57 protein-coding genes and 1 pseudogene (1 of these 58 cut by a window edge) are annotated in these 55,774 nt (G+C 56.5%); 29 read left to right on the top strand and 29 right to left on the bottom strand.

Annotation, left to right across the window (positions count from 1 at the left end):
* A protein-coding gene (gene tcyP, locus ACWKXX_RS04700) for a cystine/sulfocysteine:cation symporter (protein WP_015570743.1) crosses the window boundary here: on the top strand, positions 1–303 show its 3' portion. Its footprint begins 1,089 nt before the window's first position; 303 of the gene's 1,392 nt are visible here — the last part of the coding sequence; its start codon lies beyond the left edge, outside the window; its stop codon occupies positions 301–303.
* 48 nt (positions 304–351) lie between these two features.
* Here the strand turns inward: tcyP and cedA are convergent, their stop codons facing one another.
* Positions 352–606 carry a cell division activator CedA gene (gene cedA, locus ACWKXX_RS04695; protein ID WP_071524159.1) on the bottom strand — a complete coding sequence of 85 codons (255 nt, stop codon included), beginning with the start codon at positions 604–606 and terminating at the stop codon, positions 352–354.
* Positions 607–793: 187 nt separating this feature from the next.
* On the opposite strand from cedA, the gene katE reads away from it, so the two are divergent.
* Positions 794–3,043, top strand: a complete 2,250-nt coding sequence (katE, locus tag ACWKXX_RS04690; RefSeq protein ID WP_032653274.1) for a catalase HPII — start codon at positions 794–796, stop codon at positions 3,041–3,043.
* Between the two features lie 88 nt (positions 3,044–3,131).
* On the opposite strand, the gene chbG is transcribed toward katE, so the two are convergent.
* The 7 genes from chbG to osmE form a co-directional block, all read right to left on the bottom strand.
* On the bottom strand, positions 3,132–3,881 hold the full coding sequence (gene chbG / locus ACWKXX_RS04685; protein ID WP_017693595.1) for a chitin disaccharide deacetylase: 750 nt from the start codon (positions 3,879–3,881) through the stop codon (positions 3,132–3,134).
* Between the two features lie 11 nt (positions 3,882–3,892).
* Complete coding sequence (locus ACWKXX_RS04680) at positions 3,893–5,248, bottom strand: 6-phospho-beta-glucosidase (protein ID WP_261666290.1); 1,356 nt, start codon at positions 5,246–5,248, stop codon at positions 3,893–3,895.
* Between the two features lie 109 nt (positions 5,249–5,357).
* Positions 5,358–6,176, bottom strand: coding sequence for a transcriptional regulator ChbR (gene chbR, locus ACWKXX_RS04675; RefSeq protein WP_017384663.1), 819 nt, complete (start codon positions 6,174–6,176; stop codon positions 5,358–5,360).
* A gap of 29 nt (positions 6,177–6,205) precedes the next feature.
* A complete protein-coding gene (chbA, locus tag ACWKXX_RS04670) occupies positions 6,206–6,553 on the bottom strand; it encodes a PTS N,N'-diacetylchitobiose transporter subunit IIA (protein WP_003857835.1) in 348 nt (115 codons plus the stop codon).
* A 47-nt stretch (positions 6,554–6,600) separates the two neighbouring features.
* Positions 6,601–7,959: a PTS N,N'-diacetylchitobiose transporter subunit IIC gene (chbC, locus tag ACWKXX_RS04665; protein WP_017384664.1), complete on the bottom strand. Its 1,359-nt coding sequence runs from the start codon at positions 7,957–7,959 to the stop codon at positions 6,601–6,603.
* Between the two features lie 80 nt (positions 7,960–8,039).
* Positions 8,040–8,357 carry a PTS N,N'-diacetylchitobiose transporter subunit IIB gene (gene chbB / locus ACWKXX_RS04660; protein WP_022647819.1) on the bottom strand — a complete coding sequence of 106 codons (318 nt, stop codon included), beginning with the start codon at positions 8,355–8,357 and terminating at the stop codon, positions 8,040–8,042.
* A gap of 281 nt (positions 8,358–8,638) precedes the next feature.
* A complete protein-coding gene (gene osmE, locus ACWKXX_RS04655; protein ID WP_003857836.1) occupies positions 8,639–8,983 on the bottom strand; it encodes an osmotically-inducible lipoprotein OsmE in 345 nt (114 codons plus the stop codon).
* A gap of 231 nt (positions 8,984–9,214) precedes the next feature.
* Between osmE and nadE the strand changes: the two genes are divergently transcribed.
* Together nadE and cho are read left to right on the top strand one after the other, a co-directional pair.
* Positions 9,215–10,042 (top strand): ammonia-dependent NAD(+) synthetase, encoded by an 828-nt coding sequence (gene nadE, locus ACWKXX_RS04650; RefSeq protein WP_126498925.1) that lies wholly within the window; start codon positions 9,215–9,217, stop codon positions 10,040–10,042.
* 115 nt (positions 10,043–10,157) lie between these two features.
* Complete coding sequence (cho, locus tag ACWKXX_RS04645; protein ID WP_063136382.1) at positions 10,158–11,036, top strand: excinuclease Cho; 879 nt, start codon at positions 10,158–10,160, stop codon at positions 11,034–11,036.
* On the opposite strand, the gene ves is transcribed toward cho, so the two are convergent.
* The 7 genes from ves to astC all read right to left on the bottom strand — a co-directional run bounded on the left by ves (position 11,014) and on the right by astC (position 18,593).
* The gene (gene ves / locus ACWKXX_RS04640; RefSeq protein WP_017384666.1) at positions 11,014–11,571 is read right to left on the bottom strand and encodes an environmental stress-induced protein Ves; all 558 of its coding nucleotides are present in this window, start codon (positions 11,569–11,571) and stop codon (positions 11,014–11,016) included. The genes cho and ves overlap by 23 nt on opposite strands.
* A 167-nt stretch (positions 11,572–11,738) precedes the next feature.
* Complete coding sequence (gene spy, locus ACWKXX_RS04635; protein WP_015570753.1) at positions 11,739–12,233, bottom strand: ATP-independent periplasmic protein-refolding chaperone Spy; 495 nt, start codon at positions 12,231–12,233, stop codon at positions 11,739–11,741.
* 337 nt (positions 12,234–12,570) lie between these two features.
* Complete coding sequence (gene astE, locus ACWKXX_RS04630; protein WP_048220163.1) at positions 12,571–13,536, bottom strand: succinylglutamate desuccinylase; 966 nt, start codon at positions 13,534–13,536, stop codon at positions 12,571–12,573.
* A gap of 9 nt (positions 13,537–13,545) precedes the next feature.
* On the bottom strand, positions 13,546–14,871 hold the full coding sequence (astB, locus tag ACWKXX_RS04625) for an N-succinylarginine dihydrolase (protein ID WP_048220164.1): 1,326 nt from the start codon (positions 14,869–14,871) through the stop codon (positions 13,546–13,548).
* Positions 14,858–16,345, bottom strand: coding sequence for a succinylglutamate-semialdehyde dehydrogenase (astD, locus tag ACWKXX_RS04620; protein WP_048220165.1), 1,488 nt, complete (start codon positions 16,343–16,345; stop codon positions 14,858–14,860). The genes astB and astD overlap by 14 nt, the downstream gene beginning before the upstream one ends.
* A complete protein-coding gene (gene astA, locus ACWKXX_RS04615) occupies positions 16,342–17,376 on the bottom strand; it encodes an arginine N-succinyltransferase (protein WP_015570755.1) in 1,035 nt (344 codons plus the stop codon). The genes astD and astA overlap by 4 nt, the downstream gene beginning before the upstream one ends.
* Positions 17,373–18,593, bottom strand: coding sequence for a succinylornithine/acetylornithine transaminase (astC, locus tag ACWKXX_RS04610; protein ID WP_032104258.1), 1,221 nt, complete (start codon positions 18,591–18,593; stop codon positions 17,373–17,375). Before astC ends, astA begins: the two co-directional genes overlap by 4 nt.
* Positions 18,594–19,026: 433 nt before the next feature.
* Here astC and xthA point away from each other — a divergent pair, with 433 nt between their 5' ends.
* From xthA to ACWKXX_RS04580, 6 genes are all read left to right on the top strand, one after another.
* The gene (gene xthA, locus ACWKXX_RS04605; RefSeq protein WP_015570756.1) at positions 19,027–19,833 is read left to right on the top strand and encodes an exodeoxyribonuclease III; all 807 of its coding nucleotides are present in this window, start codon (positions 19,027–19,029) and stop codon (positions 19,831–19,833) included.
* 6 nt (positions 19,834–19,839) lie between these two features.
* A complete protein-coding gene (locus ACWKXX_RS04600; RefSeq protein ID WP_032670970.1) occupies positions 19,840–20,523 on the top strand; it encodes a TVP38/TMEM64 family protein in 684 nt (227 codons plus the stop codon).
* A 6-nt stretch (positions 20,524–20,529) separates the two neighbouring features.
* Entirely contained in the window at positions 20,530–21,699 is a 1,170-nt protein-coding gene (locus tag ACWKXX_RS04595) for an ABC transporter substrate-binding protein (RefSeq protein ID WP_072204618.1), read from the top strand.
* Positions 21,672–23,201 (top strand): ABC transporter permease family protein, encoded by a 1,530-nt coding sequence (locus ACWKXX_RS04590; protein WP_126498927.1) that lies wholly within the window; start codon positions 21,672–21,674, stop codon positions 23,199–23,201. Before ACWKXX_RS04595 ends, ACWKXX_RS04590 begins: the two co-directional genes overlap by 28 nt.
* The gene (locus tag ACWKXX_RS04585; protein ID WP_126498928.1) at positions 23,201–23,821 is read left to right on the top strand and encodes an ATP-binding cassette domain-containing protein; all 621 of its coding nucleotides are present in this window, start codon (positions 23,201–23,203) and stop codon (positions 23,819–23,821) included. Before ACWKXX_RS04590 ends, ACWKXX_RS04585 begins: the two co-directional genes overlap by 1 nt.
* A 73-nt stretch (positions 23,822–23,894) precedes the next feature.
* Positions 23,895–25,202, top strand: coding sequence for a sulfurtransferase (locus tag ACWKXX_RS04580; RefSeq protein WP_045338470.1), 1,308 nt, complete (start codon positions 23,895–23,897; stop codon positions 25,200–25,202).
* On the opposite strand, the gene ACWKXX_RS04575 is transcribed toward ACWKXX_RS04580, so the two are convergent.
* Entirely contained in the window at positions 25,199–25,816 is a 618-nt protein-coding gene (locus tag ACWKXX_RS04575) for a CDP-alcohol phosphatidyltransferase family protein (protein ID WP_045141483.1), read from the bottom strand. The genes ACWKXX_RS04580 and ACWKXX_RS04575 overlap by 4 nt on opposite strands.
* On the bottom strand, positions 25,806–26,378 hold the full coding sequence (locus tag ACWKXX_RS04570; RefSeq protein ID WP_017384678.1) for a carboxymuconolactone decarboxylase family protein: 573 nt from the start codon (positions 26,376–26,378) through the stop codon (positions 25,806–25,808). The genes ACWKXX_RS04575 and ACWKXX_RS04570 overlap by 11 nt, the downstream gene beginning before the upstream one ends.
* 75 nt (positions 26,379–26,453) lie before the next feature.
* Between ACWKXX_RS04570 and ACWKXX_RS04565 the strand changes: the two genes are divergently transcribed.
* Entirely contained in the window at positions 26,454–26,870 is a 417-nt protein-coding gene (locus ACWKXX_RS04565) for a pyrimidine (deoxy)nucleoside triphosphate diphosphatase (protein WP_047062624.1), read from the top strand.
* On the opposite strand, the gene ACWKXX_RS04560 is transcribed toward ACWKXX_RS04565, so the two are convergent.
* On the bottom strand, positions 26,830–27,102 hold the full coding sequence (locus ACWKXX_RS04560; RefSeq protein ID WP_003857857.1) for a YnjH family protein: 273 nt from the start codon (positions 27,100–27,102) through the stop codon (positions 26,830–26,832). The genes ACWKXX_RS04565 and ACWKXX_RS04560 overlap by 41 nt on opposite strands.
* A 225-nt stretch (positions 27,103–27,327) precedes the next feature.
* On the opposite strand from ACWKXX_RS04560, the gene gdhA reads away from it, so the two are divergent.
* Positions 27,328–28,671 carry an NADP-specific glutamate dehydrogenase gene (gene gdhA, locus ACWKXX_RS04555; RefSeq protein ID WP_015570765.1) on the top strand — a complete coding sequence of 448 codons (1,344 nt, stop codon included), beginning with the start codon at positions 27,328–27,330 and terminating at the stop codon, positions 28,669–28,671.
* A 113-nt stretch (positions 28,672–28,784) separates the two neighbouring features.
* Here gdhA and ACWKXX_RS04550 read toward each other — a convergent pair whose 3' ends face one another.
* The 3 genes from ACWKXX_RS04550 to ACWKXX_RS04540 form a co-directional block, all read right to left on the bottom strand.
* Positions 28,785–30,707, bottom strand: coding sequence for a DNA topoisomerase III (locus tag ACWKXX_RS04550; RefSeq protein ID WP_017384681.1), 1,923 nt, complete (start codon positions 30,705–30,707; stop codon positions 28,785–28,787).
* A 4-nt stretch (positions 30,708–30,711) separates the two neighbouring features.
* Entirely contained in the window at positions 30,712–31,755 is a 1,044-nt protein-coding gene (gene selD, locus ACWKXX_RS04545) for a selenide, water dikinase SelD (RefSeq protein ID WP_058700345.1), read from the bottom strand.
* 116 nt (positions 31,756–31,871) lie between these two features.
* On the bottom strand, positions 31,872–32,423 hold the full coding sequence (locus tag ACWKXX_RS04540) for an NAD(P)H nitroreductase (protein WP_032670093.1): 552 nt from the start codon (positions 32,421–32,423) through the stop codon (positions 31,872–31,874).
* A gap of 167 nt (positions 32,424–32,590) precedes the next feature.
* Between ACWKXX_RS04540 and sppA the strand changes: the two genes are divergently transcribed.
* The 4 genes from sppA (at position 32,591) to ACWKXX_RS04520 (ending at position 37,651) form a co-directional block, all read left to right on the top strand.
* A complete protein-coding gene (gene sppA / locus ACWKXX_RS04535) occupies positions 32,591–34,447 on the top strand; it encodes a signal peptide peptidase SppA (RefSeq protein WP_126498929.1) in 1,857 nt (618 codons plus the stop codon).
* Positions 34,448–34,509: 62 nt separating this feature from the next.
* Positions 34,510–35,526 (top strand): asparaginase, encoded by a 1,017-nt coding sequence (gene ansA / locus ACWKXX_RS04530; RefSeq protein ID WP_032673734.1) that lies wholly within the window; start codon positions 34,510–34,512, stop codon positions 35,524–35,526.
* A gap of 9 nt (positions 35,527–35,535) precedes the next feature.
* Positions 35,536–36,177, top strand: a complete 642-nt coding sequence (pncA, locus tag ACWKXX_RS04525; protein WP_045338914.1) for a bifunctional nicotinamidase/pyrazinamidase — start codon at positions 35,536–35,538, stop codon at positions 36,175–36,177.
* A 220-nt stretch (positions 36,178–36,397) separates the two neighbouring features.
* Positions 36,398–37,651, top strand: a complete 1,254-nt coding sequence (locus ACWKXX_RS04520) for a glycoside hydrolase family 18 protein (protein ID WP_047057648.1) — start codon at positions 36,398–36,400, stop codon at positions 37,649–37,651.
* Between the two features lie 50 nt (positions 37,652–37,701).
* Here the strand turns inward: ACWKXX_RS04520 and ACWKXX_RS04515 are convergent, their stop codons facing one another.
* Entirely contained in the window at positions 37,702–37,974 is a 273-nt protein-coding gene (locus ACWKXX_RS04515; protein WP_017384688.1) for a YeaC family protein, read from the bottom strand.
* A 41-nt stretch (positions 37,975–38,015) separates the two neighbouring features.
* A complete protein-coding gene (gene msrB / locus ACWKXX_RS04510) occupies positions 38,016–38,429 on the bottom strand; it encodes a peptide-methionine (R)-S-oxide reductase MsrB (protein WP_003857865.1) in 414 nt (137 codons plus the stop codon).
* A gap of 341 nt (positions 38,430–38,770) precedes the next feature.
* Between msrB and gapA the strand changes: the two genes are divergently transcribed.
* Both gapA and ACWKXX_RS04500 read left to right on the top strand, forming a co-directional pair.
* Positions 38,771–39,766: a glyceraldehyde-3-phosphate dehydrogenase gene (gapA, locus tag ACWKXX_RS04505; protein ID WP_006809136.1), complete on the top strand. Its 996-nt coding sequence runs from the start codon at positions 38,771–38,773 to the stop codon at positions 39,764–39,766.
* Positions 39,767–39,840: 74 nt separating this feature from the next.
* Entirely contained in the window at positions 39,841–40,725 is an 885-nt protein-coding gene (locus ACWKXX_RS04500) for a D-hexose-6-phosphate mutarotase (protein WP_261666291.1), read from the top strand.
* Between the two features lie 66 nt (positions 40,726–40,791).
* Here the strand turns inward: ACWKXX_RS04500 and ACWKXX_RS04495 are convergent, their stop codons facing one another.
* Entirely contained in the window at positions 40,792–41,538 is a 747-nt protein-coding gene (locus tag ACWKXX_RS04495) for a MipA/OmpV family protein (RefSeq protein WP_017384691.1), read from the bottom strand.
* Between the two features lie 432 nt (positions 41,539–41,970).
* On the opposite strand from ACWKXX_RS04495, the gene yeaG reads away from it, so the two are divergent.
* The 3 genes from yeaG to ACWKXX_RS04480 all read left to right on the top strand — a co-directional run bounded on the left by yeaG (position 41,971) and on the right by ACWKXX_RS04480 (position 45,878).
* Complete coding sequence (yeaG, locus tag ACWKXX_RS04490) at positions 41,971–43,905, top strand: protein kinase YeaG (protein ID WP_006809140.1); 1,935 nt, start codon at positions 41,971–41,973, stop codon at positions 43,903–43,905.
* Between the two features lie 89 nt (positions 43,906–43,994).
* A complete protein-coding gene (locus ACWKXX_RS04485) occupies positions 43,995–45,278 on the top strand; it encodes a YeaH/YhbH family protein (RefSeq protein WP_017384692.1) in 1,284 nt (427 codons plus the stop codon).
* Positions 45,279–45,377: 99 nt separating this feature from the next.
* On the top strand, positions 45,378–45,878 hold the full coding sequence (locus tag ACWKXX_RS04480; protein WP_032653242.1) for a YbaK/prolyl-tRNA synthetase associated domain-containing protein: 501 nt from the start codon (positions 45,378–45,380) through the stop codon (positions 45,876–45,878).
* A gap of 20 nt (positions 45,879–45,898) precedes the next feature.
* On the opposite strand, the gene yoaI is transcribed toward ACWKXX_RS04480, so the two are convergent.
* Positions 45,899–46,000: a small membrane protein YoaI gene (yoaI, locus tag ACWKXX_RS04475; RefSeq protein ID WP_017384693.1), complete on the bottom strand. Its 102-nt coding sequence runs from the start codon at positions 45,998–46,000 to the stop codon at positions 45,899–45,901.
* A gap of 287 nt (positions 46,001–46,287) precedes the next feature.
* Here yoaI and ACWKXX_RS04470 point away from each other — a divergent pair.
* The 3 genes and pseudogenes from ACWKXX_RS04470 (at position 46,288) to ACWKXX_RS04460 (ending at position 50,224) form a co-directional block, all read left to right on the top strand.
* Positions 46,288–47,619 (top strand): annotated as a pseudogene (locus ACWKXX_RS04470) (glycoside-pentoside-hexuronide (GPH):cation symporter).
* Between the two features lie 15 nt (positions 47,620–47,634).
* Positions 47,635–49,671 carry a glycoside hydrolase family 31 protein gene (locus tag ACWKXX_RS04465; RefSeq protein WP_126498930.1) on the top strand — a complete coding sequence of 679 codons (2,037 nt, stop codon included), beginning with the start codon at positions 47,635–47,637 and terminating at the stop codon, positions 49,669–49,671.
* Positions 49,672–49,777: 106 nt separating this feature from the next.
* The gene (locus tag ACWKXX_RS04460; RefSeq protein ID WP_003857881.1) at positions 49,778–50,224 is read left to right on the top strand and encodes a DUF441 domain-containing protein; all 447 of its coding nucleotides are present in this window, start codon (positions 49,778–49,780) and stop codon (positions 50,222–50,224) included.
* Here ACWKXX_RS04460 and ACWKXX_RS04455 read toward each other — a convergent pair.
* The gene (locus tag ACWKXX_RS04455) at positions 50,208–50,999 is read right to left on the bottom strand and encodes an AraC family transcriptional regulator (RefSeq protein WP_058686308.1); all 792 of its coding nucleotides are present in this window, start codon (positions 50,997–50,999) and stop codon (positions 50,208–50,210) included. The genes ACWKXX_RS04460 and ACWKXX_RS04455 overlap by 17 nt on opposite strands.
* Positions 51,000–51,098: 99 nt before the next feature.
* On the opposite strand from ACWKXX_RS04455, the gene ACWKXX_RS04450 reads away from it, so the two are divergent.
* Entirely contained in the window at positions 51,099–52,286 is a 1,188-nt protein-coding gene (locus ACWKXX_RS04450) for a CynX/NimT family MFS transporter (RefSeq protein ID WP_048247531.1), read from the top strand.
* A gap of 31 nt (positions 52,287–52,317) precedes the next feature.
* On the opposite strand, the gene ACWKXX_RS04445 is transcribed toward ACWKXX_RS04450, so the two are convergent.
* Positions 52,318–53,025 (bottom strand): CTP synthase C-terminal region-related (seleno)protein, encoded by a 708-nt coding sequence (locus tag ACWKXX_RS04445; protein WP_045344203.1) that lies wholly within the window; start codon positions 53,023–53,025, stop codon positions 52,318–52,320.
* 151 nt (positions 53,026–53,176) lie between these two features.
* Here ACWKXX_RS04445 and ACWKXX_RS04440 point away from each other — a divergent pair, with 151 nt between their 5' ends.
* Entirely contained in the window at positions 53,177–53,521 is a 345-nt protein-coding gene (locus ACWKXX_RS04440; protein WP_015570789.1) for a DUF488 domain-containing protein, read from the top strand.
* Here ACWKXX_RS04440 and ACWKXX_RS04435 read toward each other — a convergent pair whose 3' ends face one another.
* On the bottom strand, positions 53,522–53,827 hold the full coding sequence (locus ACWKXX_RS04435) for a hypothetical protein (protein WP_015570790.1): 306 nt from the start codon (positions 53,825–53,827) through the stop codon (positions 53,522–53,524). It abuts the gene before it with no gap.
* 80 nt (positions 53,828–53,907) lie between these two features.
* Positions 53,908–54,162 (bottom strand): putative hemolysin, encoded by a 255-nt coding sequence (locus ACWKXX_RS04430; protein WP_015570791.1) that lies wholly within the window; start codon positions 54,160–54,162, stop codon positions 53,908–53,910.
* A 311-nt stretch (positions 54,163–54,473) separates the two neighbouring features.
* Here ACWKXX_RS04430 and ACWKXX_RS04425 point away from each other — a divergent pair, with 311 nt between their 5' ends.
* The 3 genes from ACWKXX_RS04425 to yoaJ are packed head-to-tail and all read left to right on the top strand — an operon-like array spanning position 54,474 to position 55,721.
* Positions 54,474–55,502: a sensor domain-containing diguanylate cyclase gene (locus ACWKXX_RS04425; RefSeq protein ID WP_045344202.1), complete on the top strand. Its 1,029-nt coding sequence runs from the start codon at positions 54,474–54,476 to the stop codon at positions 55,500–55,502.
* Between the two features lie 45 nt (positions 55,503–55,547).
* Positions 55,548–55,646, top strand: coding sequence for a YoaK family small membrane protein (locus ACWKXX_RS04420; protein WP_015570793.1), 99 nt, complete (start codon positions 55,548–55,550; stop codon positions 55,644–55,646).
* Positions 55,647–55,721 carry a protein YoaJ gene (yoaJ, locus tag ACWKXX_RS04415; protein ID WP_015570794.1) on the top strand — a complete coding sequence of 25 codons (75 nt, stop codon included), beginning with the start codon at positions 55,647–55,649 and terminating at the stop codon, positions 55,719–55,721.
* Positions 55,722–55,774 lie beyond the last annotated feature (53 nt).

Below are 55,774 nucleotides of genomic sequence, written 5' to 3'. Positions count from 1 at the left end.
ATTAACCCGCTGGATCCGGTCTGGATTGCGACGCTGGTGGGTATCGTGACCATTAGCTCCGCCGGTGTTGCGGGCGTGGGCGGCGGCGCGACCTTCGCTGCGCTGATCGTTCTGCCTGCGCTGGGACTGCCGGTGACGCTGGTTGCCCTGCTGATCTCTGTTGAACCGCTGATCGATATGGGGCGTACCGCCCTGAACGTGAGTGGCTCAATGACCGCCGGTACCCTGACCAGCCAGTGGCTGAAGCAGACCGACAAAACGATTCTCGACAGTGAAGAAGATGCGGAACTGGCCCATCGTTAATCACGGCTGAAATAAAAAAACCGCCTGCGGGCGGTTTTTTTATGGCTGTTATTCTTCAACCTCTTCATCCTGGCGGGTCTGCACAGCCCATCGCTGCGCCGATTCCGGCACCGTAAACGCAGGGGAGCGACGGAAGTGCTCGCCAATCAGCACGAAGGCAACGTATTTACCCCGTAACATCCAGACATCGCGAAAACCATCCACTTTCAGGGCATGGTCAGGCGGCGCGGGTTCAACGCGGGGCACATAGCTAATAACCTGGCGGTTTTGTTGACGAAGAGGTTTCATAAGCGACGGGTTCACTAAAGCAAATTCTTAAAGCAGGAAATTTCTATCATAGCCGATTCTCCCCCCACCCGTCGCGCCTGACGTGAGGCAGATGGCTCCTTTCGCTAATCACTTATCTGAAAACGCTTAGTTCGCCTGCTAATTCATCACATTGTTCTATCCTTAATAGGGTTTTCAGGAACGAACAAAGGAGAATCGTGCAATGTCGAACAATGATAAACCTCATCAAGCCCCTATTCATGGCACCGAAGAATCTCAACCGGGAATGGACTCACTCGCCCCTGCGGATGGCTCTCATAAACCGTCGCCGGGCCTGTCCGCGCCGGGCGAGCAACCTACTGCACCGGGAAGCGTGAAGTCGCCCGATGCGGATAACGAGAAGTTAAAATCTCTCGACCCGCACCGCAAAGGGGGTGAAGGCTATGCGCTGACCACCAATCAGGGCGTGCGCATCGCCGATGACCAGAACTCCCTGCGCGCCGGAACGCGCGGCCCGACGCTGCTGGAAGATTTCATCCTGCGGGAAAAAATCACCCATTTCGACCATGAGCGTATTCCTGAGCGTATCGTTCACGCTCGCGGCTCCGCGGCGCACGGCTATTTCCAGCCGTACAAGAGCCTGAAAGCGATCACGAAGGCGGATTTCCTTTCCGACCCGAACAAAATCACACCGGTATTTGTGCGCTTCTCTACCGTACAGGGCGGCGCGGGTTCGGCCGATACGGTGCGTGATATCCGCGGCTTCGCCACCAAATTCTATACCGAAGAGGGCATTTTCGACCTCGTCGGGAATAACACCCCGGTTTTCTTCATTCAGGATGCGCATAAGTTCCCTGACTTTGTCCATGCGGTAAAACCAGAGCCACACTGGGCCATACCGCAGGGACAAAGTGCGCATGACACCTTCTGGGACTACGTCTCCCTGCAACCGGAAACCCTTCACAACGTGATGTGGGCGATGTCTGACCGGGGGATCCCACGCAGCTATCGCACCATGGAAGGGTTTGGTATTCATACCTTCCGTCTGATTAACGCTGAAGGTAAAGCGACGTTTGTGCGTTTCCACTGGAAACCGGTCGCGGGGAAAGCATCCCTGGTGTGGGATGAAGCACAGAAGCTGACAGGGCGCGATCCGGACTTCCACCGTCGCGAACTGTGGGAATCCATTGAAGCCGGTGATTTCCCGGAATACGAGCTGGGATTACAGCTGATCCCGGAAGAGGACGAGTTCAAATTCGACTTCGACCTGCTCGACCCGACCAAGCTTATTCCTGAAGAGCTGGTGCCGGTTCAGCTGGTGGGCAAAATGGTGCTTAACCGCAACCCGGATAACTTCTTCGCGGAGAATGAGCAGGCTGCGTTCCACCCGGGCCATATTGTGCCGGGGCTGGATTTCACCAACGATCCGCTGCTACAGGGCCGTCTGTTCTCTTACACCGATACGCAGATCAGCCGTCTCGGTGGACCGAACTTCCACGAAATTCCTATCAACCGTCCGACCTGCCCGTACCATAACTTCCAGCGTGACGGGATGCATCGCCAGGATATCGATACCAACCCGGCGAACTACGAGCCAAACTCCATTAACGATAACTGGCCGCGTGAAACCCCGCCGGGGCCAAAACGTGGCGGATTTGAGTCGTATCAGGAGCGCGTGGACGGAACAAAAATTCGCGAGCGCAGCCCGTCATTCGGCGAATATTACGCTCAGCCTCGCCTGTTCTGGAACAGCCAGACCCCGATTGAACAGCAGCACATTATCGGCGGTTTCAGCTTTGAGCTGAGCAAAGTGGTGCGTACCTACATTCGCGAGCGCGTGGTCGACCATCTGGCGCATATTGATATCCAGCTTGCTCAGGGCGTGGCGAATAATCTCGGCATCACGCTGACTGACGAGCAATGCCATGCCGCACCGCCAAAAGACGTGAACGGGCTGAAGAAGGATCCGTCCCTGAGCCTGTACGCGGTACCTGGCGGGTCAATTAAAGGCCGCGTAGTGGCTATCCTGCTGAATGATAAACCGCGCGCCAGCGACGTGCTGGGGATCATGAAGGCGCTCAAAACCCAGGGCGTACATGCCAAACTGCTTTACTCCCGCATGGGTGAAGTGACAGCCGACGATGGCTCTGTCCTGCCAATTGCCGCGACCTTCGCCGGGGCACCGTCGCTGACGGTTGACGCGGTGATTATGCCGTGCGGCGACGTTGAGAGCCTGCTCGGTAACGGTGATGCCGCCTATTATCTGCTGGAAGCCTATAAGCACCTGAAGCCAATCGCCCTGGCAGGCGATGCGCGGAAGTTTAAATCTCTGCTGAAGGTACCGGATCAAGGGGAAGAAGGCATTGTCGAAGGTGATAACATTGACGATGCGTTTATGACCCGGTTGTTTGACCTGCTTGCCGCGCACCGTGTGTGGTCGCGCAGCAGCAAGACCGACCAGATACCGGCGTAAAAAAAGCCGGGTGGCGCTGCGCTTACCCGGCCTACATTTCGATTGCTTATGTAGGCCCGGTAAGGCGAAGCCGCCACCGGGCTTTAACTCAAAGATCCCTGAACGTCCCCAGACGATACCCACGCTCGGCAATCGCGTACTTCAACGACGCCGACGTCAGCACATCCAGTTCCGCCAGACGCGGCCAGCAATAGGCGCTCTTACGTACGATGTTATCGACAAACGCCGGGTGCGCCATTACCTCAAGCGAGCGCTCCCCTTTCGCGGCGGACTCATCCAGCACCTTCAGGAACAGCGCTTCGTCGATCTCGTCGCCATAAAATGCGCTGCTGAACCCCTCCGTTGACGTCACCGCGACGTCCGGCAGCCCGCGCACCTCACGATCCACGCGCATCGCCACGCCTTTACGTTGCGCAAACTCTGCCACAAGCGGGAAAATCGCCGGGATCATATGCACATGATGATGGCTGTCAATATGGGTAGGCTCGCGGCCAAACACATCCACAAAGCGGTTAAACTGGCAATCCAGCTCGCGGGCAATCTCATCGAGCGGCAGAGCGTCCTGCTCCGCCATTTCCCAAATCCATTTCCCCAGCTGGCCGTCGCGCGTCAGGCCCGGCATTGGCGAAAGGGGCAACCCAAGCGTCAGCACAAAGTGCATGCCCACGCCCAGCTCGGGCAGCTCACGGCTTAACTGCGCCGCATGTTCCACCGCCTCACCGTTGATGAGCGCTGTTGTAGAGGTCACGACGCCCCGGCGACAGGCTTCAATAATGCCGTAATTCTGCCCTTTTGACAGGCCAAAATCATCGGCATTGACGATCAGCAGGTTTTCCATCGCGCCTCCTCTTAACGGTGTGTGAGTTTCAGTTTCTCAACCGTTGCAGCAAAGTTTGGCAGCCATTTTTCATGCGCCAGGATCATCTCACTCGCGAGTTTTTCAGCGTCACGGTCAGAATGCACCAGCGGGCTGAGGTTCAGCGCCAGCAGCACGTCATTCAGTTCGCCGCTCAGGGCCGCATTGCTCGCTGCCACTTCAAAGCCTTTGATGGTGTGAATCAGCCCCATCACCTTATCGTCGAAGTGGGTAATGCGGGGATGCGGTTTTGCCCCCTCGCGCCCAAGGATGCAGGTCATCTCAATGGCCCAGTCTGCCGGGATATTGTCGATGTGCCCATGATGGGGAACGTTCACATAGTGCTCGGCCTGCTTGTCATTGTAAATGGCGTTAATCACTTCACACGCGGCATCCGAATAGTATGCCCCGCCGCGCTGCTCCAGCTCTTTCGGTTTGACGTTCAGGTTCGGATCTTTATACAAATCAAACAGCTGCTTCTCTACTTTCTGTACAACCTGAGCGCGTGCGCCACCTTTGTAGTATTCGCCCATTTCAATGGCCAGCATCTCTTTCTGCTTGAAGTAGTAGAGCAGATACGAGCACGGCAGCAGATTCAGGGAGCGGATCAGCCCTTCGCTGAACGGCAGATCGAAAATGTTTTTCACCGAGGCCGCGGTCAGGCGACCAGAGGCGACGCCGTCGAGCAGTTCCGCAAAGCGCGATTGCCCGTTCACTATCACATCTTTGATAAAGACCATGTGATTCAGGCCGAACAGATCAATGGAGAGATCATCGTTATCGGTCAGTTCCAGTACATCGCGGATGAACATCTTCATGCCAATCGGAATATTGCAGACGCCGATAAAGCGTTTGAAACCGGTGTGGCGATAGACTGCCTCTGTGACCATCCCGGCCGGGTTGGTAAAGTTGATCACCCAGGCGTTCGGGCAGATCTCCTCCACGTCTTTAATGATGTCAAAAATGACCGGAATAGTACGCAGGCCTTTAAACAGGCCACCTGCCCCGTTGGTTTCCTGGCCCAGATAACCGTGGCTCAGCGGAATGCGCTCGTCCAGCTCACGCGCCTTCAGCTGGCCGACGCGCAGCTGCGTGGTCACGAAGTCAGCATCTTTCAGTGCCAGGCGGCGATCCAGCGTTTTATGCACGGTTAAGGGCACGCCCGCTTTTTCAACCATGCGTTTGCACAGTTCAAAAATAATATTCAGCTTCTCCTGACCTTCTTCAACATCCACCAGCCATAATTCGCTGACCGGTAATTCATGATACCGTTTCAGGAAACCTTCAAGTAATTCCGGGGTATAGCTGCTGCCGCCACCAATGGTTACGACTTTTAATTTCTGTTGCATAATATCTCCCTTAGCGTATCAGGTTAATCGCCTGCAAGGTATAGCGTACTCTTCCCGCTATTTGGGCAAGCCATTACGTCACTGTTCCTGGCGGATAAACCGCCGAAAGTTAATTAATTACCGTTAAATTTTTGCGGTAACTGTTCGGTGTGAATGAAGTCAATTTTTTAAAGGTTTTAATAAACAGGCTGGGGCTGCTGTAACCCGATTCGTAAGCGATATCGGTGACAGAGTAGTTAGTAATTTCCAGCTGTTTTTTGGCAAAGTTAATGCGGATTTCATTAATGATTTGCACAGGCGTTTTACGGTAATAACGCTGCGTGGCGCGCGTCAAATATTCCTGCGATTTACCCGACAGCGCCACCATATTCTCCAGGGCGTTATCGCTGAACTGTCCTTTATCGTGCATCAGCTCCACGGTACTGCGCAGCCACTGAGGAATATCATCCACCACCTGCTGTTCTTCACGGTGATGGCGGAGGCGATTCATGACGTAGAACGTCACGGTTTCAATAAATTCATCAAATTCATTGTCGCGGAAATTCAGCGAGGCGATAACCGTTTCAATCCAGGTCATAAACTCATTTTTAACGCGATACACCTGTGACGCCACAAAGCAGAACGGAACCAGCGGCAGATAGTGCTTCTCGAAGAAACGCCTGCTCACCCCTACGTTCAGAATGCGTGTCGCACCAAACTCATAAAAGCTCTGGTGATAAGATCCCATTGGCAGGAAGACGAAATCGCCACGCTCAAGCAGGACGCGCTTACCGTTGATCTCCTGATAGTAGCGGCCGGTCAGAACAATCGTGAACTCGTAGTAGTCATGCTGGTGCAGACCGCTGGCGCTCTCCGTTTTGTTGTAAATCACCACGTGAAAATTTTTGCCATTAAACAGCTGTTGCTCATGTGCGGTTTTGATTTCCATCGTGCTGACCTCCTGCTACTTCAACTGACTTATTGCATCTTCTCGTGAAGCTCGATGAGCTCCGCTACCAGCTCGCGTGCCAGCATGGAGGTCATCAGATGATCCTGCGCATGTACCAGCACCAGACTCACTTTCATCTTCCCTTCGCCCTGGTCGCTTTCGATGAGCTTCGTCTGCACCAGATGCGCTTCGTTTAACGCTGTACGGGACTGCTCCATCATGGTTTTCGCGGCAACGAAGTCGCCCTGCTTAGCCTGCTTAAGCGCCGCATACGCCAGGCTGCGTGCCTGCCCGGAGTTGATGATGAGGCCCATCACCACCTCTTCCAGATCGTTCTCTGCGGTTTCTTCGGCAACGATACTCTCTAAATCTAACATCTTTAAGCTCCTTTCCGCTGGCGCGGGTTGCCCCGCGCCGTGCAATTTTAGAATTTCAGTGCGAGGGCGATATCCTCTTCGCTCTCTTCTTCATCGATAACCGTTGCGGCCTTGTTCGCAATCGCCACGAACGGCATGTAGAGCAGGGTTGCAATCCCGAGGTTGAATATCGCCAGCAGGAAGGCCGCCACGCTACCGTTGGTGTTGAAGAACGCGCCCAGACCAGCCGGCATCGTCCACGGCGCAATGTTGGTCACCGGCGGGATAATGCCCAGGTAGTACGCCGTCAGCGTAATCGCGGCCAGCAGCGGCTGAACCAGGATGAAGGGAATGAACATCACCGGGTTCATGATAATTGGCAGACCAAACAGGATCGGCTCGTTAATCTGGAAGATGCCTGACGGCAGGGCCAGCTTCGCAACCTGACGATGGTCGGCGCGGCGAGAGACAATAAAGACCGCGATGATCAGACCCAACGTCGCCCCGGTACCGCCCAGGAAGATATAGGAGTCAAGCATCGGCTTCGCCCACACATGGAAGGTTTTACCGGCCGCCAGCGCCGCATCGACGGAGCCGTACTGCTGGTAAAGCGCGACGTTTTCCAGTGCCCATGGGGTCATAATACCGCTGTCCAGCGCCGCCAGTGCCAGTGAACCATGCACGCCGAAGAACCACAGCAGGGAGGTAAAGATGACATACGCCCAACCGACCACGCTACCCATCGACGCCAGCGGCGTTGAGATAGAGTCCATAATGATCTGGTGGAAGTTTGTGCCCCAGTGAGAGAGCGCCCAGGCAATAATCCCCATGATGGAGAGAATAATGAAGCCCGGAATCAACGCGGAAAATGAACGAGAAACGGAGGCCGGAACGCTATCCGGCAAGCGGATAACCCAGTTACGGCGAATAATGAAGGTGAACATTTCGGCCACCACCAGCCCGATAATAATACCGGAAATGATGTTTGCCCCACCCAGCCAGTTGGCGCCAACGGCGTAAGCGTCACCCACGCTGTACGGTGTGACGGTCATGAACGCGGCAATGGACAGTAAGCCTGCCGCCAGCGGATCAACTTTACGCTCTTCCGCCAGCGCCATTCCGATAAAGAAAGGCGCCATTAGCGACATAATACCCAACGTACCGTTGTATACGTTGCCGCCAATGGCTTTTAAACCATTAAGGGTTTCAATAGTTGAAGCATCTAACCTAATTCCTAATGAATAAAAAAAGGAACCTTCTCCAAAGCTCAGAAAAACGTTGTTAATTAAAACGAACATTGCCCCGGCTAATGTCAACGGCATTAATTTAATAAAGCCGTTCTTAATGGCATTAACGTGAGGCTGCTTTCCTATTTTAACAGCAAAAGGAAGGAGTACCTTTTCAAGTGAAGCGATGACTTTACTCATAGGAAAATACCCTTAAAGGCCGCAACGACCGTTACGGCATATTGTGTGTGAAATAACTCTTTGACGGGAAAAATAAAAAATTAATTAGCAGCTTTTTTAATCGCCGCAACGGCAGCTTTTAATACACCTAAACCATCGATCTTGCCGTATAAAATGGAATCGATCACTTCGACCGGCTTATTGGGTAGCAGACGTTGAATTTCTGGCAGCATATAAGCGATTTGCGGCCCGAGTAAAATAACGTCTGCTGTCTGGCCCTTCTCGCCCGCCAGCGTTTCCGGAAACGCCTCAATCACCACAGGGACTTCATACTTTTCGGCCTGCGCGCGCATTTTGGAAACCAGCAGCGAAGTGGACATGCCCGCAGAGCAGAACAGATAGATATGTTTCTTTTCCATGATAACTTCCCTCTTGTTTGGCTACCCGCCGTCGCGCTATCACTCGACTCGCTATCCTGGCTGACGGGCAGTGTGCTGAACATTGTTTGTCGTTGAAGTGAGTATACGCAATGGTACAGGGAGGGGATAATTCTGGATAGACTGAAATTGTCTCTCATTGACCTGGCTTGTTGACTACCTTCACATTTCAGGCAAATAATTCGCGCCAAGAAATAAGATTTACGTATGCATAAAAAAACCGGCCTTCAGGCCGGTTTGTTAGCACTCTCAGGCAAGCATGCTTACTGTGCCTTAGGTGCCTGTGGGTCGGTGTCGTATTCGGCACAGGTCTGGTAACCAGAATTGATCACGTGACCCGTATCATCCAGGGCGACAAAGTAGGTCTCTGCCTTACCATCACGTTGACCCAGAATATAGGTCTGGCAGGTACCACGCGCGTGGATCATAGTGACTTCTGAAGAAGGTTTACCGGCAATGGCTGCAACCTGGGAACGCGTCATGCCTTTTTTGACGTCTTTTACCACTGGCTGTGTGAACTGATCTTTAGTGCGATCGTAAGCTGTACACCCTGCCAGCATAGTCAGTACCGCCGCTGCGCTTAAAATTCCTGCTACGTTCTTGTTCATATTCCGTCCTCTTGTTTATCAGCGTGTTAACTAAGCATGGGATAAAAATTACTATTGTTCAACTTTGCGAGTTACGCCAGACGAATTTCGGAAAATTCTAATAAAACAACGGTAAGCTGCTAAATCGCTGTAAAACAGTACACTCAAAACTGTGATCCTTGTCGTTTCCCCGACAAAGGGTTAGTTTTAACAGATCACACTTTCTGTTTGGTTCTGCATAGGGAGGGCGTAATGGCTCTGCAACAAGAAATTATTAAGGCGCTGGGCGCGAAACCTGCGATTGATGCCAATGAAGAGATCCGTCGTAGCGTTGATTTTTTGAAAGCTTACCTGTCTGCACACCCTTTCCTGAAGACGCTGGTGCTGGGCATCAGCGGCGGTCAGGATTCCACTCTGGCCGGTAAGCTGAGCCAGATGGCCATCTCCGAGCTGCGTGACGAGACCGGTGACATCGCGCTGCAATTTATTGCCGTACGTCTGCCGTATGGCGTGCAGGCCGACGAGCAGGACTGTCAGGATGCGATTGCGTTTATTCAGCCGGACCGTGTTCTTACCGTAAACATCAAAGGTTCGGTACTGGCCAGCGAGCAGGCCCTGCGTGAAGCCGGTATTGAACTGAGCGATTTTGTCCGCGGCAACGAGAAAGCCCGTGAGCGCATGAAAGCGCAGTACAGTATCGCAGGGATGACCAAAGGGGTCGTCGTCGGCACTGACCACGCCGCGGAAGCCATCACCGGCTTCTTTACCAAATACGGCGATGGCGGCACGGATATCAACCCCCTCTTCCGCCTGAACAAGCGTCAGGGTAAGCAACTGCTGGCGGCATTGGGCTGCCCGGAGCACCTGTATAAGAAGGCGCCAACGGCGGACCTGGAGGACGATCGCCCTTCCCTGCCGGATGAAGCCGCGCTGGGCGTTACGTATGACAACATCGATGATTATCTGGAAGGCAAAACGCTCGACGAAGGTACCGCTAAAATTATCGAAGGCTGGTATCTGAAAACCGAGCATAAGCGCCGTCCGCCCATTACGGTGTTTGATGATTTCTGGAAAAAGTAAAAGCAAAACGGTAACTCCGCTTTGCAGGCCGGGTAAGGCGTAGCCGCCACCCGGCTCTTTTTTAACCACCAAACACCTGCTACACTGTATGCCTGAACAGTATATGGAGCAGTATGTGAGCAGGCGTCAATCCGCCCCGCGTCTTGAGTTCGAAGCGGCGGCTATCTACGAATATCCCGAGCATCTTCGCCCCTGGCTTGAGGCACTGCCTAAACAGCCTGGCGTCTATTTCTTCCACGGCGACAGCGACACCATGCCGCTCTATATCGGCAAAAGCGTGAATATCCGCAGCCGGGTGATGTCGCACCTGCGTACGCCGGATGAAGCATCGATGCTCAGGCAGTCCCGGCGGATCACCTGGATCGAGACGGCAGGCGAACTGGGCGCGCTTCTGCTCGAAGCCCGGCTCATCAAGGAACAGCAGCCGCTGTTTAACAAACGCCTGCGCCGCAACCGCCAGCTGTGTTCCTTACAGATTAACGCAGGAAAACCGCAGGTCGTTTATGCCCGGGAAGTGGATTTTTCGCATGAACCCAATCTTTACGGTCTGTTTGCCAATAAACGTGCCGCACTGCAAACCCTGCAATCCCTGGCTGATGAATTACAGCTTTGTTACGGCCTGTTAGGACTGGAAGCCACCACCCGCGGTCGCGCCTGTTTCCGCTCCGCGCTGAAACGCTGCGCCGGGGCGTGCTGTGGAAAAGAGAGCGTTGAAGAACATCATGCCCGGTTTATGGCTGGCCTGGCCTCTATCAGCGTTAACTGCTGGCCGTGGGAAGGCGCGGTGGCGCTGAAAGAAACCCGCGATGGGATGACGCACTATCACATCATCCGCAACTGGCTCTGGCTTGGCGCCGTTGAAAATCTGGATGACGCTACCGCCCTGCTGCGCACCCCTGCCGGGTTCGATCAGGATGGTTACAAAATTCTCTGCAAGCCACTGTTAACCGGAAAATATGAGATCATCGTCCTCAATGACCCGGCAGCCAGGTAATTTCACTGAACAGCAGCGACCCCTTCGTTTCCAGTAAACGGAGGGTATGACTGCCCGCTTCCCAGCTGGCGCCCTGATCGGCGGTCAGTAATTTGTCGCCCAGTTGCCAGGCGCCACTTAATACGAAGGCCACCCCACCGCGTGAAGCGAAGGTAGTGAACGTCCGGGTAGCAACGCGCACCTTTGCCTGACAGCAGTCCCGTCGGGTCATGATGTTGAAGTCCATCGACATCTGCCCCTCAGTGAGCACGGCTTTCACCGCCAGATCGCCCGCAAATCGGTAAGGCTGATGATGCTTCAGGGTATGACAAAACGCCCTGCCTGCATCCAGGGTCACCTCGCCGCCCTCCAGCAGCGTAATCACCCGGTCAACGCCCGGGAATGCGGAAAATTCGCCGTTACTGGCGATGGAGGCAATACTGGCCCGCCAGAAAAAATCCCGCGTCGCGGGAGGAAAACAGCAAATCTCACGCGTCTCACCCGCACCATTACGCCAGAGACTGACCGGCATTTTACGGATATCAAAGAATTCCATGACCACTCCTGAAGGACGCACCGTGCGCCAGGGCATTTTCACAGACGTATTATCGGCAGCAGTCAGGCCAGACCTTAGGGATGGGATAAAAGAAAAACCGCCGGTCCTGTCCACAGCGTTTTCGCTTTTGTAGACAGGAGCCCGGCGGTCTTAAGAGAGTGAACCGATTATTCGGTTGGTGCAGGCATTTTACCTTCCGGCGCTGCACGTTCTGTCAGACGCTTCTCAAAATTGGCATTAAATTGCTTTTTCTGTTCCGGCGTCAGAATGTTGTAAATCTTGTTCTGAGTTTCCATGTGGGCCAGCATGCGCGCTTTATGCTGCTCGGCCATTTTGTCGATCTGCGCTTCCGCTTTTGCTTTATCGAAGCTGTCGCTGGCAATGATGTCATGCATTGCGCGGCGCTCTTCCAGCGGAGGACGTTTCATCTGGTCACGCTGGCTTTTCATGATGTCGCGGATCTGCTGCTTCTGCGCATCGGTGAGGTTCAGATCTTTAAACATCATCATCTCATGGTGCATACCCGGCTTGCCTTTATGATGCATCATCATTTTGCCTTCCGTCGGCGCGGCGGTAGTGGTCGCGGTATCGGCGGCGAACGCCATGCTGGTAGCGCCCAGAGCCAGGGTAGAGGCAACAAACAGTGCAGTTAATTTACGCATAATGTCTTTCCTTACTTTCAGTTATTCTTCGGCGCTATGCCGTGTTGACGAGATTAACTTTACGGGGTTTATCGTCAATTAGTCAGAGCAACGGTAAAACAATGAAAGTGTAAAAAACAACTTTTCGCCAATTGTGGAGAAATTAAGGAAAAAGCGTGGAGAGATGAAACAAAAATATTCAACAGGATGATTTTAAAGAGATTATGGAGAAGTATAGCGAAGTGTCGTTTAATAATAAAGCAATTCTCCAGGAATATTCCGCAAACAATACCAGAGCGCTTTTAACGCTAAGAAATTTATTCTTCATTTCCCCTCCGGTCTGCGCGAGGGGAGACGATCAGGGCATTTTTTCCAGCATCAGGCCAGCTCGCAAACCAAACGCGACCGACGGATTAGGAAATAAAACATATTCCGTGGATTTCTGTACCGCATAGCGCGTCTCACCATCTTCCGCCAGCAGGACGCCCTGGCGAAACGGCGTAAAGTTCAGCGTATGGGGCGCCATATGTAGCTGGAAAGCCTCGCTTTGACGCGTGATCTGCTGCACGACCCGATAGCGCACAACGGGTTCCCGGGAGGGTTCCGGCGCAACCCCGGCAAGCAACGCCCGAAGCGCCTGATGCGTAGGGGCAAAACGCGTCAGGTCGTTTTGCCCGAACGGCAGCGCTTTTCCCAGCTCCAGGGTGCAGGATAACGCGCCAACATTCTCGCAGGTGAAGTGGGTAAACGTGCCGCCTGGCGTCTGGTGGAAAACCAGCGCCTCCAGCCCCGCGTCGCCAAGCCAGGTCAGAAACGCCTCATCCCACGGCTGATGACGCTGCGGTAACACGCCAAAACGCACGTGGTACGAGGCGCGAATGGCCGTATGCAGATCGAGGTGCCAGCGCGTTTCCCCCGCCCCGGCAAAAAACGCCGTAACCACCTTCTCCAGCCATTGCGCGCGTGTCGTCTCATCACTCTGTGGAAACTGCGCCCAGCGACCACCAAACATGCGGTTGATGTCGCTCACGAGATACCGTTTATTTTGCGCCAGCGCAGGCGGATTTCCCAGCACCACCAGCAGACGGCAGTGCAGCGTGATCTCAGCGCGAAACAGCGCGCGCAGCAAAAGATCGACAATCTCCACGGGTGCGGTTTCGTTTCCGTGAATGCCGGTCGAAAGCAGCAGCGACAGGTCATATTCCCCCGTCGGCGTCAGTTCAAGCACGCCCCGCCCCAGCCATCGCCAGTGGAACGAGGGGCCTTCCCCCTCGTGCCGCTCCGGTGTCTCTTCGGCCAGCGTCAGCGCCAGTAAGTTTTCCATATCGTCTCCTTAGCGCTGGAACGGATAAACCGATCCCAGTTGCAGGATGGTCGATAATGCATCCAGCGCCTCGCGGCCTTCGCGCAGCAGATGCGGATCAACCAGATCGGCCTGAACCAGACGGTCGCGATAATAGCGGTCCACCCAGTCATTGAGGGTATTGAACAGCGTGTCGTTCATCATTACCGCCGGATTCACGGCCTGCATCTCCTCCGGCGTTAACACCACGCGCAGTCGCAGGCACGCCGGTCCCCCGCCGTTGGCCATACTTTCCCGCAGATCAAACACGCGCAGTTCATCAATCGGGTTATCCGCCTGCACCAGTTCGCTCAGATAGCGCCAGACGCCCTGATGGTTGCGGGACTCCTGCGGCAGCACCAGCATCATGCTGCCATCATCCCGGCTCAGCAGCTGGCTGTTGAACAGATACGTTTCGACCGCATCCTGCACGCTTACCGCCTGCGTGGGCACCTGAATCGGCATAAATCCCGGCACGCGTTCGCGCAGCGTGGCCAGCAACTTTTCCTGATGGGCAAACGCCTGCTCGTGGCAGAACAGCACCTGACGGTTGGAAACGGCAATGACGTCGTTATGAAACACGCCCTGGTCGATCACCTGCGGATTTTGCTGGGCAAAAATCACCTGAGAAGGATTAACCTGGTTCAGCCGCGCAACCGCCTGGCTTGCGGCTAAAGTTTGTCTCGCCGGATAACGAACCGGCGCGGCGTGGCCGCCCTCTTCCCGTCCATAGATAAACAGCTGCAAACCCGGCTCGCCATAGTCGCCGCCCAGACGGTTGTGGTTTGCCGCCCCTTCATCGCCAAACATCGCGACCTGCGGCAGCGCCGAATGCACCTCGAAATGCGCTTCATGATTAAAAATGGCGCGCAGCACGCGCCCGGTGGTCTCCGCTTCGCTGGCGCGGTGGAATTTGTTGTTCAGGTTAGCAACGGTCAGATGCACTTTGCCGTCCAGCGTATCCGCCGACGGCGCAACGGTGGCGGCATTCGCCACCCACATCGAGGAGGCTGAACTGGCCGCCGAAAGCAGGTGTGGCGTCTGCGTGCCTGCTTTTTCCACCACCTGTTCATCCGTACCGCTGAACCCCAGCTGGCGCAGCACGTCCACGTTTGGTCGCTCCTGAGGCGGGATCACCGCCTGCGGGAAACCGGCATCGGACAGCGCCTTCATTTTCAACAGACCCTGCTTCGCCGCCAGCTTCGGGTTCGAGACCTGGAAACGGTGCTTCGTCGAGGCTTCATTACCGAACGACAGCCCGGCATAGTGGTGCGTCAGCCCCACGAGGCCGTCAAAGTTAACCTCACGCGCTTTCATGAGCGTCACCCTCTGTAAAATCCAGCCCCGGATTCAGCGTCTCCGGCAGCGTCAGCGCCGGGGTTTCCAGGCTTGCCATCGGCCACGCGCAGTAATCGGCGGCATACCAGGCGCTGGCGCGATGGTTGCCCGACGCCCCTACGCCACCAAACGGCGCGGTGCTCGCCGCACCGGTCAGCGGTTTGTTCCAGTTCACGATCCCGGCGCGCGCTTCCAGCAGCAGTTGTTCGAATTTCTCGCGATGCGGCGATATCAGGCCGCTCGACAGGCCGTAGCGGGTGTTGTTGGCCATCTCGATCGCCGACTCAAAATCGTCATAGCGCCAGACGCACAGCAGCGGGCCAAAGACCTCTTCATCCGGCACGTGGCTCGTCGCACTCATCTCAATAATCCCCGGCGTCAGCAGCGACGTGCCCGGCATTACCTGTTTCGGCTCCAGCAGGGTTTTCGCCCCACGCGCCACGTGCTCCTGCCACGCTTTCAGCACGTTCAGCGCCGCCTGCGCGGAGATCAGCCCGCCGATAAACGGCTGCGGCTCGGCATCCCATTTCGCGGGAACCAGACGCGCGCTCACCTCCACCAGACGCTTCACGAACGCATCCCCCTGCGCGCCGCGTTTAACCAGCAGGCGGCGGGCGCAGGTACAGCGCTGTCCGGCGGTAATAAACGCCGACTGAATGGTCAGATGGACCGCGGCATCGATATCATCCGGATCTTCCACAATCAGCGGGTTGTTGCCGCCCATCTCCAGCGCCAGAATTTTTTCCGGCTGCCCCGCCAGCTGACGATGCAGCTGATAGCCCGTTCCGGCACTGCCGGTGAACAGCAGACCGTCAATGTCGCTCAGCGCACTCAGCGCCTGACCTGTTTCACGCCCGCCCTGCACCAGATTCACCACCCCCGGCGGCAGCCCCGCCTGCTCCCAGAGTTTTATGACTGCTTCTCCGGTTAAGGGGGTTAACTCACTCGGCTTGAAGATGACGGTATTCCCCGCCAGCAGCGCAGGCACAATGTGCCCGTTCGGCAGATGTCCGGGGAAGTTATACGGGCCAAACACCGCCAGCACCCCGTGCGGACGGTGGCGCAGCGTGGCGGCGCCGTCTGGCATCTCGGTATGCTGCTCGCCGGTGCGGGTATGGTACGCCTTCACCGATATCGCGATTTTGTTGATCATCGCCGTGACTTCGGTTGTTGCCTCCCAGCGCGGCTTGCTGGTTTCGCAGGCAATGATGCGGGTCAGCTCGGCTTTATTGGCCTCCAGCAGCGCAGCAAATTTCTCAACCAGCGCCTGGCGCTCGGAGAATGGCCGTTTCGCCCATGCCGGAAACGCGCGGCGTGCAGCCTGGCAGGCCTGCTCAACCTGCCCGGCGCTGGCGTCGTTCCCCGACCAGAGCACCTCCTGACCGACCGGGTTAGTTTTTGTCCGCGCGTCACCTTCGCCCGTTACCCAGTCACCGTTAATCCATAGAGTCATGCTGTTTTCTCCTCAGGGCAGAGCCGCACCAGGCGAACCGTGTCGCCAGCGTTACATTTCAGGGCATCCAGTTGCGCAGCCGTCAGTACCAGACGCTCGCATGTTGGGTTGGTTCGCACCAGCATGGCGCGGAAGTTGGTGTAATTCTCGTTCGAGACCAGGCAGGCTGGCCACTCGCCCGGCGCGGGCTGGCCTTCTGAAACCTCAACCAGGCGGCTTTTACGGATGGCGCGAACGCGGTCAATGTCGCATTCCAGCGTCGGGCCGCCGTCGAAGATGTCGACGTAGTTACGGTAGCGAAATCCCTCTTTCTCCAGCACTGCGCGGGCCGGGGCGGTTTGCGGGTGAACTTCGCCGATCACCGCCTGCGCTTCAGGCGTTAAGAAATGGGTATAAATAGGATGCTTCGGCATCAGCTCGGCGATAAACGCCTTCTGACCGGTACCGCACAGGTAATCCGCCCGGCTAAATTCCATGGAGAAGAAGCGTTCGCCCAGACTCTCCCAGAACGGCGAATAGCCCGTCTCATCAATCACGCCGCGCATCTCCGCGACCACTTTTTCGTTGAAGCGGTCGCGAAAGGCGGCCATAAACATAAAGCGCGATTTGGAGAGCAGATAACCGTTGCCCTCTTTGCGCCAGTCCGGATCGAGAAACAGGGTGCAAAGTTCGCTGGCGCCGGTATGGTCATTACAGAGGAAGAGCGTCGGCAGCGCGTTGTAAACGTTCAGCTCTTTCGAGGCGTGGACCATCGTGCCGACGCGGTAGTTGTACCACGGATCGTTAAGCCCGACGGCCACCTCGATGGCGCAAATCCCCGCCACGGTTCCCGTGTCGGTATCTTCCAGCACGAACACATAGCCCTGTTCGCTTTTTGGCAACGTCCCCTGCCAGGTTTGCAGGGCGCGCTCGATGCGCGCCGACAGCGTTTTTTCATCGGCAGGCAGCGAGGTTAGCCCGCCCCCTGTCTTACCGGCAAGCTGCATAAGCCCGGCGAGATCACCGTGCGCAACGGGACGGATGACCATCATGATGACACCCCGGACTTCACCTGTTCGCAGGCCAGCGCAAAACGATCTAACCCGGTTCTGACCTCTTCCTCGCTGACGATCAGCGCAGGGGCAAACCGCACCACGTTAGCACCGGCAATCAGCACCATTACGCCCTGCTTTGCCGCTTCCTGTGAAATCAGCTTCGCTTTGCCGGCAAACTCAGGGGCAAGTTCACAGCCTATTAACAGCCCCAGACCGCGGATCTCTTTGAACAAGCCGGTCTGGTTATTGATGGCAGTAAGGCGCTCAACAAACCACTGGTGACGCTGCTTCACGCCGTTCAGCACCTCAGGGGTGTTGATGATATCCAGCACCTGTCCGGCGACAGCGGTTGCCAGCGGGTTGCCGCCGTATGTGGTGCCATGGGTGCCCACGGTCATCACGCTGGCGAATTTATCGGTGGTCAGCATCGCCCCCACCGGGAAACCGCCGCCGAGCGCTTTGGCTGTTGAGAGCACATCCGGGGTCACGCCATAGTGCATGTAGGCGTACAGCTCACCCGTGCGGCCCACGCCGGTCTGGACTTCGTCAAAAATCAGGACCGCGTTATGCCGATCGCACAGCTCGCGCAGCCCTTGCAGGAACGCTTTCTGGGCGGGCATGACGCCGCCTTCCCCCTGCATGGGCTCGACAATCACCGCACAGGTGGTGTCGTCAATCAGCTCGCTGGCAGAGTGTAAATCGTTATACGCCGCATGCCGGATATCCGGCGGCAGCGGCGCAAAATCCTGAGAATATGAGGGCTGACCACCCGCGCTGACGGTAAACAGCGTGCGGCCATGGAAGGCATTTTTAAATGCTACGATGCCGCTCTTGTGCGCGCCGAATTTATCGTGCGCATATTTTCGCGCCAGCTTCAGCGCCGCTTCGTTCGCTTCCGCGCCGGAATTACAGAAAAAGACTTTTTCTGCGAAAGTGGCGTCGATCAGCTTCTTCGCCAGACGCAATGCCGGTTCGTTGGTATAACCGTTGCCGGTATGCCAGAATTTCGCCGCCTGGTCATTCAGCGCCTGCCGCAGCGCCGGGTTTGCATGCCCCAGCGCATTCACCGCAATCCCACCCGCAAAGTCGATATACTCTTTGCCCTGCTGATCCCACAGGCGAGAGCCTTCCCCACGTACCGGAATAAAAGCCGCCGGAGCGTATACCGGCATCATCCATTCATCGAAATTTTCACGCGTAACTGACAGAGACATAGCGACCTCATCCGGTAAATAAAAGGTTGTTTAAATGTTAAATAATTGAGTGTTTGCACTGTGAATGTAGATTGCAGCCTTCGTGCCAGCCAGCGATAAAAATGCATAAACGGGTTGGGGTAACACAATATCAATGAGTTACAATATGGAGTTATTCACTGTTAATGCATAAATAGTGAATATTTTTACGGCAAGCGGCGCTTTGCCGCATGAAAACAAGAAAGAGTATGCAGAGGCCAAATATAATTCTGGAATTGTGATCGCTCGCGAAATTTATCGGTCCTTTATGCCCTGTTCGAGGGCAAAACGCGCCGAAATGGTGCAAATATTGCACCGTCGGCATTATCTGTCGCAGTAATTGGGCGAAGCGGATAACAGACGACGTAAATTCTGCTACCATCCTTGCACTATTCACCTTGCATTGGCAGCGACTATGAAATTTGTCTCTTTTAATATCAACGGCCTGCGTGCCCGCCCTCACCAGCTTGAAGCGATTGTTGAGCAACATCAGCCAGATGTGATCGGCTTGCAGGAGACAAAAGTTCACGACGATATGTTCCCGCTCGAAGAGGTAGCGAAGCTGGGCTATAACGTTTTTTACCACGGTCAGAAAGGCCACTACGGCGTTGCGCTGCTGACCAAAGATACGCCGGTGTCGGTGCGTCGTGGCTTCCCGGGTGACGATGAAGAGGCGCAACGCCGCATCATCATGGCGGAAATTCCTTCCGCGCTCGGCAATGTGACCGTCATCAACGGCTATTTCCCGCAGGGTGAAAGCCGCGATCATGAAACCAAATTCCCGGCCAAAGCGAAGTTTTATCAGGATCTGCAAAACTACCTGACAACCGAACTCAAAAAAGAAAACCCGGTGCTGATCATGGGCGACATGAATATCAGCCCGACGGATCTGGATATCGGTATTGGCGAAGAGAACCGTAAGCGCTGGCTGCGCACCGGCAAATGCTCTTTCCTGCCGGAGGAGCGCGAGTGGATGGAGCGCCTGCTGGGTTGGGGGCTGGTGGATACTTTCCGCACGGCTAACCCGGCGACGCAGGATCGCTTCTCGTGGTTTGACTATCGCTCTAAAGGCTTCGATGACAACCGGGGCCTGCGTATTGATCTGCTGCTGGCGAGCGCCCCCCTGGCCGAACGCTGCATCGAAACCGGTATCGACTATGACATCCGCAGCATGGAAAAACCGTCCGACCATGCGCCGGTATGGGCAACGTTCAAGCTGTAAACTTCAGTGAATATTAAAAAAATCAGTCTCCTGTGCGCCCTTTTGGGCGCATTTGTTTTGACCGTTGTTTTGCTTCCTCCAGGCATGCTCTCCCTCGACACGCTAAAAATGCACCAGCAAACGTTGCTCGATCGTGTGGAGCAGGCGCCTCTTCAGAGCGCGCTGATCTATTTTGCGGTTTACGTTCTGCTCTCCGCGCTGTCGATCCCCGGAGCCGCGCTTCTGACGCTGCTCGGCGGGGCGCTTTTCAGCCTGTGGGAGGCGACGCTGTTGGTGTCATTTGCCTCGACGCTCGGCGCCACGCTTGCCATGCTCGTCAGCCGTTATCTGCTGCGCGACTGGGTGCAACGGCGCTTTGCCGCACAGATGAGCACGATAGATGCGGGGATGGATCGCGACGGCGCACGCTACCTTTTTGCCCTGCGCCTGATGCCGTTGTTCCCGTTCTTTCTGGTCAATTTGCTGATGGGGCTAACCCGTCTCAGGGTGCGTCACTACTGGTGGGTCAGCCAGCTTGCAATGCTACCTGCCACCGTCATTTATCTGAACGCCGGACGCGAGCTGGGGAAACTCACCTCGCTGCGCGATATTCTGTCGCCGGGACTGCTGTTCGCCTTTACACTATTAGGGTTATTACCGCTGGTCACTCGCTGGCTGTTTTCCCGTTACATCCCTTCGATTAAAAAGTGAGGCATTATGCGCCGGGTGCGTTTTTGCGCGTTTCTGACGAGTCTGCTGCTGGCAACCTCTGCCTTCGCCGCAGAGAGCTGGCAATCCATTCAGCAACAGGCCACCGGGCAGACCGTCTGGTTTAACGCCTGGGGCGGTGACGAGGCCGTTAACCGCTACCTCGACTGGGTAAGCGGCGAGATGAAAACGCACTACGCCATCAACCTGAAGATCGTTCATCTGGCCGATGCCGCCGACGCGGTGAAGCGGATCCAGACGGAACATGCCGCAGGACGCAGCAGTAACGGGTCGGTGGATCTGCTCTGGGTAAACGGGGAAAACTTCCGCAACCTGAAAGCGGCAAACCTGCTGCTCACCGGCTGGGCGAAAACCCTGCCCAACTGGCGCTACGTCGATACCCGTAAACCGGTAACGGAAGATTTTGCCATCCCGACCGATGGGGCAGAATCCCCGTGGGGCGGCGCGCAATTAACCTTTATCGCCCGTAAAGCGAGTACGCCGACACCACCGTCAGATCCCCACGCGCTGCTGGTATACGCCCGACAGCACCCTGGCAAGGTGAGCTATCCGCGACCGCCGGATTTTACCGGCACGGCGTTTCTTGAGCAGCTACTGCTGGCGCTGACCGCCCATCCGGAGGCGTTAAAAAACGCGCCGGACAGTACCTTTGCGCAGGTCACCGCGCCGCTGTGGGATTACCTTGATACGCTGCACCCCCTGCTGTGGCGCGAAGGGAACGATTTTCCTCCGTCGCCTGCGCGCATGGATACGCTGCTGGCCAGCGGCAGTCTGAACCTGTCGCTCACCTTTAACCCCGCCCATGCGATGCAAAAGGTGGCGAGCGGTGAACTGCCTGCCGACAGCTACAGTTTCGGCTTTCTCAAAGGCATGATCGGCAACGTCCATTTTGTCGCTATCCCGGCAAACGCCAGCGCGAGCGCAGGCGCGAAAGTGGTGGCGAATTTCCTGCTGTCACCGCAGGCGCAGATCCGCAAAGCTAATCCTGCCGTCTGGGGTGACCCGAGCGTGCTGGATGGCGAAAAACTGCCTGCGAAAGCGGCAAAACAGCTTCGCGCCTTTACCCCCTCAGGCACGCCTGATGTACTTCCCGAACCTCACGCCGCCTGGGTTAACGCCCTGGAGCAGGAATGGCTTCGCCGCTACGGGACCCGCTAAGCGGGCTGGTCTGGGCGGCAATGGCGGTCATCTATCTGCCCCTGCTTCCCGCCAGCGGCATGCTGCTGGCCCCGGCGTTTTCACTCAGTAACTGGGCGACGCTGTTTGCCGACCCGCAGCTGCCGCGGGCGCTGGCCGCCACGCTGGTTTCCACGCTTATCGCGACGCTGGGCTCTCTGTTTATCGCTCTGATCCTGCTTGCGCTTCTCTGGCCGGGTGAAGGCTGGCAGCGCCTGAGCACCCGTCTGCCGTGGCTGTTAGCCGTGCCGCACGTCGCCTTCGCCACCAGCGCGCTGCTGCTGTTTGCGGAAGGGGGGCAGTTTTACCGGATCTGTACGGTCTGTTCGCCGCAGCTTGACCGCTACGGTATCGGGCTTGGCCTGACGCTTGCGGTCAAAGAGAGCGCGTTCGTTCTGTGGGCAATCTACGCCGCGCTGCCTGAAAAGCGTCTCGCACAGCAGAAAATCGTCCTGCATACCTTCGGCTACGGACGAATTCAGGCGCTCAACTGGCTCGTCCTCCCGGCAATCGCCCCCGCATTGGGCGCCGTGATGCTGGCGGTGCTGGCCTGGTCGCTTTCCGTGGTGGATGTGGCGATTGTGCTCGGGCCAGGCAACCCGCCTACGCTGGCGGTACTGGCCTGGCAGTGGCTCGCCCAGGGCGATGCACAACAGCAAACAAAGGGAACGCTGCTGTGTCTGGTGTTGCTCCTGCTGCTGGCGGCGCTTGCCGCGGTGGGATACGGCTTCTGGACGGCATGGCGGCGCGCCCAGCGTGACCCCTCCGGAGTTCGTCGCGCTTCGCATACTGCGCTGCCCGCACGGACGTTGGGCGGGTTACTGCCGCTGTGCGGCGTGCTCTGTGCGCTGGTTCTGCTGATGCTGGCACGCCGGGACGACATCGGCCCCGTCAGCGACAGCCTTTCACTGGGACTGCTGTCCAGCCTGACAGCGCTGGCCATCCTCATGCTCTGGCTTGAGTGGGGACCCCAGCGCGGCGCGGTGTGGGTCTGGCTGCCGCTCGCCCTCCCGGCGCTGCCCCTCGTGTCCGGGCAATATGCCGTGGCGCTGTGGCTGGGCATCGACGGCCAGTACGCTGCGGTGCTCTGGAGCCATATGCTCTGGGTTCTCCCGTGGATGCTCCTGGTGCTGCAACCGGCCTGGCGCAGGCTCGATCCCCGGCTTATCCTCACCGCCAGAACGCTGGGCTGGCGACAGGCGAAAATTTTCTGGTTGGTGAAATGCCCCCTGATGATTCGTCCGGCCCTGCTGGCCTTTGCCACCGGCTTTTCCGTGAGCATGGCCCAGTACATGCCGACCCTCTGGCTGGGAGCGGGACGTTTCACCACCCTGACGACGGAGGCGGTCGCCCTCAGCAGCGGCGGCAGCATTCCGATCCTCGCCAGCCGGGCGCTGGGTCTGTTGCTGTTGACCAGCAGCGTATTTGCCCTTGCCGCGCTGCTCTCCCGGCTCGTGGGCCGTCACAGACAAGGATTACGTTAATGCTGAACGTGAAAAATCTCACCATTGCGCCACTCTTCCGTGAGGTCAACTTCCGCGTCCCGGCGGGGGAGATTGTCACGCTGATGGGGCCCTCCGGGAGCGGGAAATCGACCCTTTTCGCCTGGATGGTGGGGGCGTTATCCGCTGATTTTAAGGCGCACGGCGAGCTGTGGCTGAACGATCGTCGCTGCGATCTGCTCCCCGTGGAAACGCGCGGGATCGGCATTCTGTTTCAGGATGCCCTGCTGTTTGACGCCTTCAGCGTGGGGCAAAACCTGATGCTGGCGCTGCCGGCGCACATCGTCGGGCGCGCCCGCCGCAACGCGGTAGAACAGGCCCTGGACACTGCCGGGCTGGCAAACCAGTACGCCAGCGATCCGGCGACCCTGTCCGGCGGCGAGCGCGCCCGGGTCAGCCTGTTGCGCGCTCTTCTCGCCCAGCCGCAGGCATTGCTGCTCGACGAGCCGTTCAGTCGACTGGATAAAACGCTGCGCGCCTCATTCCGGGCGTGGGTATTCGAGGTTACTCGCCAGCGCAGGATCCCGGTGGTGCTGGTCACGCATGATGAGGACGATATTCCGCCCGGCGGCGAGGTGATTGAGATTTCTCGCTGGCAATAATGTGCTAACGCAATGTTTTTGGCTTCAGGAGAGACGACAATGCCCCCCTCTTTTAATGACGTCAGGTTTTTCGATGAAACGTGTTTCTCAACTGACCGCGCTGGCCCTGCTCTGCGGCCTCGCCTCACTCTCCTCCACGGCGGCTGATATGCCCCACTCCCTCACGCTGGACCAGCTCCAGGCGCAAAACGGCGCGGTAATTGATACGCGCGTCAGTGCGTTCTATAACGGCTGGCCGCAGACCCTGAGCGGAACGTCCGGGCATGAACCCGCCGCGCTTAATCTCTCTGCCAGCTGGCTTGGGGCAATGAGCGATGAACAGCTCAGCGGCTGGGCAAAACAACATCGGCTTACGCCAGACATGCCGGTTGCGCTCTATGGCAACGATGATGACAACCAGACCGTCAAAGCGCGGCTGGAGAAAGCGGGCTTTACCCACGTCTCCACCCTGAGCGATGCCCTGCAACAATCCGACCGTCTGCAACGTCTGGCGCATTTCGAACAGCTGGTTTATCCGCAGTGGATCCGCCAGTTGCAGCAGGGCAAACCCGTTACCGCCGCACCAGCCGGAGAATGGAAGGTGATCGAGGCTGGCTGGGGTGCGCCGAAGCTTTATCTCCTGAGCCACATTCCCGGTGCGGGCTATATCGACACCAATGAAGTGGAAAGCGAACCGCTGTGGAATAAGGTCTCTGACGAAAAGCTGAAAGCGATGCTGGCGAAGCACGGGATCCGTCACGATACCACCGTCATTCTGTACGGTCGCGACGTGTATGCCGCCGCGCGCGTGGCGCAGATCATGCTCTACGCGGGCGTGAAGGATGTGCGAATTCTGGATGGCGGCTGGAAGGCGTGGTCCGACGCCAGCCTGCCCGTTGAGCGCGGAACGCCTGCAAAGGTCAAGCCAGCCCCTGATTTTGGCGCGCCGATCCCGGGCCAGCCCCGGCTGATGGTGGATATGGAGCAGGCCCGAGGAATGCTGCACCGTCAGGACGCCTCGCTGGTGAGCATTCGTTCCTGGCCAGAGTTTATCGGTTTAACCAGCGGCTACAGCTATATCAAGCCAAAAGGTGAAATTGCCGGTGCGCGCTGGGGCCATGCGGGCAGCGACGCGACCCACATGGAAGATTTCCACAATCCGGATGGCACCATGCGCAGCGCTGATGATATTGCCGCCATGTGGAAAACGTGGAATATCCTGCCGGAGCAGCACGTTGCGTTTTACTGTGGTACCGGCTGGCGCGCGTCTGAAGCCTTTATGTACGCCCGCGCGATGGGCTGGCAGAACGTTGCCGTCTACGACGGCGGCTGGTACGAATGGAGCAGCCATCCGCAGAACCCGGTCTCCACCGGGGAGCGCGGACCGGAAAGCGCACGCTAGCGGGGAAGTGATTTCAGCGTGATGTAACCGCTCCAGATGCGCGTTGTGGTGGTCAGCCAGCACAACGCGCCAAACGTCCAGGCAAACAGCGCGAAATGCGCCGGAAACAGGCAGCACAGCGCAAACAGCGCGATGGTCTCCGTTCCTTCCGTTAATCCCCCAATGTAATAAAGCGACTTGTGCGCATAGCCGGGGTTGTCGATATCATGCTTCCCCGCCAGCGCGGCAAAGGCCAGAAAACTGCTGCCCGTCCCCATAAACGCGAACAGCAGCCAGGCGGCGGCGATCGCGTTATCAGCCGGAGCGGCCAGCGCAAAGCCAAACGGCACCAGGGCGTAGAACAGGAAGTCGAGGGCGATATCAAGAAATCCTCCCGCGTCCGTCAGGCCACGGCGACGCGCCAGCGCGCCGTCCAGACCATCCAGCAGCCGGTTCAGCACAATGGCGATCAGCGCCGCCGGATACCAGCCCAGCGCCAGAAACGGTAACGCCAGCACGCCAATCGCAAACCCGGCGAGCGTTAAGCCATCAGGCGTGATAAACGGTCTATCCAGCGCGGCGGCCAGCTGATTTAACCCGGGTTTCAGTCGGGGGTGCAGATGTTTATCCAGCATGCGGTTTACCTTTAAACGTGGCGCACAGCCCCTGAGCCGGGATATCCAGCGCGGCGTTAAAGCGGGCGGAAAGATTCTGAAAGGCAATCAGAGCCGTCATTTCGGTGATGGTCTCTTCCGTAAAGTGGCGCTTCAGCAGACTTTTGATATTTTCATCCACCTGAGGTGGCGTGGCGGTGACCGCTTCCGCATAGGCCAGCGCCGCGCGCTCCTCTTCGCTGAACAGGGTGGAATTTTGCCAGTCGCTGACGGCCTGCACTTTATCCAGCGCCCCGCTCCGCTCGGCCAGACGCAGGCTGTTGGCATCAATACAAAATGCGCAGTGGCAGATCTGCGAGACCCGCGTCATTAGCAGCGATCGCAGAACCGGCGTCAAACGCGCCTTGCGACGCTCCAGATAGCCGACAAACAGCGCCACCAGCCAGAAAAGACGCGGCATGCGCCCCCACCAGCGCGTGGGGTTCAGCACCGCGCCGAAGTGTTTTTTCTGCATGGCGGCGATGGGGCTGAGGCTGACGGGAAGGGTTTCCATGGGCGCAACCCAGGCGGATGTCTCTTTCACCTGATTCTCCTGATGACTGGACTCTTTGGAAGGGCACGATAATATGTCGTTTTTCGCTATTAATTATTGACGAACATGCTGAAAACACTCGATGTGGTTGCGGCCATCCTCGAAAAAGAGGGCAAGATTTTGCTGGCGCAGCGTCCCGAACATGCCGATCAGCCAGGAATGTGGGAATTTGCAGGCGGGAAGGTTGAAGCCGGTGAGACCCAGCCGGAAGCGCTGATCCGCGAACTGCGCGAAGAACTCGGCATTGAAGCCGTGCCCGCGCGGTATGTGGCAAGCCACCAGCGGGAGGTGTCGCAGCGGCTGATTCACCTCCACGCCTGGCATGTGCCTGAATTTAGCGGTGAGCTGAAGGCGCATTATCACTCGGCGCTGGTATGGTGCACGCCAGAAGACGCGTTCACGTATGCTTTAGCCCCGGCGGATATACCGCTGCTGGAAGCGTTTATTCTTTTACGCGACGCCAGACCAGCGGGTTTGTACTGAGGGTGCGTTCATCACGCTGGCACTGCAACAGCACGCCATCTGCCCTGACTACTGCGCCTTCGGAATAGTTTTGATCCTGATAGATACAGCACTGATTACACGGCTGCGCACGCTGGCCGCCAGCGCTAAAGACCTCTGGCGGCACGTTGACCTCGACATCCGGGCGAATGCGGTCAGCCTGTGCCCCGGCGGACACCATCAAACATAACGCGGCCATTGCGTAACGGTTCATAGACTTTATTTCCTTTGCATCGTTTATATCTATAACGGTCGATCCGGACGGGATCTTTAATTTATCTCGTCATCGCTTTTGGTTATGACGCGCGCCCTGTCATTAATTTCCCTTGCGGCATAAATTTCTGCTTGCCTCTCAAAGCGGTGCGGGTGGTATAGTCAAAAAAACGACACAAAACATCTACGCCACACGCATAAATTATTATAAGAGGTTCTTATATCTATGGATCAGACACGCTCTCTGGAAAGCTTTCTTGCCCATGTTCAGCAGCGCGACCCGCACCAAAGCGAGTTTGCCCAGGCCGTTCGTGAAGTCATGACCACCCTGTGGCCCTTCCTTGAGGAAAATCCGCGTTACCGTCAGATGGCGCTGCTTGAACGTCTGGTAGAGCCGGAGCGCGTCATCCAGTTCCGCGTGGCGTGGGTGGACGACCGCAATCAGGTGCAGGTCAACCGCGCGTGGCGCGTGCAGTTTAACTCCGCCATTGGGCCGTTTAAGGGCGGGATGCGCTTCCACCCCTCGGTGAACCTGTCGATTCTGAAATTCCTCGGCTTCGAGCAGACCTTTAAAAATGCGCTCACTACCCTGCCGATGGGCGGCGGTAAAGGCGGGAGTGATTTCGATCCGAAAGGCAAGAGCGAAGGCGAAGTGATGCGCTTCTGCCAGGCGCTGGTCACTGAACTCTATCGCCACCTTGGGCCGGACACCGACGTTCCTGCCGGGGATATCGGCGTGGGGGGGCGTGAAGTGGGTTTTATGGCCGGGATGATGAAAAAGCTCTCCAACAACAGCGCCTGCGTCTTTACCGGCAAAGGTCTGTCGTTTGGCGGTAGCCTGATTCGCCCCGAAGCGACGGGTTATGGTCTGGTCTATTTCACCGAAGCGATGCTTAAGCGTCACGGGCTGAGCTTCGAGGGGATGCGCGTGGCGGTCTCCGGCTCCGGTAACGTGGCGCAGTACGCTATCGAGAAAGCGATGGCGTTTGGCGCGCGCGTGGTGACCGCCTCCGACTCCAGCGGCACCGTGGTGGATGAAGCTGGCTTTACAGCAGAAAAACTGGCGCGTCTGTGCGAAATCAAGGCCAGCCGTGACGGTCGGGTAGCGGATTATGCCCGTGAATTTGGCCTGACCTATCTGGAAGGTAAACAGCCGTGGGGCGTGCCGGTGGATATCGCCCTGCCGTGCGCGACGCAAAACGAACTGGACGTGGATGCCGCCCGGACGCTGATTAGCAATGGCGTGAAAGCGGTAGCGGAAGGGGCAAATATGCCCACCACTATTGAAGCGACCGACCTGTTCCTGGACGCGGGCGTGCTGTTTGCGCCAGGCAAGGCGGCGAACGCTGGCGGCGTGGCAACATCCGGTCTGGAAATGGCGCAAAACGCCGCGAGAATGGGCTGGAAGGCAGAGAAAGTGGATGCCCGTCTGCACCACATCATGCTCGATATTCATCACGCCTGCGTGGAGTACGGCGGCGAGGCCTCGCAAACTAACTACGTGCGCGGGGCGAATATCGCCGGGTTCGTGAAGGTGGCCGATGCGATGATCGGACAGGGTGTGATTTAGTTTCGCTGCATTCTCGCCCTTGTAGGCCCGGTAAGCATTAGCGCCACCAGGCTTTTTTCAGGCCGCAGAGGGGCTTTCGCCGGGTGGCGGCTTCGCCTTACCCGGCCTACGGTTTAAGCGGTTGTATTTTTGGCTGCGCTTTTCTTCTTTTTGAACGGTTTCTTCGCCCCGCCGCCCGGGGCGACCATTCCCCGGAATCGCTTCACTGGCGTACTGCGCGCCTGGTCAATCAGCTGATAAAGCGTCCCTACCAGCGGCTGCATAAAGTCCTGATAACGGCACTGCTTTTCGCTGATCTGCGTCAGCACCGACTCCCAGTGCGCGGTCATGTCCGGCCTGGCGGCCAGCTCCGGCAGCGAATGAATTAGCGCCCGGCCCGGTTCTGTTGAATGGATGTAACGTCCCTTTTTCTCCAGGAAGCCGCGCTTAAAGAGCAGTTCGATGATCCCCGCGCGGGTCGCTTCCGTGCCCAGACCGTCGGTGGCGCGCAGGATCTTCTTCAGATCTTTATCCTGCACAAAACGGGCGATCCCGGTCATGGCCGAAAGCAGCGTCGCATCGGTGAAGTGGCGCGGCGGCTGGGTTTGTCGTTCAACCACTTCGCCCTTCTCGCACAGCAGTTCGTCGCCTTTGGCCACGACCGGCAGCGGCGTGCCGTCGTTCTCTTCGTCACGTTCTTTGTTGCCGAGCAGCGTGCGCCAGCCCGCTTCCGCGAGGAAACGCGCTTTGGCGATAAATTTGCCTTTGGCAATTTCCAGTTCAATAACGCACTTGCGGAACACCGCGTCCGGGCAGAACTGCATCAGATACTGACGAGCGATCAGGTTATAGACCTTTGCTTCGTTGTCGGTCAGGTTGACGTTGCTGGTGCGCGCCGTCGGGATTATCGCGTGGTGAGCATCGACTTTTTTATCGTCCCAGCAGCGGTTATGGGTATCCGGGTTTACCGCCGGTTGCGGCAACAGATCCGGCGCATGGACGCCAATGGCATTCATCACCGAGTGGCGTCCGGCGAAGTGTTCTTCCGGCAGATAGCGGCTGTCCGAACGCGGATAGGTGATCAGCTTGTGGGTTTCGTAGAGCTTCTGGCAGATATCGAGCACGTTCTGCGCGCTAAGACCAAAGCGCTTAGCCGCCTCAATCTGCAACGCCGAAAGGGAGAACGGCAGCGGTGCGGGCTCCGTTTCCCGTTTGTCGTTATAGCTGGTGACGATTGCGGGCTGGCCGGTAATGCGGTTGACTACGTGCTCCGCCAGCGGGCGATGCAGCAGCCGTCCCTCTTCGTCCTGATATGACTCACAGGCATCGCTTGGCTGCCAGACGGCGGTAAAGCGTTCGTCTTTCGGCGTGACGATATGCGCTTTGACTTCGAAGAAGTCTTTGGCGACGAAATTTTCGATCTCTTCGTCGCGACGCACCACCAGCCCCAGCACCGGTGTCTGGACACGACCGACGGAGAGTACGCCCTGATAACCCGCGTTGCGCCCGAGAATGGTGTAGGCGCGGGTCATGTTGATCCCGTACAGCCAGTCCGCACGGGCACGCGCCAGCGCGGAGACACACAGGGGAATAAATTCGCTGTTGGCGCGCAGGCGTGAAATGGCCCGCTCTACCGCCTGAGGGTTGAGGTCGTTGATCAGGCAGCGCTGCACCTGCTGGCGCTTTTCCGGCGCCAGCTCCAGGTAGTCCAGCACTTCATCGACCAGCAGTTGCCCTTCCCTGTCCGGGTCACCCGCGTGGACCACTTCCGTCGCCTCATGCAGGAAGCGCTTAATGACGTTGAGCTGTTTGGTGACGGAAGGACGCGGTTGGAGACGCCACTTTTCCGGCACAATCGGTAGATCGTTGAGATTCCAGCGGGCGTAGCGGCTGTCGTAGACATCCGGCTGCGCCTGTTCAAGCAGGTGACCGATACACCAGGTGACCACCTGCCCGTTACCGCATTCGATAAAGCCGTCGCCTTTGCGATGCGGCCTGGGCAGCACATCGGCGATGGCACGCGCCAGACTCGGCTTTTCGGCAATAAACAACCGCATCGAATTAACGGATCTCAATCATCGGGCGACCACCGCGGGCGGTCACCAGCTCACCAATGGCCGTCAGGGTGATGCCAAACTCGGCAGCCGTCGCCTGAACGTCAGCTTCAGCTTCCGGCGTCACCGCCAGCAGCAGGCCGCCGGAGGTTTGCGGATCGCACAGCAGGTTACGCCACGCTTCCGGCATTTCGCCCATTAAATGGCCGTAGCTGGCGAAGTTGCGCTGCGTCCCGCCCGGCACTGCGCCCTGAGCAATGTACTCTTCCACGCCCGGCAGCTTCGGCACATCCTGATACCAGACCTGCGCCTGCACGCCCGCGCCCTGACAGACTTCAGAGAGGTGCCCCAGCAGACCAAAACCGGTCACGTCGGTCATGGCGTTCACGCCGTCGATATTGGCGAATGCCGCACCGGCGAGGTTCATCTGGCACATCACTTCCGTTGCCAGACCGATATGCTCGGGCTTCAGCAGGGATTTCTTCTCGGCAGTGGTCAGTACGCCAATGCCCAGCGGCTTAGTGAGGAACAGCTTGCAGCCCGCCTGCGCGGTGCTGTTGCGCTTCACGCGCTCGGTCGGCACCACGCCGGTGACGGCCAGGCCGAAGATCGGCTCCGGCGCATCGATAGAGTGACCACCGGCCAGGGCAATACCCGCCTGCTGGCAGGCAAAGCGTCCGCCTTCGATCACGTCGCGGGCAATCTCCGGCGGGAGGGTGTTAATCGGCCAGCCCAGAATGGCGATCGCCATAATCGGTTTACCGCCCATCGCAAAGATATCGCTGATGGCGTTGGTGGCCGCAATGCGCCCGAAGTCGAACGGGTTGTCGACAATCGGCATAAAGAAGTCAGTGGTGCTGATAATGCTGGTGCCGTTACCCAGGTCATAAACCGCTGCATCGTCACGCGTTTCGTTACCGACAAGCAGGTTCGGGTCGACAAACTTCGCCTGCTCACTGTGCAGGATGGTCTCCAGCACTTTCGGGGAAATTTTACAACCGCAACCGGCTCCGTGGCTGTATTGCGTTAAACGAATGGTTTGCTCGCTCATGGACGTCTCCTGTCATCTCAATCGCGCTATGGTAGCGCTCATTCCATAAAGAGGTAAGTATGACTGTCTGAATTCTGCGGCGGATGCTCAGAATCCAGACAGTTTAGCGCGGGTGATTAAAAACGGCTGACGAAAGGCGTGGTGTCCGGCACGCTAATGGTGCTGGAAGCTTTAAGCTGCGGGGTGCCGAGATAGAGGAAGCCGACAATTTTATCCTGTTCGCCGCAGGAGAAACCTTCCCGCACGGCGGCGCTCCCGGTCAGCGGCCCGGTACGCCAGATGCCGTTAAAGCCCTGCGCGACGGCGGCCATCTGCATTGCCATTACCGCGCAACCGGCAGACATCTCCTGCTCCCAGACCGGCACTTTATGATCGGCCTGACATTTTGCGACTACCGCGATGATCATCGGCGCACGGAACGGCGCGTTGCGGGCTTTATCAATCCCCTTCTCATCCTGGCCTGCGGCAACAGCCCCCTGCTCCAGCAGCTGGCTGAAGCGGTCGCGCCCTTCGCCTTCAATGATAAAGAAGTGCCACGGCTGCAATGTGCCATGGTCCGGCGCACGCATTCCGGCACGCAGAATGTTTTCCAGCTGCTCGCCGACGGGTGCCGGTTCGGCCAGGCGGGAAGCGCTACGACGGTTAACAAGCAGTTCAAGTGCGTCCATTGGTTAACTCCTTTCATGAAATTTACTCACAAAATTAACACGACAGCAGAATTTGTTACAGCGTGGCAGGCGATTCCTGCTGACAAGTGGCGGTTGGGTCATTACGATAACCGCACATTACCGTCCCGTGGCGACGGAAACAGTCCTTTTCTGGTTAGGGAGAATACATGCGAACCCTTTGGCGAATCTTTGCCGGTTTCTTTAAATGGACGTGGCGACTGCTCAACTTCGTCCGCAACCTGGTGATGAACATCTTCTTCATCTTCCTGGTCCTGGTATGCGCAGGTATCTGGATGCATATCAGCAACGCAACCCAGTCGCAGCATTCGACGCGCGGCGCGTTGTTACTCGATATCACCGGCGTGATTGTTGATAAGCCATCGACCAGCAACCGTCTGGGCGTGATTGGTCGCCAGCTGTTCGGCGCAACGTCAGACCGTCTTCAGGAAAACTCCCTGTTTGATATCGTCGACACCATCCGTCAGGCCAAAGACGATCGTAACATTACCGGTATCGTGCTGGACCTGAAAGATTTTGCCGGCGCCGATCAGCCGTCAATGCAGTACATCGGTAAAGCGCTGCGCGAATTCCGCGACAGCGGTAAACCGGTTATTGCCATTGGCGACAGCTACACCCAGGGACAATATTATCTGGCGAGCTTTGCCAATAAGATCTGGCTTTCGCCACAGGGCACGGTCGATCTGCATGGCTTTGCCACTAATGGTTTGTACTACAAATCGCTGCTCGACAAGCTGAAGGTCACCACCCACGTCTTCCGCGTCGGGACCTATAAATCCGCCGTGGAGCCGTTTATCCGCGATGATATGTCCCCTGCCGCCCGTGAAGCGGACAGCCGCTGGATTGGCGAGCTGTGGCAGAACTACCTCGGCACCATTGCCGCTAACCGTCAGATTACCGCTGAGCAGGTCTTCCCGGGCGCGCGCGGCGTGCTGGACGGCCTGCGCAAGGTGGACGGCGATACAGCGAAATACGCGCTTGATAACAAACTGGTCGATCAGCTGGGTTCCAGCGCTGAAATTGAAAAAGCGCTGACCAAACAGTTCGGCTGGAGTAAAGAGGATAAAAACTACAGCGCCATCAGCATGTATGACTACGCCGCGAAAAAGCCGGACGACAGCGGTGACAGCATCGCCGTGGTGTTTGCTAACGGGGCCATTATGGATGGCGAAGAGACGCCGGGGAACGTCGGCGGGGACACCACCGCGTCGCAGATCCGCGATGCGCGCCTGGATCCGAAAGTGAAGGCGATTGTCCTGCGGGTGAACAGCCCTGGCGGCAGCGTCAGCGCCTCTGAAGTGATCCGTGCTGAACTGGCCGCCGCGCGCGCCGCGGGCAAGCCGGTAGTGGTCTCGATGGGCGGCATGGCGGCTTCCGGGGGGTACTGGATCTCGACGCCAGCCAACTACATTGTGGCTAACCCAAGCACGCTGACCGGCTCGATTGGCATCTTCGGCGTGATCAACACCGTAGAGAACAGCCTGGATTATCTCGGCGTCCACACCGACGGCGTTTCCACCTCGCCGCTGGCGGACGTGTCCGTCACCAAATCCCTGCCGCCTGAGGTGTCTGAGATGATGCAGCTCAGCATTGAGAGTGGCTATAAACGTTTCATCACGCTGGTTGCGGACTCCCGTAAAAAGACGCCCGATCAGATTGACCAGATCGCTCAGGGCCACGTCTGGACCGGCCAGGACGCGAAGAGCAACGGCCTGGTAGACAGTCTGGGTGACTTCGACGACGCCGTGAAGAAAGCAGCGGAGCTGGCGAAGCTCAAGCAGTGGCACGTGGACTATTATCAGGACGAACCAACGTTCTTCGATATGGTCATGGACAGCATGTCCGGCTCCGTTCGTGCCATGCTGCCGGACGCGCTTCAGGCTTATCTGCCGGCGCCGGTGGCGACCGCGGCGAAAGCCATGAAAGCGGAGAGCGACAAGCTCGCAGCCTTTAATGATCCACAAAGCCGCTACGCGTTTTGCCTGACCTGTGCGAACGTGCGTTAAAAACCGTCCCCTCTTCCCGTGAAGAGGGGATTTTTTCTTTTGAAGAACAAGAACTCATTACCATGCAGAAGAAATCAATTTATGTCGCCTATACCGGCGGTACCATCGGTATGCAGCGCTCAGAAAATGGCTATATCCCGGTTTCCGGCCACTTGCAGCGCCAGCTGGCGCTGATGCCTGAATTCCACCGTCCGGAAATGCCGGACTTTACCATCCACGAATATGAGCCGCTGATGGACTCCTCCGACATGACGCCGGAAGACTGGCAGCATATTGCGGACGATATTAAAGCCCATTACGACCAGTACGACGGCTTCGTGATCCTGCACGGCACCGACACCATGGCGTTCACTGCCTCGGCGCTCTCCTTCATGCTGGAGAACCTGAGCAAGCCCGTCATCGTGACCGGCTCGCAGATCCCGCTGGCGGAACTGCGTTCCGACGGGCAGATCAATCTGCTGAATTCCCTTTACGTGGCGGCCAATTATCCGATTAACGAAGTGTCGTTGTTCTTCAATAACCGTTTGTATCGCGGGAACCGCACTACCAAAGCGCACGCCGACGGCTTTGACGCTTTTGCCTCACCTAACCTACAACCGCTGCTGGAAGCGGGGATCCATATCCGTCGTCTGGGCACGCCGCCCGCGCCAAATACCGCAGGCGAACTGATCGTTCACCCGATCACCCCGCAGCCGATCGGCGTGGTGACGATTTATCCGGGTATTTCCGCCGACGTGGTGCGCAACTTCCTGCGCCAGCCGGTGAAGGCGCTGATCCTGCGCTCCTATGGTGTGGGTAACGCCCCGCAGAACGGTGAATTCCTGAAAGAGCTTCAGGAGGCGAGCGATCGCGGGATTGTGGTGGTCAACCTCACCCAGTGTATGTCCGGCAAAGTCAATATGGGCGGCTACGCCACCGGTAATGCCCTGGCGCACGCTGGCGTGATCAGTGGTTTCGATATGACCGTTGAGGCAACGCTGACTAAACTTCACTATTTACTGAGTCAGGATCTGGATATTGATTCCATTCGCCGCGCCATGATGCAAAACCTGCGCGGTGAACTGACGCCGGACGAATAAGGAGGTCCCATGAAGCAACGCGCCCTGTTACTGGTCGATTTGCAAAATGATTTCTGTGCGGGCGGTGCGCTGGCCGTCGCGGAAGGCGACAGCACCGTAGACGTCGCGAATTCGCTGATTGAGTGGTGTAAAGCTCGTGGTGAAGCGGTGGTGGCGAGTCAGGACTGGCATCCGGCAAACCACGGCAGCTTTGCCAGCCAGCACAACGTTGAGCCTTACAGCCAGGGCGAACTGGACGGGCTGGCGCAAACCTTCTGGCCCGATCACTGCGTGCAGCAGACGGAGGGCGCTGAGTTGCATCCGCTGCTGAACCAGAAGGCCATCGACGCGGTGTTCCACAAAGGTGAAAACCCAACCATCGACAGCTACAGCGCGTTCTTTGATAACGGTCATCGTCAGAAGACGGCGCTGGACGCGTGGTTGCGCCACCATGAGATCACCGAGCTGATTGTGCTGGGCCTGGCGACGGATTACTGCGTGAAGTTCACCGTGCTGGATGCGCTCCAGTTGGGCTATACCGTGAATGTCATCACCGACGGCTGTCGCGGGGTGAATATTCAGCCGCATGACAGCGCTCAGGCGTTTATGGATATGGCCGCAGAAGGCGCAACGCTGTATACGCTGGCTGACTGGCTGGAGACGCAGGCGTAAGCTTTTTTAGCCGGGTGGCGGCTTCGCCTTACCCGGCCTACTTTCTCTGGTTTTGTAGACCGGGTAAGCGTCAGCGCCACCCGGCATTTCTTCCCCAATCCCCATAAAGTGAACTCCCTCGCATCACAAGCGAAACGGCGATGCTATTCTCTTCAGGCTGTTTTTTCGCCACGCCTTTTCTGTGGCGTGGTTATTTTTGTTCAGTCAAAGAGGAAATTATATGAAACGTTTGCCCTTGCTGGCAGCATTACCCTTGCTTTGCGCGTCACTGGCTTCCGCCGCGCCCCTGATGTCCGTGGGTTACTTCAATGGGGGTGGCGATGTTACCGCCGGACCGGGTGGCGATATTAATAAACTGGACGTCCGCCAGATCACCCACCTCAACTACTCGTTTGGTCTGGTCTATAACAACGAGAAAGACGAAACCAACGCCGCGCTGAAAGATCCGGCAAAACTGCATCAAATCTGGTTATCACCTAAGGTGGCATCCGATCTGGCGTTACTTCCTCAGCTTCGTAAACAAAACCCGAACCTGAAAGTCCTGCTTTCCGTTGGCGGCTGGGGGGCGCGTGGTTTTTCTGGCGCAGCGGCAACCAAAGAGAGTCGCGCGGTATTTATTCGCTCCGCGCAGGAGATCGTCAGTAAATACGGCCTGGACGGGATCGACCTGGACTGGGAATATCCGGTCAACGGCGCGTGGGGACTGGTCGAGAGCACCCCTGACGACCGGGATAATTTCACCGCGCTGTTAAAAGAGATGCGTGACGCGTTTGGTAAGAAAAAGCTGGTCACGATTGCGGTGGGCGCGAATGCGGAAAGTCCGAAAAGCTGGGTGGATGTGAAAGCCATTGCCCCCCTGCTCGATTACATCAACCTGATGACCTACGACATGGCGTACGGTACTCAGTATTTTAACGCGAATCTGTATGACTCCAGCGCCTGGCCAACGGTGGCTGCCGCAGACAAGTACAGCGTCGATTTTGTGGTGAATAACTATCTGGCCGCCGGGCTGAAGCCGCAGCAGATGAACCTCGGAATTGGTTTCTATGGGCGCGTGCCGAAGCGCGCCGTTGAACCGGGTATCGACTGGAGCAAATCGGACGCGCAGAACAATCCGGTGACGCAGCCCTACTTCGGGCCGCAGGAACTGGGCCTGTTCAAATCGCTTGGCTATGATCTGACCAAAGATACCTATGTGAAATACAACGATATCGTCCGCAAGCTGCTGAACGATCCGCAGAAACGCTTTACCGAGCACTGGGACGAACAGGCGAAGGTGCCGTGGCTGTCGGTGAAATCCGCCGACGGGAAGGCGCTGTTTGCGATTTCCTATGAGAACCCACGCTCCGTGGCGATCAAAGCGGATTACATTAAGGAGAAAGGTCTGGCTGGCGCCATGTTCTGGGAGTATGGGGCTGACGACGAAAACCAGCTCGCGAAACAGCTGGCGGAGTCGCTTGGGATCCCGCACTAAGATGTAGTGTGCCGGGTGGCGCTAGCGCTTACCCGGCCTACATGGGAGCTTTATTTGAAGGTCGCAATCGGCTTCGGCGCGATGCCGAACTCTTCTTTCAGCTCGCGCTTGCTTTTCATCACCATCTGACCGTTAGTGTCGATGGTCATGTGCTGGGCGTCGGTATTGTGACGCGCCTGCCACAGCATCACCAGCTGCAAACTGTTCTCTTTTTGCTCAGGTGTGAGCGCCACACCGTCCGGCCATTTTCCCAGCTCAACGGCCGTTACCAGACGCTGATAAACCTCCGGGGTCATACCTGCAATCATGTCATCAATATTCATGATCTCTCCCTTTCAAAGGAATAATTTGCTGAATCGTTTTTTCAACCCTTGGTCTGGTCGCCGTTTTCATCATCGGTAAAGCTCATGGAAGCCGAATTTACGCAGAAACGCTCCCCCGTCGGCTGCGGGCCATCCGGGAAGACATGCCCGAGATGGGCGTCACAGTTCCCGCAGCGAATTTCGGTGCGCACCATGCCGTGCGAGGTGTCCGTCAGGTAGCGGATCGCATCATCGCTGACAGGCTCGTAAAAGCTCGGCCAGCCGCAGCCAGAATCGTACTTCGTCTGGGAGTTAAACAGCGGTGCATCACACACCAGGCAGTGGTAGACGCCTTCCCGTTTATTGTGCAGCAAACGCCCGGAAAACGGCGGTTCTGTGCCGTGATTTTGCGTCACGTAAAACTGCATCTCTGTAAGGTTTTTTTTCAAATCGTCGGGGTTACGTTGGTTCGACATATGCTTACATCTCGCTGTTGAAACAGACATCTTTTAACCCAGATTCTAACAAAACATTAACACCCGCGCGTGCACTTTTGTTCTAAACTTATGTGTCGCGAAAAGGCGGTCAGGCAATTGTGATCAATTTCACATTTTAATCCTGCGAGGCCTTTAAAATTCCGGGCGCAGCCCCCATGTGGTTGCTAGCTCAAAGGGAAAGTGAGGCGAGTCAGTCGCACAAACGTTAGTCACAGGATTGATTTGTCGCAATGATTGACACGATTCCGCTTGACGCTGCGTAAGGTTTTTGTAATTTTACAGGCAACCTTTTATTCACTAACAAATAGCTGGTGGAATATATGACTATCAAAGTAGGTATCAACGGTTTTGGCCGTATCGGCCGTATTGTTTTCCGTGCTGCTCAGAAACGTTCTGACATCGAAATCGTTGGTATCAACGATCTCCTGGACGCTGAATACATGGCGTACATGCTGAAGTACGACTCAACTCACGGTCGTTTCGACGGCACCGTTGAAGTGAAAGACGGCCACCTGGTTGTTAATGGCAAAACCATCCGCGTTACTGCTGAGAAAGACCCAGCTAACCTGAAATGGAACGAAATCGGTGTTGACGTTGTAGCTGAAGCTACCGGTATCTTCCTGACCGACGAAACTGCACGTAAACACATCACTGCGGGTGCGAAGAAAGTTGTTCTGACTGGTCCTTCCAAAGACAACACCCCAATGTTCGTTCGCGGTGCAAACTTCGAAACTTACGCTGGCCAGGACATCGTTTCCAACGCATCCTGCACCACCAACTGCCTGGCACCGCTGGCTAAAGTTATCAACGACAACTTCGGCATCATCGAAGGTCTGATGACTACCGTTCACGCAACCACCGCTACTCAGAAAACCGTTGATGGCCCGTCTCACAAAGACTGGCGCGGCGGCCGTGGCGCGGCTCAGAACATCATCCCATCTTCTACCGGTGCTGCTAAAGCAGTAGGTAAAGTACTGCCAGAACTGAATGGCAAACTGACTGGTATGGCGTTCCGCGTTCCAACTCCTAACGTATCCGTTGTTGACCTGACCGTTCGTCTGGAAAAAGCTGCTTCTTATGAAGAAATTAAGAAAGCAATCAAAGCTGCTTCCGAAGGCCCAATGAAAGGCGTTCTGGGTTACACCGAAGACGACGTTGTATCTACCGATTTCAACGGCGAAGTGTGCACTTCCGTGTTCGATGCTAAAGCAGGTATCGCACTGAACGACAACTTCGTGAAACTGGTTTCCTGGTACGACAACGAAACTGGCTACTCTAACAAAGTACTGGACCTGATCGCTCACATCTCCAAATAAGTTGAGATGAGTGCTTGATCCTAAAAGGCGACTTCGGTCGCCTTTTTTATTGTTTTTAGACAGAGGATTGCTTAATGATTAATAAAATTTTTGCACTTCCGGTAGTCGAACAACTTACCCCTGTGCTCTCCCGCCGTCAGATCGACGGTGCTGATATCATCGTTGTTGATCATCCGCGCGTTAAAGCCTCCGTAGCACTCAATGGCGCCCATCTGCTCTCCTGGAAACCAGAAGGTGAAGAAGAAGGCCTGTGGCTGAGCGAGGCCACCTCGTTCAAAAAAGGGGCGGCGATCCGCGGCGGCGTACCGATCTGCTGGCCATGGTTTGGCCCGTCAGCGCAGCAGGGTTTACCCTCACACGGTTTCGCCCGTAACCAGCAGTGGACGCTGAAAGCCCACAACGAAGATGAAAACGGTGCGGTGTTGACCTTTGAACTCCAGGCGAATGATGAAACGCGCGCCCTGTGGCCACATGAGTTCACCCTGTATGCCCGCTTCAAGCTGGGTAAAACCTGCGAAATTGAACTGGAAGCGCACGGCGAATTCGAAACAACGTCCGCCCTGCACACCTATTTCAACGTAGGCGACATTCAGGCCGTTAAGGTGAGCGGACTTGGCGATACCTTTATCGACAAAGTGGATAACGCGAAAGAAGGCAAGGTGGACGACGGCGTGCAGACTTTCCCGGATCGTACCGACCGCGTGTATCTGCACCCGGAAGCCTGTAGCGTCATCCACGACAGCGCGCTGAACCGCGGTATTGATGTGGTTCATCACCACCACAGCAACGTGGTGGGCTGGAACCCGGGCCCTGCCCTTTCCGTCAGCATGGCGGATATCCCGGATGACGGTTACAAGACCTTCGTGTGCGTGGAAACCGCGTGCGTGACCGCGCCGCAGAAAACCAGCGAAGAAAAACCGTCCCGCTTAGGCCAGACGATCAAGATTGTGAAGCGCTAATATTGTTCAGGCATCATAAAAAACAAACGGGGCGCTAGCGCCCCGTTTTAATGCATCACGTTCTGGTCAGAACTTGTAGGTCACACCCACGGAGAAGATGCCAGACCAGGACTTGTCGACCATCGGGCTGTCTTTCACCTCATCGCTCAGACGAATGTAACGGCCAGTACCGTACACATTCCAGTCACCGAGGAAGTTATACGAGGCGGTGAGTTCCAGGTACGGGTCCCAGCCATCATCCGCGCTGTAGCTCTTCAGACCGCTGCGGCGAGACTCCGCTTTAGACACGCCATAGTAGTAGTCGTTGTAATTCTCGCTGCTGTACTGCACACCAATACCCGGCGTCAGCGTCACTGCGCCGTTGGTATAGCGATAAAGCCACGCCAGATCCCAGATGAAGCCGTTGCTGTTGTCCAGGGTATCGCCCGCCAGCGCAGTGCGCAGGAAGCCATACTCGGTATTATGGACGTAAGAAAGCCCCGCCATCAGTGAGCTTCTGCGTTTGTCCAGCTGACGAAGCGCATTGCTGTCGCTGTCGCCTGGTTTAAAGTGCGTTGGATCGTAATAGGCCATGATGGAGAGCTTATCGGCCGTATCGTTCCACAGATAGTAGCCACCGCCCAACCCACGGAACCAGAAGTTATCGCCTTCATAGGTGACAACGGGGACAGGATAAACGTCGCGGTCATACTGCTTGTACGGGCTGTTAATCACGCCAGCACCCGCGCCAACAGTCCACTGGCTCTCAGCCTGTACGGTGCTCGCTGCGGTAGCGGCAAGGATGCCCAATGCCAGAAGTTTGAGTTTGGTCACAATCCATTCTTTCCTGTAGTCAAATAATCAGCGGGTGAAGTGTAACCGCCATTCCCGTACATCCCAAAATTTTTTGCGCGCTAATCCGTTTGATTAACCCGTTATTTTTCATTTTTCAGATGACATCCCGCTTTCATTTATGTGACCGATAAATGAAAAACCCACTTTTCGCTTATAACCGCAGTGGAAATTTTTGGATGAGTTATTGATATGTCATTGAAAGTAGATTTTATCCGTATGCAAGTTTTGCAATTGCCATCTACGCTTTAATTTAAGAAGAGGTTTTGCTGAACACCCTGCGGTTCATAGCCTTCGACCTGGCACACAGGTTGCTGCTCTGGCAGTGAGGTGCGAAAAATTCTCTTCCGGGAGCCTCCACTACTCATACGAACGGCTCTTATCCTGTGCTAAAAAACGAAAGGACGGCATGCCATGAATATATTCGATCACTATCGCCAGCGCTACGAAGCTGCCAAGGACGAAGAGTTCACACTGCAGGAGTTTCTTACCATTTGTCGGCAAGATCGCAGTGCCTATGCCAATGCGGCAGAACGGCTATTGATGGCTATTGGTGAGCCAAACATGGTTGATACTGCCCTGGAGCCACGGCTTTCCCGTCTATTTTCGAATCGGGTGGTCGCCCGATACCCGGCGTTTGAAGAGTTCTATGGCATGGAAGACGCCATTGAGCAGATCGTCTCCTACCTGAAGCATGCCGCTCAGGGGCTGGAAGAGAAGAAACAGATCCTTTATCTGCTGGGTCCGGTCGGTGGGGGTAAATCCTCTCTGGCTGAACGGCTGAAAGCGCTGATGCAGCGCGTGCCGATCTATGTGCTGAGCGCCAACGGCGAGCGCAGCCCGGTCAATGACCATCCGCTGTGCCTGTTTAATCCGCAAGAGGATGCGCAGATTCTGGAAAAAGAGTTTGGCATTCCGCATCGCTATCTCGGTACGATCATGTCGCCGTGGGCGGCAAAACGTCTGCACGAGTTTGGCGGGGACATCACCAAATTCCGCGTCGTGAAAGTGTGGCCGTCTATCCTCGAGCAGATCGCCATTGCCAAAACTGAACCCGGTGACGAGAACAACCAGGATATCTCGGCGCTGGTGGGTAAAGTCGATATCCGTAAGCTGGAGCATCACGCGCAAAACGACCCGGATGCCTACGGCTATTCCGGTGCGCTGTGCCGCGCCAACCAGGGGATTATGGAATTTGTCGAGATGTTTAAAGCACCGATCAAAGTGCTGCATCCGCTGCTGACCGCCACCCAGGAGGGGAACTACAACGGGACGGAAGGTATTTCCGCCCTGCCGTTTAACGGGATTATCCTCGCCCACTCTAACGAATCTGAATGGGTGACCTTCCGTAACAACAAAAACAATGAGGCGTTCCTTGACCGTGTGTACATCGTCAAAGTGCCTTATTGCCTGCGGATCTCCGAGGAGATCAAGATTTACGAAAAACTGCTCAACCACAGTGAGCTGGTTCATGCCCCTTGCGCACCGGGAACGCTGGAAACACTGTCGCGCTTCTCGATCCTGTCGCGCCTGAAAGAGCCGGAAAACTCCAGCATCTACTCAAAAATGCGCGTGTATGACGGCGAAAGCCTGAAGGATACCGACCCGAAAGCGAAATCGTACCAGGAATACCGCGATTACGCCGGGGTCGACGAAGGGATGAACGGTCTGTCGACGCGTTTCGCGTTTAAGATCCTCTCCCGCGTCTTTAACTTCGACCACGCGGAAGTGGCCGCCAACCCGGTTCATCTGTTCTACGTGCTGGAACAGCAAATTGAACGTGAACAATTCCCACAGGAGCAGGCTGAACGCTACCTGGAGTTCCTGAAAGGCTACCTGATCCCAAAATACGCCGAGTTTATCGGCAAAGAGATCCAGACCGCCTACCTGGAATCCTATTCTGAATACGGCCAGAACATCTTCGACCGGTACGTCACCTACGCTGACTTCTGGATCCAGGATCAGGAGTACCGCGACCCGGATACCGGCCAGTTGTTTGACCGTGAATCCCTGAACGCAGAGCTGGAAAAAATTGAGAAGCCAGCCGGGATCAGCAACCCGAAAGACTTCCGAAACGAGATTGTGAACTTCGTGCTGCGCGCCAGAGCACATAACAATGGCCGCAATCCGAACTGGACCAGCTACGAAAAACTGCGCACGGTTATAGAGAAGAAAATGTTCTCTAACACGGAAGAGCTGTTGCCGGTCATCTCGTTCAACGCCAAAACCTCAACCGACGAGCAGAAAAAGCACGACGATTTTGTCGACCGTATGATGGAGAAAGGCTATACCCGCAAACAGGTGCGCCTGCTCTGTGAATGGTATCTGCGCGTGCGTAAATCGTCTTAAAACAAGTGCCCGGTAACGCGCTTACCGGGCCAACAAAATGTCCGGCACTTACGGACGCTGCAAGTTGGCAAATGCAGTACGGGGGATATATGACCTGGTTTATTGACCGGCGTCTTAACGGCAAAAACAAGAGCACGGTGAATCGCCAGCGCTTCTTGCGCCGTTATAAAGCGCAAATTAAACAGTCGATCTCCGAGGCCATCAACAAACGCTCGGTGACCGACGTCGACAGCGGCGAATCCGTCTCCATCCCTAACGATGACATCAGCGAACCGATGTTTCATCAGGGGCGTGGCGGCCTTCGCCATCGCGTGCACCCAGGTAATGACCACTTCGTCCAGAATGACAGAATCGAGCGGCCACAAGGCGGAGGCGGCGGTTCTGGCAGCGGTCAGGGACAGGCCAGCCAGGACGGTGAAGGCCAGGACGAGTTCGTCTTCCAGATTTCAAAAGACGAATATCTCGACCTGCTGTTTGAGGATCTGGCCCTGCCGAATCTGAGAAAGAATCAGCACCGTCAGCTCAACGAATACAAAACCCATCGCGCGGGTTATACCGCAAACGGGGTGCCCGCCAACATCAGCGTGGTGCGTTCACTGCAAAACTCGCTGGCGCGACGCACGGCGATGACGGCAGGCAAACGGCGCGAACTGCGCGAGCTGGAAACCAGCCTGAAAGTGGTGGAAAACACCGAACCGGCGCAACTGCTGGAAGAGGAGCGCCTGCGAAAAGAGATCGCCGAACTGCGGGCGAAGATCGACCGGGTGCCGTTTATCGACACGTTCGACCTGCGCTACAAGAACTACGAAAAACGGCCGGAGCCTTCCAGCCAGGCGGTGATGTTCTGCCTGATGGACGTGTCAGGTTCAATGGATCAGGCCACCAAGGATATGGCTAAGCGTTTTTATATTCTGCTCTATCTGTTCCTGAGCAGAACGTATAAGAACGTGGAGGTGGTCTACATCCGCCATCACACTCAGGCGAAAGAGGTGGATGAACATGAGTTCTTCTACTCGCAGGAGACCGGCGGCACCATCGTGTCGAGCGCCCTGAAGCTGATGGATGAGGTGGTGAAGGAGCGCTACGATCCGGCGCAGTGGAACATCTACGCCGCGCAAGCATCGGATGGCGATAACTGGGCGGATGACTCGCCGCTGTGTCATGAAATTCTGGCGAAGAAGATCCTGCCGGTGGTGCGTTACTACAGCTACATTGAAATTACCCGTCGCGCCCACCAGACGCTGTGGCGTGAGTATGAGCATCTGCAAGCGATGTTCGATAACTTTGCGATGCAGCACATTCGTGACCAGGATGACATCTATCCGGTCTTCCGGGAACTGTTCCAGAAGCAGTCGTCCACCAGCAACGCATGACCCAACAGCCAGCGCGCCCGCTGGCTGTTTTCTTTCAGCCCTCTCCGTCCCGTGCTAATGTAGCAAGCTACGTATTGGCAAATCACAGGTGAAATCGTTATGTCTGATGACGTGACCGGGACGACGACCCATCAGCAGCTAATCAGCTTATTAACCGAGCAGGAGGCGCGCTTTCGCGTGGTGGCGCATGAGGCCGTTGGGAAATGCGAAGCGGTCAGTGAAATTCGCGGGACCGATCTCCGACAGGGTGCAAAAGCACTGGTCTGCAAGGTAAAAGGCAACGGCGTTAAGAAACATATTCTGGCAATCCTCGCCGCCGATCGGCAGGCCGATCTGAGCCTGCTGGCCAGTCATTTCGGTGGGCTAAAGGCCTCGCTCGCCAGTCCGGCTGAAGTGGATGCGCTTACCGGCTGCGTTTTCGGCGCCATTCCCCCCTTCAGCTTTCACCCGGATCTGACGCTGGTCGCCGATCCGCTGCTGTTTGAGCGCTTCGACGAGATCGCGTTTAACGCCGGCCTGCTGGAAAAATCGGTGATTATGGATACCCAGGACTATCTGCGTATCGCTCGTCCTGAACTGGTGACGTTCCGTAAACAGTAAATACAGCGGCTGGCTAACGGTCAGCCGTTTTCCAGCAGCAGCACGGAAGCAATCAAAATAATCGCGATGATAAAAAACGATGAGGAGATAATCAGCGTTTCGACAAACATAGGATCGTTCATGATGCCCTCTGCTTTGCCCATTTGCCTCTTTTTTACCCCCGCACAATGACAGTTAAATGACAATGACGCGTCCGCGAAATAACTATTTTTCCGCTGAAACGATTCGCTGTTAACTATCCTTCCCCCGTATAAAGTCACTGTTTAAATACTTTATTTGTTACCGGTATCACGAAAAGAAATTTACGTAACCCCAATGCCAGATCTCGCAATTGTTAACCTTTTCATCCTGGTTAAACCTGTTTACGGAGCACCTCATAAATAAACCTTACAATGGCAAGGTGAATACAATGACCGAAATAATTACCCGTAAAGAAAAAATCAGTTATGGGTTAGGCGATATGGCGAGCCATATTGGGCTGGATAACGTCATTATTTTTCTGACGTTTTACTATACGGACGTGGTGGGGCTACCTGCCGCATTCGTGGGCACCATGTTTCTTCTGGCGAGAACCGCCGATGCCATAATAGACCCGGCGATGGGCTATATCGCAGACAGGACGCGCACGCGCTGGGGCAAATTCCGCCCCTGGATGCTGTGGCTGGCGCTGCCCTTTGGCGCAAGTTGTCTGCTGACCTACGCTGTGCCGGCATCGCTCGATCTGCACGGTAAAATGATTTTCGCCACCGTCAGCTATACCCTGATGATGCTGATGTATACCGCAATCAATATTCCCTATTGCTCCATGGGCGCGGTGATTACGCCCGACAACGATGCGCGAATTTCCCTCCAGTCTTATCGCTTTTTCCTGGCCACGCTAGGCGGCGCGCTGTCGACATTCTTTATGATGCCGCTGGCAGAGTTTTTAGGCGGCGATGATAAATTACTGGGCTACCGCTGAGCGATGGCCATTATGGCGACCGTCGCGGTCATCATGTTCTGGATCTGCTTCGCCAATACGCGTGAACGTATTAAGGCTCCCGCTACCCACAATAATTATCTTGCGGAACTGCGGGATTTATTACGAAACGACCAATGGCGGGTTGTCGCCGTCCTGGTATTAACCAACATTGGTTTTGGCGTTATTCGCCTTGGCGCAATGATGTATTTCGTGACTTATTATCTCGGTAGCGCGAGCTATTTTATGTGGATGCTCGGGGCGCATATTCTCGGGAAAGCCGCAGGCAGCGCGCTGGCCAAACGTCTGACGCAGAACGTCAGCAAAGTGCAGATGTTTGGATACTGTTCCGTACTGGCGGGGGTACTCAGCATCGCCCTGTTCTTTGCGCCGAAGTCAGTGCTTATTCTGGTGCCCATGACGTTTATCGTCTCCACCCTTTACCAGGCCACCACCACGCTGATGTGGGTAATGATGGCGGACGTCGCCGATTACGGCGAATGGAAACAGGGCAAACGCATGGACGGCGTGATCTTCTCCACCTTCCTCGCCGTACTCAAGCTGGGGATGGCGATCAGCGGCGCGATTGTTGGCTGGACGCTGGGCTTAAGCGGCTATGTCGCCAATGCCCCGGAACAGACCACCACGGCCATGTACTGCATCATCGCCCTCTTCACCGTCGTGCCTGGCGTCTTGTCACTCTGCGCGTTTGCCACGCTGCGCTGGTACAAGCTCGACGACAGCACAATGCAATCCATCCATCTTGCCAAACACCCTGTTTAGAAGGACGCGTTATCCATGAGTGAGCTGATCCAACATTCCAACAGCATCGAATGGCGTTTTGAACGCCAGATCCTGCGTATTGAACCGTGGGGGGAAAACAGCCTGCGCGTCAGGGCCACCTGCTCTCCGGCTTTTGATGACGCTTTACAGGCACTGTTGCCCGCCGCCCCTTGCCAGGCTGAGATTGTCGCCGAAGCGGAAAGCCTGACGCTGCGCAACGGCAATATTACCGCGACGCTGAACCTTAAAGGTCAGCTGGCCTTCTACAATCAGCGCGGCGAACTGCTGCTGGAGGAGATGTGGCGCCAGCGCTCAACGGTGGGTATCGGTGCCAGCGAGAAAAGTCAGGATAAATATGTCAGCGCCCTGAAGCTGGATGGCCGCGAATTTAAGCCGCTAATGGGGGGGAAATATCAGCTCACCGTCCGGTTTGAATCGCGTCCGGATGAACGCATCTATGGCATGGGTCAGTATCAACAGCCGTGGCTGGATCTGAAAGGCTGTACGCTGGAACTGGCGCAGCGCAACTCCCAGGCCAGCGTGCCCTTTATGCAGTCCAGCCTTGGCTATGGCCTGCTTTGGAACAACCCGGCGATTGGTGAAGCCAGCTTTGCAAAAAATCAGACGGAATGGCGCGCCCGCGTGACGGGAGAAATGGACTACTGGATCACCGCCGCTGATACGGTGGCGGATATCACCCGCCAGTATGTGAAAGCCACCGGTACTCCGCCCTCCGCCCCGGCGTTTATCAGCGGGCTGTGGCAGTGCAAATTACGCTACCGCACCCAGCAGGAGGTGCTGGAGGTTGCGCGGGAGTATCGCCGCCGTAATCTGCCGCTGTCGGTGATGGTCATCGACTTTTTCCACTGGCCGAATCAGGGCACCTGGTGCTTCGACCCCGTAGACTGGCCCGATCCTGAAGGGATGGTCGACGAGCTGCGCGAAATGGGTATTGCGCTGATGGTGTCGGTGTGGCCAACGGTAGAGGCGCGCAGCCCTCTCTACCCGCTGATGAAAGCCAAAGGCTGGCTGGTCAGCAGTGAACGTGGCGTGCAGGTCAACCTCGATTTTATGGGCAATACCACCTTCTTTGATGCGACCCATCCTGAGGCGCGGAAATTCGTCTGGGATACGGTGAAGAAAAATTACTACGACATGGGCATTAAGCTGTTCTGGCTGGACGAAGCGGAGCCGGAATACCGCGCCTATGATTTTGACAACTATCGCTACCACGCCGGTCCGGTGCTGGAAGTGGGCAATCGCTACCCGCGTGACTTTGCGCAGGGCTTTTTCGATGGGCTCCAGGCAAATGGTGAAACCGACATTGTTAACCTGGTACGCTGTGCCTGGGCAGGCAGCCAGCGCTTCGGCGTGCTGGCGTGGTCGGGTGATGTCCACTCCTCGTTCCATGCTTTTCGCAATCAACTCGCCGCGGGACTGAATATGGGGCTGGCGGGGATCCCATGGTGGACAACCGATATCGGTGGCTTCCAGGGAGGGAACGTTAACGACCCGGCGTTCCACGAATTGCTGATCCGTTGGTTCCAGTGGGCGGTGTTTACACCGGTTCTGCGCATGCACGGCTATCGCGAACCGCAGATCCAGCCCCCGGAGCGCTACCGTGACGGCATTCCTCAGTGTAACAGCGGTTCGCCTAATGAGCTGTGGAGTTACGGAGAAGAGAATTACGCCATCATGCAGCACTGGCTTACCGTGCGCGAAACCCTGCGCCCGTATATTGACGCGTTGTACCAGCAGGCTCATCTGCACGGAGACCCGCTCATGCGTCCGCTGTTCTGGCAATATCCGCAGGATAAGCAGAGCTGGGCGTGTGAAGATCAGTATCTGTTTGGCGAAGATCTGCTGGTGGCGCCGGTTATGCAGGCCGGTCAGCGTGAGCGCGATGTCTGGCTGCCGACGGGCAATAGCTGGGTCGCTCTCAACGGTGAGCGCTACGCCGGTGGGGAGCATATCCGGGTGCCTGCGGCGCTGGAAACCATCCCGGTGTTTATCCGCGAGGGAAGTCCACTTATCCAGCAGCTGGTGGACTGACGTCAGGCAAGTGCCCAAAAATAGACAATTTTTTCAGTAAAGCCTGCCTGCCGTCGCGTTTGCGCGTAAAGTAAGCAGGCTTACTATTTTTGGCAAGGATCCCGTCATGTTCGACCCTACACTGCTCATACTTTTGGCCCTGGCTGCTCTGGGTTTTGTCAGCCACAACACCACCGTCGCGATTTCCATTCTGGTCCTGATCATCGTTCGCGTCACACCATTGAATACCTTCTTCCCGTGGATAGAAAAACAGGGGCTTACCATCGGGATCATTATTTTGACCATCGGCGTGATGGCCCCGATTGCCAGCGGAACGCTACCGGCCTCAACGCTGCTGCACTCCTTTGTAAACTGGAAATCGCTGGTGGCGATTGCGGTGGGCGTTTTTGTCTCATGGCTTGGCGGGCGCGGCGTGACGCTGATGAGCAGCCAGCCTTCACTGGTGGCCGGGCTGCTGGTGGGCACCGTGTTAGGCGTGGCGCTGTTTCGTGGCGTGCCGGTTGGCCCGCTGATTGCTGCCGGACTGGTTTCGCTGTTTATCGGGAAGTCGTAGTCAGGCTGGCGATATAGCGGGCGGGCGTCTGTCCCAGTCCTTTCTTAAACATGGTGATGAAGGCGGTGGTGGAGTCATACCCCAGCGCCTGCGCCGCCTGCTGAACCGACTTTCCGCCGATCAAAAACTGCAATGCGACAATCAGCTGGAGCTGGTGCCGCCAGCGGCGAAAGCTCAAGCCAGTCTCTTTCACCACCAGCCGCGCCAGATTGCGTTCGCTCATGGCAAAGTGGCTGGCCCACTGCGCCAGCGTCTGCCAGGCGGCAGGTTCGTTTGCCATGGTCTCACTCATCAGGCGAATTTTTGGATGCGGAGATACCGGCAGCTGTAGATGCTCCTGCGGTTGCAGGGGCAGTTCATCAAACAGGACGTCAACCAGCCTTCCGGTAGGGGGAAGAGGCAGTTCCTCCCGTGACCTGTCCGCAAGCGCCAGCACCAGCTCCCGCACCAGGGGCGATATTTTCAGCGTACAGGTACGCGTCGGCAATTCGAGCGCACCGGGTTCAATAAACAGCAGACAGAGCTGCGCGCCGGGCGTCGCCTTGTTGCTGTGCGGCGTTTGTCCCGGGATCCACACCGCATACTGGGGCGGCACCATCAGCATCGCGTTCTCCACTTCACAGGTGATCGCGCCACCCAGCGCCATAATCAGCTGCCCTTTGCGGTGCTGATGCAGCGGAATATATTGTTCCTGTGCCACCACGCGGATGCGAAAGGCCACCGCCGCGTCGTGCTGGCTATCGGGATCGTAGCCATCGAGCCCCAGTCCGTACATAAAGTTGTCCGATATTAGCGATAAACTGTCATTTTAGCCTGATTTCAACCACGACTTAAATCGGTATGGTATGCGCTCGCCTGAACGTAAGAGACAATAATGACTACTGCTATTCAACCTTCCGGGAAACAGGGTGCGCTGCTGATTGCAGGCATCCTGATGATTGCCACGACGCTGCGCGTCACCTTTACCGGTGTCGCCCCCCTGCTCGATACCATCCGACAGGACTATGGTTTAAGCACGGCGCAAACCGGCCTGCTCACGACGCTGCCTCTGCTGGCCTTCGCCTTTATCTCTCCCCTTGCCGCAGGCGTCGCCCGGCGCCTGGGCATGGAGCGCAGCCTTTTTATCGCTCTGCTGCTGATTTGCATCGGGATTGGCGTACGTTCGCTGCCGTCGGCCTCGCTGCTGTTTATCGGTACGGCGATCGTGGGCTGTGGGATTGCGCTGGGCAATGTCCTGTTACCTGGCTTAATCAAACGTGATTTTCCGGGCCAGGTCGCAAAACTGACGGGGGCTTATTCGCTGACGATGGGAGCCGCTGCTGCCGCAGGGTCGGCGCTGATCGTCCCGCTGTCGCTGGGGAGTGGTGGCTGGCACGGGGCGCTGCTGATGCTGATGTTCTTCCCGCTGGTGGCGCTGCTGCTGTGGTTACCGCAATGGCGCCAGAAGCCGGCCGCCACCCTGACCGGAGCGGGCGCGCTGCACAATCGGGCTATCTGGCGCTCGGCGCTCGCCTGGCAGGTGACGCTTTTTCTGGGCATTAACTCGCTGATTTACTACGTCATTATCGGCTGGTTACCCGCGATTTTGCTTAGCCATGGCTACAGCGAAACGCAGGCTGGCTCCATGCACGGGCTTCTCCAGCTGGCAACCGCGGTTCCCGGTCTCGCCATTCCGCTGATCCTGCACCGTCTTAACGATCAGCGTGGCATTGCCGGGCTAGTCGCCCTGATGTGCGCCGTCAGCGCGGCCGGGTTCTGGTTCGCGCCGGGGCTGGCCGTCGTCTGGACGCTGGCGTTTGGCTTTGGATCCGGCGCCACCATGATCCTCGGCCTGACGTTTATAGGGCTGCGCGCCAGCTCGGCCCATCAGGCCGCGGCGCTCTCCGGCATGGCACAGTCGATTGGCTATCTTCTGGCGGCCTGTGGCCCACCGCTGATGGGGAAAATTCACGATACCGCCGGAGACTGGCGCATTCCGCTGCTCGCCTGCGCGCTGGCCGCGGTAGTGATGGCATTATGCGGTATGCTTGCCGGGCGTGACCGGGAGATCACACCCCGCTGACATTCAAGGCAGACCCGGAGGTCTGCTTTTTTTATCCCTGCGCCGCCCGCAGCATGGCCTGTACCAGCACGACCGGGCGCCCTTGCAGCGCGGCCCGCTCATGCTGGAACAGGGTGAGGACAAAGAAAGGATGGGTTACCAGCTCTGCCGCGCGGATCTCGCCCTGCTCGTCCCAGCCCGTTACGCGCATGTCGCCCCGCTCAAGCTGGTCGGCAAACTCAGGTGAGACGCCGTAATTGCAGTGATACCCCTCCTGAATTTCCGGCTTGCCATACGCTTTAGCAATCAGCGTGTTATTCCGCAGCTCGATCGCGTCGGTTTTTTCCACCAGCGAGCAGGTCAGCGGCGCAATTACCATCCTTCCCTCGGTGTCGGTTTCGGCATGGCCTGCATCGTGCCAGCCCAGTACATTACGCGCATACTCAATCAGCGCATGCTGGAACCCGCCGCAGGTGCCGAGAAAGGGGATGCTGTTCTCACGCGCGTAACGGGCCGCAATAAACGCCGCCTCGGTGTTTTTATACGGGCTTGCCGGTACCAGCCAGATGGCATCGTACCCGACCAGGTCTTCGGGGCTGGTCAGCTCAGGCGTGGCGAGCCAGTCATAATCAGCGGTGAGCTCCAGAACCGCAGCGGCGTCGTCAATCGCCAGCGGGATCGCCTGGTGCGCAATAACATCGGGATTGTAATCACCAACCAGCGCAATGCGCAGCGTCGTTTTAACCGGGGAGAGTTCCATCAGAGATTCCTTATGCCGGAGGATTTTCAGATAACATAAGGAACCTCAGACTACCGATCTTTTGCAATTATCACAATACCTTAAATTGGGTGGATAAAAGCCGGGTGCTATAGTGTTCTTGCAGAACGTCGTAAGGAAATGAGGAGGACCCATGATTCAATGTAAACGCGTGTATGAGCAGGCGACCTCAAAAGACGGTTACCGGATCCTGGTCGACAGACTCTGGCCGCGAGGGATAAAAAAGACCGACCTCGCCTGTGACGAGTGGTGTAAAGCGCTAACGCCGTCCAGCGAACTGCGAAAAGCTTTTCACAGTGAAACGATAGATTTCACCGCGTTCAGTGAAGCCTATCGTAAAGAGCTGGCGCAGCATCCGGATGAAGGCAAACGCCTGGCGGCTCTCGCCAAACAGCAGACCGTGACGCTACTCTATGGGGCGAAAAATACGGAGCAGAATCACGCGCAGGTACTGGCGGACTGGCTGCGTAAACTGTGATTAACCGATCGCCAGCTCATCCACGTTGTGTGGCATCTCGTCGGGAGTAAGCGGCATCAGATGTTCCGGGCGAACAAACGCAAAACCGTGCTGATTATCAAAGGCGTAAACATCACCGGTGACCAGCCACAGCGCACGCGCTGACGTGGCGGGTAATTGCGTCATGACGCCGTTAACCGGGTTCACAAAACGCTGGCCCGGCTGACAAAGTCCAAACAGCTCGACGGATTTACCGATATTTCGACGGCCTGCCGCCGTACGCGCACCCACGATCATCGCCATGCTGCCCGGTTTTAACTGAAACATACTTCTTCTCGCAAAAGTACTGCCAGAAACTGGCTAAGAATAATCCTAAAGAGAAGTGTATCGCAGTTTTATTGCCGTTGTCATCTGGTCGGTTGCGGGTGATCGCGGCGGTAGAGATCCCATTCATCGATCACTTCCCCGCCGGGCAATTTGCACTCGGTACGTACGCCCTGCGGGCTTTGAACAGGGATTTGCTCTCCCCCTTTCTCCAGACAGTACACTGACGCCGGGTTTGCCATACCAATAGCGTGCGGCGGTTGAGGCGCATCAGGAGGGGTTGTCTTTGTTGAGCAGGCGGCCAGCGGTAAAACCAGCGCCAGGAGAAGATATTTCATTATCATGATCCTTCAGGGTGTAAAAATGTCAGAGTAACGGGTCATCGCCGTTTTCTCCATGATTTCTCCATTAAACCTGCACGATTCCCCCTTATAGTGATGCCTGTTCTCACACTGACCAGAGAACATCATTCCGTAATCAAGATGTTTTGCCCCGATCTCAACATCGGGGCTTTTTTTAGTCTTCCCCTCATCTGCCTTCAGAAGAATCTATAAAATTAATCCTGTTCATGTTTTACTATGACCGGAGTCTATATTTTCAGCATAACATGCAGATACAGAGGTCTTCTGCATGGGAGTCATCCTGCCTCATGTCAGATATCATTCTTGCCCGTGTTTCAGAAACCCTCTCCACTGAGCAATCTCTCGACAGTCTGGTGCGTCAGCTACTGGAAATGCTGGAAATTGTGACGGATATGGAATCAACCTACCTGACGAAAGTCGATATCAATGCGCGTTTGCAGCACATTTTATATGCCCGTAACAGCAAGCAAATGCAGATCCCGGAAGGGTTCAGCGTGCCCTGGGACGAAACACTGTGTAAGCGCGCCATCGACAGCGACACGTTGTTCAGTAACGAGGTGCCCGACCGCTGGCCGGAGTGTGAAGCTGCCAAAGCACTGGGCATTACAACCTATATGAGCGTGCCGGTTCACCTGGCTGACGGTTCTCTGTATGGCACGCTTTGCGCTGCCAGCACCGCACAGAAACAGTTCAGCGAGCGTGGCGAGCAGGTGATCAGACTCTTTGCCGGTTTAATTGGTCAGTACATTCAGAAAGAGTCGCTTGTGCTTCAGCTTCGCGAAGCAAATGCGGCGCTCATTGCTCACTCTTACACCGACGCCCTCACCGGCCTGCCGAATCGTCGCGCCATTTTTGAAAACCTTACCACCCTGTTCTCACTGGCGCGCCATCTTAACCGCAACGTCATGATGGCTTTTATTGACCTCGATGATTTCAAGCGAATCAATGACCAGTACGGGCATGAGGCGGGCGATCGCTTCCTCGTACAGGTCGGCAAGCGGCTGACTCACGAGCAAACGCAGGATGAGATTATTGGCCGGCTCGGCGGCGATGAATTTCTGGTTGCCAGCCTGAGTCACAGCGATGATGGCGACGCCAGTACAGAGGTCAACGCAATCAAAACCCGCCTCAATGGTCTTATTGCGGGCGAATACGGGTTAGGCAATGCCACTATTCTTTATCCCGGCGCAAGCCTTGGCGTCGTTATTGTTGATCCTCACAGCACGGATGAAGATAGCGCCCTGCGCACCGCAGACCTCGCGATGTATCAGGATAAAAAAGGAAAAAGCAAAACAGGCTTTGTCGCGTTAGATTAAAACCGTACACTCTACGGCCTTATACAAACTCAAACAGGTGATGGCATGAGAATAGGGATCCTCTTTCCGGTGGTTATTTTTATCACAGCGGTGGTGTTTTTAGGCTGGTTTTTCCTTGGCGGTTACGCCGCGCCGGGGGCTTAAATGAGAAAAACGACCATCATCATGTTGATTGTCGCCATCGTGGCCGTCGCCGGTACGCAGTTAGGCTGGTGGTAACGCCCAAAGTAAAAAGGCCGCCGTCAGGCAGCCTTTTTTAACACAGGTCAGAT

The organism is Enterobacter sp. UPMP2061, assembly GCF_053709615.1.
This window is presented reverse-complemented; position numbering and strand designations above follow the sequence as displayed.

What these genes read in the sequence shown, in the direction of transcription:
- ACWKXX_RS04440 (WP_015570789.1), top strand. Translation starts at nt 53,177, where the DNA reads ATGATTCAATGTAAACGCGTGTATGAGCAGGCGACCTCAAAAGACGGT.
- chbG (WP_017693595.1), bottom strand. Translation starts at nt 3,881, where the DNA reads ATGGAAAACCTGCTGATCGTCAATGCCGATGATTTTGGCCTGTCAAAA.
- chbC (WP_017384664.1), bottom strand. Translation starts at nt 7,959, where the DNA reads ATGAGTAAAGTCATCGCTTCACTTGAAAAGGTACTCCTTCCTTTTGCT.
- ACWKXX_RS04550 (WP_017384681.1), bottom strand. Translation starts at nt 30,707, where the DNA reads ATGCGGTTGTTTATTGCCGAAAAGCCGAGTCTGGCGCGTGCCATCGCC.
- chbA (WP_003857835.1), bottom strand. Translation starts at nt 6,553, where the DNA reads ATGTTAGATTTAGAGAGTATCGTTGCCGAAGAAACCGCAGAGAACGAT.
- ACWKXX_RS04465 (WP_126498930.1), top strand. Translation starts at nt 47,635, where the DNA reads ATGAGTGAGCTGATCCAACATTCCAACAGCATCGAATGGCGTTTTGAA.
- ACWKXX_RS04575 (WP_045141483.1), bottom strand. Translation starts at nt 25,816, where the DNA reads ATGCTGGATAAACATCTGCACCCCCGACTGAAACCCGGGTTAAATCAG.
- spy (WP_015570753.1), bottom strand. Translation starts at nt 12,233, where the DNA reads ATGCGTAAATTAACTGCACTGTTTGTTGCCTCTACCCTGGCTCTGGGC.
- pncA (WP_045338914.1), top strand. Translation starts at nt 35,536, where the DNA reads ATGAAGCAACGCGCCCTGTTACTGGTCGATTTGCAAAATGATTTCTGT.
- astC (WP_032104258.1), bottom strand. Translation starts at nt 18,593, where the DNA reads ATGTCTCTGTCAGTTACGCGTGAAAATTTCGATGAATGGATGATGCCG.
- ansA (WP_032673734.1), top strand. Translation starts at nt 34,510, where the DNA reads ATGCAGAAGAAATCAATTTATGTCGCCTATACCGGCGGTACCATCGGT.
- ACWKXX_RS04425 (WP_045344202.1), top strand. Translation starts at nt 54,474, where the DNA reads ATGTCAGATATCATTCTTGCCCGTGTTTCAGAAACCCTCTCCACTGAG.
- ACWKXX_RS04430 (WP_015570791.1), bottom strand. Translation starts at nt 54,162, where the DNA reads ATGAAATATCTTCTCCTGGCGCTGGTTTTACCGCTGGCCGCCTGCTCA.
- ACWKXX_RS04500 (WP_261666291.1), top strand. Translation starts at nt 39,841, where the DNA reads ATGATTAATAAAATTTTTGCACTTCCGGTAGTCGAACAACTTACCCCT.
- chbB (WP_022647819.1), bottom strand. Translation starts at nt 8,357, where the DNA reads ATGGAAAAGAAACATATCTATCTGTTCTGCTCTGCGGGCATGTCCACT.
- astA (WP_015570755.1), bottom strand. Translation starts at nt 17,376, where the DNA reads ATGATGGTCATCCGTCCCGTTGCGCACGGTGATCTCGCCGGGCTTATG.
- gdhA (WP_015570765.1), top strand. Translation starts at nt 27,328, where the DNA reads ATGGATCAGACACGCTCTCTGGAAAGCTTTCTTGCCCATGTTCAGCAG.
- ACWKXX_RS04595 (WP_072204618.1), top strand. Translation starts at nt 20,530, where the DNA reads ATGCGCCGGGTGCGTTTTTGCGCGTTTCTGACGAGTCTGCTGCTGGCA.
- ACWKXX_RS04520 (WP_047057648.1), top strand. Translation starts at nt 36,398, where the DNA reads ATGAAACGTTTGCCCTTGCTGGCAGCATTACCCTTGCTTTGCGCGTCA.
- ACWKXX_RS04455 (WP_058686308.1), bottom strand. Translation starts at nt 50,999, where the DNA reads ATGTACGGACTGGGGCTCGATGGCTACGATCCCGATAGCCAGCACGAC.
- ACWKXX_RS04590 (WP_126498927.1), top strand. Translation starts at nt 21,672, where the DNA reads ATGGCTTCGCCGCTACGGGACCCGCTAAGCGGGCTGGTCTGGGCGGCA.
- gapA (WP_006809136.1), top strand. Translation starts at nt 38,771, where the DNA reads ATGACTATCAAAGTAGGTATCAACGGTTTTGGCCGTATCGGCCGTATT.
- ACWKXX_RS04485 (WP_017384692.1), top strand. Translation starts at nt 43,995, where the DNA reads ATGACCTGGTTTATTGACCGGCGTCTTAACGGCAAAAACAAGAGCACG.
- sppA (WP_126498929.1), top strand. Translation starts at nt 32,591, where the DNA reads ATGCGAACCCTTTGGCGAATCTTTGCCGGTTTCTTTAAATGGACGTGG.
- ACWKXX_RS04585 (WP_126498928.1), top strand. Translation starts at nt 23,201, where the DNA reads ATGCTGAACGTGAAAAATCTCACCATTGCGCCACTCTTCCGTGAGGTC.
- astE (WP_048220163.1), bottom strand. Translation starts at nt 13,536, where the DNA reads ATGGAAAACTTACTGGCGCTGACGCTGGCCGAAGAGACACCGGAGCGG.
- ACWKXX_RS04450 (WP_048247531.1), top strand. Translation starts at nt 51,099, where the DNA reads ATGACTACTGCTATTCAACCTTCCGGGAAACAGGGTGCGCTGCTGATT.
- ACWKXX_RS04560 (WP_003857857.1), bottom strand. Translation starts at nt 27,102, where the DNA reads ATGAACCGTTACGCAATGGCCGCGTTATGTTTGATGGTGTCCGCCGGG.
- ACWKXX_RS04565 (WP_047062624.1), top strand. Translation starts at nt 26,454, where the DNA reads ATGCTGAAAACACTCGATGTGGTTGCGGCCATCCTCGAAAAAGAGGGC.
- ACWKXX_RS04540 (WP_032670093.1), bottom strand. Translation starts at nt 32,423, where the DNA reads ATGGACGCACTTGAACTGCTTGTTAACCGTCGTAGCGCTTCCCGCCTG.
- osmE (WP_003857836.1), bottom strand. Translation starts at nt 8,983, where the DNA reads ATGAACAAGAACGTAGCAGGAATTTTAAGCGCAGCGGCGGTACTGACT.
- ACWKXX_RS04435 (WP_015570790.1), bottom strand. Translation starts at nt 53,827, where the DNA reads ATGTTTCAGTTAAAACCGGGCAGCATGGCGATGATCGTGGGTGCGCGT.
- nadE (WP_126498925.1), top strand. Translation starts at nt 9,215, where the DNA reads ATGGCTCTGCAACAAGAAATTATTAAGGCGCTGGGCGCGAAACCTGCG.
- katE (WP_032653274.1), top strand. Translation starts at nt 794, where the DNA reads ATGTCGAACAATGATAAACCTCATCAAGCCCCTATTCATGGCACCGAA.
- astD (WP_048220165.1), bottom strand. Translation starts at nt 16,345, where the DNA reads ATGACTCTATGGATTAACGGTGACTGGGTAACGGGCGAAGGTGACGCG.
- ACWKXX_RS04580 (WP_045338470.1), top strand. Translation starts at nt 23,895, where the DNA reads ATGAAACGTGTTTCTCAACTGACCGCGCTGGCCCTGCTCTGCGGCCTC.
- yoaI (WP_017384693.1), bottom strand. Translation starts at nt 46,000, where the DNA reads ATGAACGATCCTATGTTTGTCGAAACGCTGATTATCTCCTCATCGTTT.
- ACWKXX_RS04515 (WP_017384688.1), bottom strand. Translation starts at nt 37,974, where the DNA reads ATGAATATTGATGACATGATTGCAGGTATGACCCCGGAGGTTTATCAG.
- astB (WP_048220164.1), bottom strand. Translation starts at nt 14,871, where the DNA reads ATGAAAGCGCGTGAGGTTAACTTTGACGGCCTCGTGGGGCTGACGCAC.
- msrB (WP_003857865.1), bottom strand. Translation starts at nt 38,429, where the DNA reads ATGTCGAACCAACGTAACCCCGACGATTTGAAAAAAAACCTTACAGAG.
- ACWKXX_RS04480 (WP_032653242.1), top strand. Translation starts at nt 45,378, where the DNA reads ATGTCTGATGACGTGACCGGGACGACGACCCATCAGCAGCTAATCAGC.
- chbR (WP_017384663.1), bottom strand. Translation starts at nt 6,176, where the DNA reads ATGGAAATCAAAACCGCACATGAGCAACAGCTGTTTAATGGCAAAAAT.
- ACWKXX_RS04445 (WP_045344203.1), bottom strand. Translation starts at nt 53,025, where the DNA reads ATGGAACTCTCCCCGGTTAAAACGACGCTGCGCATTGCGCTGGTTGGT.
- selD (WP_058700345.1), bottom strand. Translation starts at nt 31,755, where the DNA reads ATGAGCGAGCAAACCATTCGTTTAACGCAATACAGCCACGGAGCCGGT.
- ACWKXX_RS04680 (WP_261666290.1), bottom strand. Translation starts at nt 5,248, where the DNA reads ATGCAACAGAAATTAAAAGTCGTAACCATTGGTGGCGGCAGCAGCTAT.
- yeaG (WP_006809140.1), top strand. Translation starts at nt 41,971, where the DNA reads ATGAATATATTCGATCACTATCGCCAGCGCTACGAAGCTGCCAAGGAC.
- ACWKXX_RS04420 (WP_015570793.1), top strand. Translation starts at nt 55,548, where the DNA reads ATGAGAATAGGGATCCTCTTTCCGGTGGTTATTTTTATCACAGCGGTG.
- ACWKXX_RS04460 (WP_003857881.1), top strand. Translation starts at nt 49,778, where the DNA reads ATGTTCGACCCTACACTGCTCATACTTTTGGCCCTGGCTGCTCTGGGT.
- ves (WP_017384666.1), bottom strand. Translation starts at nt 11,571, where the DNA reads ATGGAATTCTTTGATATCCGTAAAATGCCGGTCAGTCTCTGGCGTAAT.
- xthA (WP_015570756.1), top strand. Translation starts at nt 19,027, where the DNA reads ATGAAATTTGTCTCTTTTAATATCAACGGCCTGCGTGCCCGCCCTCAC.